The sequence below is a fragment of the Candidatus Desulfofervidus auxilii genome, assembly GCA_030262725.1.
Classification (GTDB): Bacteria; Desulfobacterota; Desulfofervidia; order Desulfofervidales; family Desulfofervidaceae; genus JAJSZS01.
The window spans coordinates 1-57,671 of the sequence record JAJSZS010000011.1 but is presented as its reverse complement, the minus strand read 5'-3'; the positions used below and the strand labels follow the sequence as shown (position 1 = coordinate 57,671).

At 32.1% G+C, this 57,671-nt stretch carries 51 protein-coding genes, 2 pseudogenes and 1 CRISPR repeat array (1 of these 54 running past the window's edge); of the genes and pseudogenes, 40 read left to right on the top strand and 13 right to left on the bottom strand.

The features are described 5' to 3' along the window. From LWW95_07315 to LWW95_07235, 17 genes are all read left to right on the top strand, one after another. On the top strand, nucleotides 1–11 hold the end of the coding sequence (locus LWW95_07315; GenBank protein MDL1956837.1) for a hypothetical protein. 1,159 nt of this gene lie to the left of the window's left edge; the window shows 11 of its 1,170 coding nt (coding positions 1,160–1,170); the start codon falls outside the window, past its left edge; it ends in the stop codon at nucleotides 9–11. Between the two features lie 103 nt (nucleotides 12–114). After that, on the top strand, nucleotides 115–687 hold the full coding sequence (locus LWW95_07310) for a cytochrome c family protein (GenBank protein MDL1956836.1): 573 nt from the start codon (nucleotides 115–117) through the stop codon (nucleotides 685–687). A gap of 9 nt (nucleotides 688–696) precedes the next feature. Next, nucleotides 697–2,991: a molybdopterin-dependent oxidoreductase gene (locus tag LWW95_07305; GenBank protein MDL1956835.1), complete on the top strand. Its 2,295-nt coding sequence runs from the start codon at nucleotides 697–699 to the stop codon at nucleotides 2,989–2,991. 16 nt (nucleotides 2,992–3,007) lie between these two features. After that, entirely contained in the window at nucleotides 3,008–3,772 is a 765-nt protein-coding gene (locus LWW95_07300) for a 4Fe-4S dicluster domain-containing protein (GenBank protein ID MDL1956834.1), read from the top strand. A 12-nt stretch (nucleotides 3,773–3,784) separates the two neighbouring features. Further along, nucleotides 3,785–5,017, top strand: a complete 1,233-nt coding sequence (nrfD, locus tag LWW95_07295) for a polysulfide reductase NrfD (protein MDL1956833.1) — start codon at nucleotides 3,785–3,787, stop codon at nucleotides 5,015–5,017. A 120-nt stretch (nucleotides 5,018–5,137) separates the two neighbouring features. After that, on the top strand, nucleotides 5,138–6,238 hold the full coding sequence (locus tag LWW95_07290) for a pilus assembly protein PilM (GenBank protein MDL1956832.1): 1,101 nt from the start codon (nucleotides 5,138–5,140) through the stop codon (nucleotides 6,236–6,238). Continuing rightward, nucleotides 6,235–6,792 carry a PilN domain-containing protein gene (locus LWW95_07285; protein ID MDL1956831.1) on the top strand — a complete coding sequence of 186 codons (558 nt, stop codon included), beginning with the start codon at nucleotides 6,235–6,237 and terminating at the stop codon, nucleotides 6,790–6,792. Before LWW95_07290 ends, LWW95_07285 begins: the two co-directional genes overlap by 4 nt. Before the next feature lie 2 nt (nucleotides 6,793–6,794). Beyond that, complete coding sequence (locus tag LWW95_07280) at nucleotides 6,795–7,388, top strand: type 4a pilus biogenesis protein PilO (GenBank protein MDL1956830.1); 594 nt, start codon at nucleotides 6,795–6,797, stop codon at nucleotides 7,386–7,388. Then, nucleotides 7,385–7,768, top strand: a complete 384-nt coding sequence (locus LWW95_07275; protein ID MDL1956829.1) for a pilus assembly protein PilP — start codon at nucleotides 7,385–7,387, stop codon at nucleotides 7,766–7,768. Before LWW95_07280 ends, LWW95_07275 begins: the two co-directional genes overlap by 4 nt. Continuing rightward, complete coding sequence (gene pilQ / locus LWW95_07270; GenBank protein MDL1956828.1) at nucleotides 7,765–9,906, top strand: type IV pilus secretin PilQ; 2,142 nt, start codon at nucleotides 7,765–7,767, stop codon at nucleotides 9,904–9,906. The genes LWW95_07275 and pilQ overlap by 4 nt, the downstream gene beginning before the upstream one ends. A 3-nt stretch (nucleotides 9,907–9,909) precedes the next feature. Then, nucleotides 9,910–10,752 carry a hypothetical protein gene (locus LWW95_07265; GenBank protein ID MDL1956827.1) on the top strand — a complete coding sequence of 281 codons (843 nt, stop codon included), beginning with the start codon at nucleotides 9,910–9,912 and terminating at the stop codon, nucleotides 10,750–10,752. 11 nt (nucleotides 10,753–10,763) lie between these two features. After that, the gene (locus LWW95_07260) at nucleotides 10,764–12,725 is read left to right on the top strand and encodes a hydantoinase/oxoprolinase family protein (GenBank protein MDL1956826.1); all 1,962 of its coding nucleotides are present in this window, start codon (nucleotides 10,764–10,766) and stop codon (nucleotides 12,723–12,725) included. Next, on the top strand, nucleotides 12,706–14,274 hold the full coding sequence (locus tag LWW95_07255; protein MDL1956825.1) for a hydantoinase B/oxoprolinase family protein: 1,569 nt from the start codon (nucleotides 12,706–12,708) through the stop codon (nucleotides 14,272–14,274). Before LWW95_07260 ends, LWW95_07255 begins: the two co-directional genes overlap by 20 nt. A gap of 11 nt (nucleotides 14,275–14,285) precedes the next feature. Then, on the top strand, nucleotides 14,286–15,053 hold the full coding sequence (locus LWW95_07250) for a DUF4412 domain-containing protein (GenBank protein MDL1956824.1): 768 nt from the start codon (nucleotides 14,286–14,288) through the stop codon (nucleotides 15,051–15,053). A gap of 9 nt (nucleotides 15,054–15,062) precedes the next feature. Then, nucleotides 15,063–15,476, top strand: coding sequence for a nucleoside-diphosphate kinase (ndk, locus tag LWW95_07245; GenBank protein MDL1956823.1), 414 nt, complete (start codon nucleotides 15,063–15,065; stop codon nucleotides 15,474–15,476). A 20-nt stretch (nucleotides 15,477–15,496) separates the two neighbouring features. Then, entirely contained in the window at nucleotides 15,497–18,067 is a 2,571-nt protein-coding gene (gene mutS / locus LWW95_07240) for a DNA mismatch repair protein MutS (GenBank protein MDL1956822.1), read from the top strand. A 4-nt stretch (nucleotides 18,068–18,071) separates the two neighbouring features. Continuing rightward, the gene (locus LWW95_07235; GenBank protein MDL1956821.1) at nucleotides 18,072–19,568 is read left to right on the top strand and encodes an N-acetylmuramoyl-L-alanine amidase; all 1,497 of its coding nucleotides are present in this window, start codon (nucleotides 18,072–18,074) and stop codon (nucleotides 19,566–19,568) included. Here LWW95_07235 and ppsA read toward each other — a convergent pair. After that, nucleotides 19,565–22,024, bottom strand: coding sequence for a phosphoenolpyruvate synthase (ppsA, locus tag LWW95_07230; protein ID MDL1956820.1), 2,460 nt, complete (start codon nucleotides 22,022–22,024; stop codon nucleotides 19,565–19,567). The genes LWW95_07235 and ppsA overlap by 4 nt on opposite strands. Nucleotides 22,025–22,142: 118 nt before the next feature. On the opposite strand from ppsA, the gene LWW95_07225 reads away from it, so the two are divergent. After that, complete coding sequence (locus LWW95_07225; GenBank protein MDL1956819.1) at nucleotides 22,143–22,682, top strand: YIP1 family protein; 540 nt, start codon at nucleotides 22,143–22,145, stop codon at nucleotides 22,680–22,682. Here the strand turns inward: LWW95_07225 and LWW95_07220 are convergent. From LWW95_07220 to LWW95_07210, 3 genes are read right to left on the bottom strand one after another with little or no spacing between them, the layout of a single operon-like run. After that, nucleotides 22,650–22,853, bottom strand: coding sequence for a Trm112 family protein (locus LWW95_07220; protein MDL1956818.1), 204 nt, complete (start codon nucleotides 22,851–22,853; stop codon nucleotides 22,650–22,652). The genes LWW95_07225 and LWW95_07220 overlap by 33 nt on opposite strands. Then, a complete protein-coding gene (locus tag LWW95_07215) occupies nucleotides 22,843–23,841 on the bottom strand; it encodes a glycosyltransferase family 9 protein (protein MDL1956817.1) in 999 nt (332 codons plus the stop codon). The genes LWW95_07220 and LWW95_07215 overlap by 11 nt, the downstream gene beginning before the upstream one ends. Continuing rightward, entirely contained in the window at nucleotides 23,834–24,424 is a 591-nt protein-coding gene (locus LWW95_07210) for an HAD family hydrolase (protein ID MDL1956816.1), read from the bottom strand. Before LWW95_07210 ends, LWW95_07215 begins: the two co-directional genes overlap by 8 nt. Nucleotides 24,425–24,547: 123 nt before the next feature. Here LWW95_07210 and LWW95_07205 point away from each other — a divergent pair, with 123 nt between their 5' ends. Next, the gene (locus tag LWW95_07205) at nucleotides 24,548–26,731 is read left to right on the top strand and encodes a bifunctional alpha,alpha-trehalose-phosphate synthase (UDP-forming)/trehalose-phosphatase (protein ID MDL1956815.1); all 2,184 of its coding nucleotides are present in this window, start codon (nucleotides 24,548–24,550) and stop codon (nucleotides 26,729–26,731) included. Further along, nucleotides 26,719–27,927 (top strand): glycosyltransferase, encoded by a 1,209-nt coding sequence (locus LWW95_07200; GenBank protein MDL1956814.1) that lies wholly within the window; start codon nucleotides 26,719–26,721, stop codon nucleotides 27,925–27,927. Before LWW95_07205 ends, LWW95_07200 begins: the two co-directional genes overlap by 13 nt. Here the strand turns inward: LWW95_07200 and recJ are convergent, their stop codons facing one another. Beyond that, nucleotides 27,928–29,598: a single-stranded-DNA-specific exonuclease RecJ gene (recJ, locus tag LWW95_07195; protein ID MDL1956813.1), complete on the bottom strand. Its 1,671-nt coding sequence runs from the start codon at nucleotides 29,596–29,598 to the stop codon at nucleotides 27,928–27,930. It abuts the gene before it with no gap. Between the two features lie 81 nt (nucleotides 29,599–29,679). Here recJ and clpB point away from each other — a divergent pair, with 81 nt between their 5' ends. The 9 genes from clpB to LWW95_07150 all read left to right on the top strand — a co-directional run bounded on the left by clpB (nucleotide 29,680) and on the right by LWW95_07150 (nucleotide 38,578). Further along, complete coding sequence (gene clpB / locus LWW95_07190) at nucleotides 29,680–32,322, top strand: ATP-dependent chaperone ClpB (GenBank protein ID MDL1956812.1); 2,643 nt, start codon at nucleotides 29,680–29,682, stop codon at nucleotides 32,320–32,322. A gap of 62 nt (nucleotides 32,323–32,384) precedes the next feature. Further along, nucleotides 32,385–33,800 carry an ATP-binding protein gene (locus tag LWW95_07185; GenBank protein MDL1956811.1) on the top strand — a complete coding sequence of 472 codons (1,416 nt, stop codon included), beginning with the start codon at nucleotides 32,385–32,387 and terminating at the stop codon, nucleotides 33,798–33,800. A gap of 1 nt (nucleotide 33,801) precedes the next feature. Beyond that, the gene (locus LWW95_07180) at nucleotides 33,802–35,154 is read left to right on the top strand and encodes a sigma-54 dependent transcriptional regulator (GenBank protein ID MDL1956810.1); all 1,353 of its coding nucleotides are present in this window, start codon (nucleotides 33,802–33,804) and stop codon (nucleotides 35,152–35,154) included. A gap of 115 nt (nucleotides 35,155–35,269) precedes the next feature. Then, complete coding sequence (locus tag LWW95_07175; GenBank protein MDL1956809.1) at nucleotides 35,270–35,701, top strand: hypothetical protein; 432 nt, start codon at nucleotides 35,270–35,272, stop codon at nucleotides 35,699–35,701. 14 nt (nucleotides 35,702–35,715) lie between these two features. Continuing rightward, nucleotides 35,716–36,381, top strand: coding sequence for a hypothetical protein (locus LWW95_07170; GenBank protein ID MDL1956808.1), 666 nt, complete (start codon nucleotides 35,716–35,718; stop codon nucleotides 36,379–36,381). Between the two features lie 24 nt (nucleotides 36,382–36,405). After that, complete coding sequence (locus LWW95_07165) at nucleotides 36,406–37,518, top strand: sulfite exporter TauE/SafE family protein (protein MDL1956807.1); 1,113 nt, start codon at nucleotides 36,406–36,408, stop codon at nucleotides 37,516–37,518. 8 nt (nucleotides 37,519–37,526) lie between these two features. Next, nucleotides 37,527–37,958, top strand: coding sequence for a universal stress protein (locus LWW95_07160; GenBank protein MDL1956806.1), 432 nt, complete (start codon nucleotides 37,527–37,529; stop codon nucleotides 37,956–37,958). Between the two features lie 15 nt (nucleotides 37,959–37,973). Then, nucleotides 37,974–38,372: a response regulator gene (locus LWW95_07155; GenBank protein MDL1956805.1), complete on the top strand. Its 399-nt coding sequence runs from the start codon at nucleotides 37,974–37,976 to the stop codon at nucleotides 38,370–38,372. An 11-nt stretch (nucleotides 38,373–38,383) separates the two neighbouring features. Further along, entirely contained in the window at nucleotides 38,384–38,578 is a 195-nt protein-coding gene (locus LWW95_07150; protein ID MDL1956804.1) for a hypothetical protein, read from the top strand. A 40-nt stretch (nucleotides 38,579–38,618) separates the two neighbouring features. Here the strand turns inward: LWW95_07150 and LWW95_07145 are convergent, their stop codons facing one another. The 6 genes and pseudogenes from LWW95_07145 to LWW95_07120 form a co-directional block, all read right to left on the bottom strand. Continuing rightward, entirely contained in the window at nucleotides 38,619–39,287 is a 669-nt protein-coding gene (locus LWW95_07145; GenBank protein MDL1956803.1) for an anaerobic ribonucleoside-triphosphate reductase activating protein, read from the bottom strand. Further along, a pseudogene (locus tag LWW95_07140) lies at nucleotides 39,280–40,539 on the bottom strand (ribonucleoside triphosphate reductase). The gene LWW95_07145 and the pseudogene LWW95_07140 overlap by 8 nt, the downstream one beginning before the upstream one ends. A gap of 963 nt (nucleotides 40,540–41,502) precedes the next feature. Then, nucleotides 41,503–42,303 (bottom strand): annotated as a pseudogene (locus LWW95_07135) (ribonucleoside triphosphate reductase). A gap of 232 nt (nucleotides 42,304–42,535) precedes the next feature. After that, the gene (locus LWW95_07130) at nucleotides 42,536–42,964 is read right to left on the bottom strand and encodes a hypothetical protein (GenBank protein ID MDL1956802.1); all 429 of its coding nucleotides are present in this window, start codon (nucleotides 42,962–42,964) and stop codon (nucleotides 42,536–42,538) included. A gap of 250 nt (nucleotides 42,965–43,214) precedes the next feature. Next, nucleotides 43,215–44,291 carry a hypothetical protein gene (locus LWW95_07125; protein ID MDL1956801.1) on the bottom strand — a complete coding sequence of 359 codons (1,077 nt, stop codon included), beginning with the start codon at nucleotides 44,289–44,291 and terminating at the stop codon, nucleotides 43,215–43,217. 14 nt (nucleotides 44,292–44,305) lie between these two features. Beyond that, nucleotides 44,306–44,644 (bottom strand): hypothetical protein, encoded by a 339-nt coding sequence (locus LWW95_07120; GenBank protein ID MDL1956800.1) that lies wholly within the window; start codon nucleotides 44,642–44,644, stop codon nucleotides 44,306–44,308. Nucleotides 44,645–44,791: 147 nt separating this feature from the next. Between LWW95_07120 and LWW95_07115 the strand changes: the two genes are divergently transcribed. From LWW95_07115 to alaS, 11 genes are all read left to right on the top strand, one after another. Then, nucleotides 44,792–46,021: a restriction endonuclease gene (locus tag LWW95_07115; GenBank protein MDL1956799.1), complete on the top strand. Its 1,230-nt coding sequence runs from the start codon at nucleotides 44,792–44,794 to the stop codon at nucleotides 46,019–46,021. Between the two features lie 139 nt (nucleotides 46,022–46,160). After that, the gene (locus LWW95_07110; GenBank protein ID MDL1956798.1) at nucleotides 46,161–46,490 is read left to right on the top strand and encodes an AAA family ATPase; all 330 of its coding nucleotides are present in this window, start codon (nucleotides 46,161–46,163) and stop codon (nucleotides 46,488–46,490) included. A 137-nt stretch (nucleotides 46,491–46,627) separates the two neighbouring features. Then, a complete protein-coding gene (locus LWW95_07105) occupies nucleotides 46,628–47,074 on the top strand; it encodes a hypothetical protein (protein MDL1956797.1) in 447 nt (148 codons plus the stop codon). Nucleotides 47,075–47,229: 155 nt separating this feature from the next. Beyond that, nucleotides 47,230–47,565 (top strand): metalloregulator ArsR/SmtB family transcription factor, encoded by a 336-nt coding sequence (locus LWW95_07100; GenBank protein MDL1956796.1) that lies wholly within the window; start codon nucleotides 47,230–47,232, stop codon nucleotides 47,563–47,565. Between the two features lie 53 nt (nucleotides 47,566–47,618). Then, on the top strand, nucleotides 47,619–48,431 hold the full coding sequence (locus LWW95_07095; GenBank protein MDL1956795.1) for a sulfite exporter TauE/SafE family protein: 813 nt from the start codon (nucleotides 47,619–47,621) through the stop codon (nucleotides 48,429–48,431). 110 nt (nucleotides 48,432–48,541) lie between these two features. Beyond that, complete coding sequence (locus tag LWW95_07090) at nucleotides 48,542–50,083, top strand: AAA family ATPase (protein ID MDL1956794.1); 1,542 nt, start codon at nucleotides 48,542–48,544, stop codon at nucleotides 50,081–50,083. After that, nucleotides 50,080–50,523: a phosphatidylglycerophosphatase A gene (locus tag LWW95_07085; protein MDL1956793.1), complete on the top strand. Its 444-nt coding sequence runs from the start codon at nucleotides 50,080–50,082 to the stop codon at nucleotides 50,521–50,523. The genes LWW95_07090 and LWW95_07085 overlap by 4 nt, the downstream gene beginning before the upstream one ends. Beyond that, nucleotides 50,516–51,733 carry a CinA family nicotinamide mononucleotide deamidase-related protein gene (locus LWW95_07080; protein ID MDL1956792.1) on the top strand — a complete coding sequence of 406 codons (1,218 nt, stop codon included), beginning with the start codon at nucleotides 50,516–50,518 and terminating at the stop codon, nucleotides 51,731–51,733. The genes LWW95_07085 and LWW95_07080 overlap by 8 nt, the downstream gene beginning before the upstream one ends. Beyond that, entirely contained in the window at nucleotides 51,730–52,293 is a 564-nt protein-coding gene (thpR, locus tag LWW95_07075; GenBank protein MDL1956791.1) for an RNA 2',3'-cyclic phosphodiesterase, read from the top strand. The genes LWW95_07080 and thpR overlap by 4 nt, the downstream gene beginning before the upstream one ends. Before the next feature lie 3 nt (nucleotides 52,294–52,296). After that, nucleotides 52,297–53,316: a recombinase RecA gene (gene recA, locus LWW95_07070; GenBank protein MDL1956790.1), complete on the top strand. Its 1,020-nt coding sequence runs from the start codon at nucleotides 52,297–52,299 to the stop codon at nucleotides 53,314–53,316. Further along, a complete protein-coding gene (gene alaS / locus LWW95_07065) occupies nucleotides 53,317–55,956 on the top strand; it encodes an alanine--tRNA ligase (protein MDL1956789.1) in 2,640 nt (879 codons plus the stop codon). Nucleotides 55,957–56,114: 158 nt separating this feature from the next. Here the strand turns inward: alaS and LWW95_07060 are convergent, their stop codons facing one another. Beyond that, nucleotides 56,115–56,507, bottom strand: coding sequence for a PIN domain-containing protein (locus tag LWW95_07060; GenBank protein MDL1956788.1), 393 nt, complete (start codon nucleotides 56,505–56,507; stop codon nucleotides 56,115–56,117). A gap of 13 nt (nucleotides 56,508–56,520) precedes the next feature. Further along, a complete protein-coding gene (locus LWW95_07055; protein ID MDL1956787.1) occupies nucleotides 56,521–56,880 on the bottom strand; it encodes a hypothetical protein in 360 nt (119 codons plus the stop codon). Nucleotides 56,881–57,157: 277 nt separating this feature from the next. Then, a CRISPR array of direct repeats spans nucleotides 57,158–57,575; the repeat unit is 37 nt; unit sequence GTTGCAGTATTAATAAGAGCCTGCGGGTGATTGCGAC. Nucleotides 57,576–57,671: the final 96 nt, after the last annotated feature.

Here is a 57,671-nt window from a genome sequence, read left to right as displayed (position 1 = left end):
TAAAATTTTAATAACAAATATTCCCTTACACTTTTTTCTTGACAAATCTTTACAATAAGGGTAAATAAGCCTAAAATTATATGGTCTTGTTTAATACATTTTTAGGGGTTAAGGATGGGTCAAAATAATGAAAAAAATTTAGGATGGGCTCCTTTTGTTATAGGTTTTATCCTAGCATTTTGTGTGGGTTGGATCTTTTTTGGTAAACATTTTGCTGTTCCACCTCTTTATGGGAAATTACATCAGCCAGTTCTTTTTAGTCATGAAGTTCATACTGAAAGCGCAGGAATGACTTGTGAAGATTGCCATTACCTTGAACCAAATGGCACTTGGTCAGGTATACCAAGATTAGATAAATGTATAGAATGTCATGAAGAACCACAAGGAGAAACCAAAGCAGAAATAGAATTTATAAAAAATTATGTAGAACCAAGAAAAGAAATTCCTTGGCTTGTTTATTCAAGGCAACCTAAAAATGTATTTTTCTCTCACGCAGCCCATTTAAAAATTGCCCGATTTGAATGTAAAGTATGTCATAAAGATTTAGGCTATAATGATAAGCCACCTGTATATGTTTATTCAAGGCTTTCTAAATATCCTCAAAATTATGTCATTGTAATGGAAGATTGTATGAGATGTCATAAAAAATTTGATGCACCAAATTATTGTTTTACTTGTCATAAATAGGGAGGAGTCATGCTCACAAGACGTGATTTTTTAAAGTTTGTAGTTGGTGGTGCTGTAGGAACATTATTTTCTCCCCTCCCATGGAGAATGGCTGATGAGATGGTGCTATTCTCACAAACTTGGACTTATCAGCCTCCAAAAGGAAAGGAAAAGTGGGTTTATACTCTTTGCCAGCTCTGCCCAGGTGGATGTGGATTAAAGGTAAGAAAAATAGATGATCGTGTTGTGAAGATTGAAGGAAATCAATTAAATCCTGTAAATCGTGGTGGATTGTGTCCATTAGGAGCATCTAGTGTACAACTTCTTTATGGAGAACATCGGAGGGTAAAAAAGCCATTAAAACGAGTGGGTGAACGTGGAGAAGGTAAATGGGAAGAAATTGAATGGTCAACAGCATTAAATATTTTAACACAAAAATTGCAAGAATTGCGTATAAATGGTCATGGATACACAGTAGCTTGTCTTGATGGCTATAGAAATGAATTGGTTTCTGGCTTGATAAGAAGATTTTGTCAAGCTTATGGTACTCCAAATTATCTCACTATGCCTTCGGGAGATGAAACAACTTCTTTAGTAATAAATGCATTACAAGGGCATGAAGGTCATGTTGGATTTGATTTAGAAAATTCAGATTATATTTTAAGTTTTGGTAGTGGATTATTAGAAGGTTGGGGTGCACCTGTAAGAATGCAAATAGCTTATAGATATATTTATGAAAATCCGTTTAAACCCAAAGCAAAAATTATACAAATTGAGTCTAGAATGTCTGATACTGCAACTAGAGTAGATGAATGGGTAGGCATAAATCCAGGTACTGAAACAGCTTTGGCTTTAGGAATTGCGCATGTACTTATTAAACAGGGAATTTATAATCAAGAATTTATTAATAATTACACTACAGGATTTGACTCTTTCAAAAAACTTGTTCTAGAGCAGTATAAGCCAGAAAGAGTATCTAAAATTACAGGTGTAAGTAAAGAAGATATTATAAGAATAGCTAAGGAATTTGGTCAAGCAAAACGACCAATAGCAATATGGGGAAGAGGGAAGGGAGATATCCCTTGTGGACTTTATGAAATAATGGCTATTCATAGCTTAAATGCTTTGATTGGTAATATTAATCGTAAAGGTGGAGTAATCTGCTTTAATGACCCATCTGAAACTTGGTGGCCAGAATTTGGTTTAGATGAAATTGCTAAAAAAACATTAAGTGAACCGCGAATAGATACATCTAAGTTCCCATTGATAACTAGTCTATTGTATCGTTTTGCAGAAAATGTAAATAGTCAAGCTCATTATAAAATAAATGCTCTTCTGATATTTGAGGCTAATCCATGTTATGCTGCTCCTGATCCTGCACTTTTTATACAGGCACTTAAGAATATTCCTTTTGTAGTAACTTTTACTTCATTTTTGGATGAAACAGCAAAATATGCTGATTTAGTCCTTCCTGCAGCATTTTTCTTAGAAAAATGGGAAGGTATAACAACACCAAGAGGGCTTCAATATCCAATTTTTGGTATTTCAAAACCAGTACTCAAATCCCCATATGATGTGAAGCACCCTGCGGATGTGATTTTAACTCTAGCTAAAAATATAAAAGGAATAGCACAAGCTATGCCTTGGAGAAATTATAAAGAAGTGCTTAAAGCAGCAGTTAAAAAGCTTTACCAAAAGGGTGAAGGGAAATTGGCTGATAAAGAATATTCAGTTTCTTTGAATTTGAATGGTTCAAGTTTACCAGGTAGTTTTGAAGCGATGTGGGAAACTTTGAATAAATGTATTTGGTTTAATCCTAATGTGAAAAAGGAAGGTTTTAAAACTGCTTCTGGTAAATTTGAATTTTCTCCTAAGGAATTAAATTTATCTCATTATGAAGAATGGGAATTAAAAGGAGAAAAAGAAGAATTTCCTCTTATGTTAATCCCATCTGAAAGGTTAATGCTTACAGATGGATATTTAGGTAATGCTCCTTATATGGTGAAAGCATTACCTAATACTGTTCTTATAAAAAATGATTTAGTGGTAGAAATTAATCCTGCCACTGCTGCTAAATATCATCTTATAGAGGGAGATAAAGTTTTACTAAAAACACCTTTTGGAGAAGCAAAAGTTAGAGTACATATTTCAGAATTAATATTGCAAGATGTGATAGCAATTCCTATAGGGTTAGGACATAATGCTTATGATGAATATTTAGAAGGTAAAGGTATTAATGCCCATCAATTGTTAGGCTATGCAAAAGAGAAGTTAACTGGCATAGCCACTTGGGCATTGAGCAGGGCTAATTTGATAAAAATATAGGAGAGGAAAGTAAGCTATGCATGTAGAAAGTAGTCATGCTGAAAAGTATGTAATGGTAATTGATATTGATAAATGTACAGGTTGTGGAGCATGTGTTATTGCTTGTTCACAGGAGAACAATATACCAGTGCGGACAGATGAAACTGATAAGTATCGTAGTATAAACTGGCTAGTAATCTATAGGATAACTAATGGTGAACCTCCTCCTAAAACAAAAGTAGCCTATATTCCAAGACCTTGTATGCATTGTGATCATGCAATCTGTGTCCATGTTTGTCCAGCTCAAGCAACAGACAAGGATCGTATAGGGGTTGTAAGCCAGATTTATCCACGCTGTTTTGGTTGCAGATATTGCATGGCAGCTTGTCCTTATCATGCCCGTGTGTTTGGATGGTGGGATCCTGTGTTTCCAAAAGGGACAGAAAGGGGATTAAACCCAGATGTTTCAACAAGAATGAGAGGTGTGGTAGAAAAATGCTCTTTTTGTCATCATCGTTATCAAAAAGCACGTGATAAGGCAATTGCAGAAGGAAGGGTAATATTAGAAGATGGAGAATATATTACTGCTTGTGCTGAAGCATGTCCTACAAAGGCAATTTATTTTGGTAATATAAAAGATCCTAATAGCAAAGTAGCAAAATTGGTTAAAAGTCCATTTGCTTTTAGATTACTTGAAAAGTTTGGAACAGAACCAAGTGTTTATTATATAAGCCGCCAAGAATGGGTAAGGCGGCAGGCAGATTATTATTTAGAAGGAATACATAAAAAAGCTCATGAATAAAGGAGAGGAAAAATGGATGCTGCTTTAATCCCTCCAGGAGTAAAAAGGTGTAGTTTTAAGAAATTTTTAATATGGATAGCTTGTGTATCTGTTGTGCTTGCTTGGGGTGTTTATGCAATGATTTTGTGTTTTGCTAAAGGTCTGAATCAGACAAATCTTAATGATTATTTTGGATTCGGTCTTTGGATTACATTAGACTTAGCAGTAATTGCATTAGGTGCTGGCGCCTTCTTTTCAGGGTTTTTGCGCTATATTATAGGTATAGATGAATTAAAAAATATTATTAATTTAGCTGTTATTGTGGGTTGGATTTGTTACGGTAGTGCTTTAATGATATTAGGACTTGATGTAGGACAGCCATTGCGAGGATGGCACATCTTTTGGTACGCAAATGTGCATTCTATGCTTACTGAAGTAGCCTTTTGTATTAGTACATATTTCCTAGTTTTATGTATAGAATATTTGCCTATTATTTTAGAAAATCCAGAATTAGATAAGAATAGATTTATTCATATTTTTAGCCATAATTTACATGAGTATATGTACATTTTTGCGGCAGTTGGTACATTTCTTTCTTTCTTCCACCAAGGTTCTTTAGGTGGCGTGTTTGGCGTACTATATAGCCGTCCTTTTGCTTTCAGGGAAGGATTTTTTGTTTGGCCTTGGACATTTTTCCTCTTTATTCTTTCTGCTGTTGGCTCTGGCCCGGCATTTACTCTATTGATTGCATGGACACTTCAAAAAGCCACAGGAAGAAAACTAGTTAAATATAATGTACTTGAACTTATGGGTAAAATAGCAGGAATAATGCTTTCTATTTATTTGGTATTTAAACTTATTGATACATATTACTGGGCAATTCATATTTTACCTGAAAAAGGAATGACCATAACACAGTGTTATCAGGGATGGTTTGGCCCTTATGGTTTATGGTTATTAGTGGCAGAATTGGGTATATTTGGTATTGTTCCAGCTTTGATCTTGATTTCTCCTTTACGTAAAAAAGAATTTTTCCTTATTATAGGTGCATTGTTTGATTGTATAGGGATTGTTATCAATCGTTTTGTCTTTACAGTTCAAACATCAGCTATTCCTACTTATCCTTTTGATAAATGGGTTGTTTATAGCCCAAGCTGGCAAGAATGGGCAACAACCATTATGGTTGTAGCTTTAGGTATTTTAGTAATTTCATTGTCCTATCGTTATTTGCCTCTTTTCCCTCAAGAAAAGGAGCTTAATCCTTAATAAATAGCCCTGGTAATATTACCAGGGCTATTTATAAAAACCGGACATTGTCTTTGCCTTTTCCGAAAATAAGAAAAAAATGTTGACTTATTTGCCATCTTATGGCATGAGATATTGAAAATGAAAGTCTTTTCAGGTTGGCGAACACTTTTAAAACCTGTTTCTTTAAGCACTTTACTTAAAGGCTTTGCTAAAAAGCCCCTGATTGGAATAGATTTAGGACGACATACTGTTAAAATCCTCCGTTTAGGACAAAAACAAAATGAATTATTGGATTTTGGAACATATATAATGCCTCCAGAAACTTGGATTGATGAAGGTAAAAGAGATGAATATGCCTTAACTGCTTTAAGTACACTTAAAGAGCAATTGAAAATAAAACAAAAAGAGGTAGCTATTTCTTTGCCTGCTAAACACGTAATCACTAAAAAAATAGAATTACCGTTAATGAAAAAAGATGAATTAGACAAAGCTATATTGGTAGAAGCAGAACAATATATACCTTATAACTTAGATGAAGTAAATTTAAGTTATCAAATAATTTCAGAAGATGAAAAAGAAAAGAAAAAAATGGAAGTTCTTATTGCTGCAGCAAAAAAAGAAATTGTAGAAAAATATGTTGCTATTTTGACAGAAGCTGGCTTTACTCCTTATGTGCTTGATGTGGAAAATTTTGCTTTAGCTAATGCCTATGAAGTTTGTTATGGAAAAGATGAAGAGCCAGTAGCCTTAATAGATCTTGGTGCTAGTAAAATGAATATTTTAGTATTAGTAAATAATATGCCTGCCTTTACACGTGAAGTGCCTTCTGGTGGTATTTATTTGACCAGACAGATTCAAGAAAAGTTAAAGATGGAATTTCAAGAAGCAGAAAAGGTTAAAATTGAAAGTACTTCAGATGAGAATATATTAAAAGGATTAAAAGAAGCATTTTTAACAGTTACTAATGAATGGCTACAGGAAATAAAAACAGCTTTAGAATTTTTTGAACAAAATTCTGGTACAAAGATTAAAAAAATTATACTTTGTGGAGGTTCTTCAAAGATTGTTGGTTTTCAGGAAGCAATGTCTAAGTTTTTAAATAAAGAAGTTTATAATTTTAATCTATTTGGAAAGATTCATTATAATGTTGAACGTTTTGATCCGGCTTATTTGGAATATTGGAGTATGCAAGCGCCTGTAGCTTTTGGACTTGCTTTAAGAAATAAAGTTGAAACATGATTAGAATAAATCTTTTACCTGTTAAAGAAGTTAAAAAATACCCTGAAATTAGACAGGAACTTTCTATAGTTGTTTTATCTTATGTCCTTATTAGTCTTATTTTTCTTTATACTTTTATTAGTTTAAATAGTCAAAAGAATGAATTTAAAAAAGAATTGCAAACTGTACGTACAGAACTTCAAAAGTATAAAGATACGGAGAAAAAACTTGCCAGATTAAAAAAGGAAAAAGAAATTGTTGAAAAAAAGATAAAAATTATTTCCAACTTGGAAAAGGAAAGAGGAAAAGTAATAAAAATTTTGAATATTTTGGCTAAAAATTTCTTAGCAGATAAGATGTGGCTTGAAAATCTTAAACTAGATGGTAATAAGCTTCATATTAAAGGCATAGCTTTAGGAAATGAAGCAGTAGCTGAGTTTATGGAAAAGTTAAAAGAATCAAAATATTTTCAAACTATTGAATTAATTAAAACAGTGAAAAAGGAAATTCAAGGATTTAATTTAACGAGCTTTAGTTTAGAATGTAAAATTCGACCTGTTGAGAAAAGGGTTTAAAAATGTTAGAAAAACTTGAGGAAATTCCAAAATCAAAAAGATTTGCTCTCTATGCAATGATTCCAATACTTGTTGTTGTGTTGTTTTGGAATTTGTTTTATTCTCCTACTAAAGCAGAAATTAATCGATTAAAAAATAATTTAAAGCAAGAAAAGCAAAAATTAGAAAAATTAAAATTAGCTCAAAAGCGATTAAATAAATTAAACAAAGAAATAAAAGAAATTCGACAAAAGTTTCTTAGGTTAAGTCAATTACTACCAGAAGAAAAGGAAATTCCTGATGTTTTATCTGATGTAAATGCTTTAGGCAATGATACTCATTTAGATTTCCTTTTATTTGAGCCACAAAAAGAAGTAGCAAAAAATTTTTATGCTGAAGTGCCTATTCGTTTATTAGTAGAAGGAGAATATTTAAGTGTAAAATCGTTTTTAGAAAGGATTTCTCAATTGCCAAGAGTAGTAAATGTTTCCAAACTCGATTTAGGAAAACCTAAAGTTAAAAAAGATAAAATCATATTAAAAGCTGAAATGCAACTTGTTACTTATAGGTTTCTTTCTACTCCAAAATCTACACAAAAGAAAGGGCGAAAGAGATGAAATGGATAAGTATTTTAATGATTTTTGCTTTAACTAATATAGTATGGGCTGAAGTGGATCTTTTTAAACCTTTTATTAAATTAAGGAAAGAAGTAGAAACACAACCTAAGTCTTTATTGCCTCTTCAGAGACTAAAACTCTCTGAAGTAAGCTTAAAAGGTATTATTTGGAATCCGCGTAAGCCTTTAGCTTTAATTGAGGATTCGTTAGGTAAGGGTTATATATTAAAAAAAGGAGACCTAATTGGTCTTACTGGTCGAGTAAAAGAGATAAGAAAAGATAAGGTAATAATTATAGAAAAATATATTGATGTATTTGAAGGAGAAAAAACTAGAACAGTAGAATTGTCTTTACCTAAAAAGGAGGCAGTTTTACCATGAAAAAAATAAGTTTTATATTATGTCTATTTTGGTTAACGAGTATTTTCCAAGCCTATGGAGAAACCATAGGAATAATAGGTATTAGGACGGAAACTAAAGGAAAACAATTAAAAATTCAGCTTATTGCTGATGGTTTAATTCCAGATTATAATTCTTTTAGTCTTTTAAAACCTGCAAGATTGGTAATAGATTTTCCATTTTTAAAATGTAAAATCCCTCGTATAGTTCCATTAAACAATGCAGTTTATCCACGTTTAAGATGGGCCTTTTTTAAAGGAAATTTACGTTTAGTTATAGATTCAAACTTAAAAGAAATTCCACCTTATCAAATTTTAAGTAAGAAAAATATATTGGAAATACTTTTACCACTCGAAAAAGCTGTTTTGCCAATTGCTAAAATAAAAGGAATAGACTTTGAACAAATTTCACCAGGAAAATGTCGATTAGTTATTACTAGCGATAGGAAAGTTCAATATGAAGTATTTCATCCTAAAAGGCGGATAATGATATTACAATTAAATAATGTTAAAGCGCCTCCTTACCTTTTAAGAGAGTTAGAAACTGAACATTTTTTGTGTGGAATTAAACGTATTTTGCCCTATACTATTGATGAAAAAACTATTGCTGTTGAAGTAAGGTTTAAGGAAAGAATCCCCTTTAAAATTGTAACCACCCCAGAACATCTTTATTTGACATTTAAGAAACCTTTAGTAAAAGAAGAAAAAATCAAATTAGTAAAAAAAGAAAAATTGCCAAAAGTTAAACCAAAAAAAGTTATAGAAGAAAAAAAGCCTGCAGTTTCTCCATTTATTGAAAGAAAGACAACTACGTTTGAAATCATTTTTCCAGGCACAGTGGAGGTTTTTAGAGGGGAACCTATATCTATGGATTTTCAAGATGCTGATTTAAAAAATGTTTTCAGAATTTTAGCTGAAGTAAGTGGTTTTAATATTGTTTTAAGTGATAAAGTAAAAGGAAAAGTTACTTTAAAATTAGATAATGTACCTTGGGATCAAGTTTTAGATTTACTTTTACAAACTTTTAATCTTGGTGCAATAAAAAGAGGAAATATTTTACGTATTTTGCCTTTGGATGAATTAAAAAAAGAACAAGAAAAACTTATTCAAGCTCAACGAGCATTGCAAAAAAAAGAAGAATCTGAACCATTAATTACAGAAGAAATTCAGGTAAATTATGTTAAAGCATCTGATTTAGTAAAACAATTAAAAGATATTAAAAGCCCACGAGGAAAGGTGACTTATGATGAAGCAACTAATCGTATTATTATGACAGATGTTAAAAGCTGTTTAGAAAAAGCAAAAAAATTAGTTCGAAGTTTAGACATTGCTCCGAGGCAAGTGATGATTGAAGCAAGAATTGTTGAAGTGAGTATGAATTATTCAAAAGAATTAGGTATTCAATGGGGAGGTGATTATCTTCATCAGAGTAGTACAACTTCTTTAATAGGTTGGCGAGGTGGAGCAGGTGCAGGTGATGAGTTTGAGTTTGAAAATGCAATAACAGGTAGTTCTTGGTCAGGAGATATTCCCTTAGTAGTCAATTTACCTCCAGCTGGTACTTATGGTGGACTTGGTGTTACATTTGCTCGTTTAAGCCGTACAACCACATTGGTATTGGACGCAAAACTCCAAGCAATGGAAAGCGAAGGAGAAGGTAGAATTATTTCTGTTCCTAAAGTAATTACGATGGATAATCAAGAGGCTGTTATTTCTCAGGGATTAGAAATTCCTTATCGTAGTGTTTCTGAAATGGGTACTTATACAGAGTTTAGAGAAGCTGTTTTAAAATTAACTGTAAAACCACATATTACACCAGATAAAAAGATCCGAATGGATATTGAAGTACATAAGGATAGTGCTGGTGAAATCTTGCCTGGTATGGATGCAATTCCTATTGAAAAGAAAGAGATTACTACTACTCTTTTGATAGATAATAATGAAACAGTTGTAATTGGTGGTATTCTCTCTGAAGAAATTCATAGAGGTGAGCAAAGAGTACCATTCTTTTCAAAGATTCCTATCTTTGGTTTACTTTTTAAAAATCGTAGCGAAACAAGTCAAAAAAGGGAACTTTTAATATTCATTACACCGAGAGTTCTGACTCCTATGGGGGTTTAAAAAGTGGAAGTCATTTATCAAGGTAAAATTCCAATGAAAGTTGGTTTTTTCTTCTCTGGTGGTGCTAGTAGCCTTAAAGCAGCTTATAAAAGTGAATTGCATGGAAAAAAATATGAAATTGTATTTGCTTTTACTGATAAGCCGCAAGCAAGTGGGATTAAATTTTGCCAAGAAGTAAATTTACCTGTTATTATTAATAATTTTAAAGAATTTTGCCAAAAAAAAGGTATTAATCCTCGTGACTTAAAACAAAGAAAAGTATATTTTGAATATGTTTTAAAACAAATTGAATCTTTTAAAGTTGATGTTATTGGTCTTTCTGGTTTTATGCTTATTGTTACAGAACCATTATTATCAGTATATAAAAATCGTATTTTTAATATTCATCCATTTCGTTTAGATATTCTTAGCGGACCAAATGTGGAACGATTAGATGTAGGTGAGCTTATGCCAGAAGAGGTTGAAAAACTTGTTCGTCTTAATCAGCTAGAACGTAAATATAAAGGAGAAGATGCTGTCTATGATGGTATGATTTGTGGAGAACCTTATGCTCAATCTACTCTTCATATTGCTACAGCAGTATTTGATGAAGGGCCTATTTTAGTAATGTCAAAAAAGGTTTATTTTGACCAAGAATGGGTAAAAAGATGCTTAAAGATGCGTAACTTTAGACCATTAAGAGCTAAAGCAGATAGTATACAGGAACAGATGAAGTGGGAATGTGATGGACCTGCCTTTATTAAAGGACTTGAATTAGCTGCTGATGGACGTTTAGCAATAGATGGATTTAAGGTTTTTTTAGATGGCCATCCTCTCCCCTATAAAGGTTATCAGTTGGAAAGCTAAACCTTTGCTTCATGCGGGTAGCAGTAGATACAGGTGGAACTTTTACTGATGTTGTTTTTTTAGAAAAAAATTATCTTTATATTCAAAAAGTTTCTTCTACACCATCTGAACCTTCTCAAGCAGTCTTAAATGCCCTTTCAATTTGCCCAAATCACGCTCAAGAACTTATACATGGTACTACCATTGCTACTAATGCTTTTTTAGAAAGAAAAGGGGCAAAGACAGCTTTAATTACTACTGCTGGTTTTGAGGATATTCTTTTTATTGGTCGTCAGGCAAGACCAAAACTTTATGATTTTAATGTAGAAAAACCAAAACCTTTTATTGCTAAAGAACATTGTCTTGGCATTAAAGAAAGAATATGTATAGATGGTAATATCTTATTAAGACCTGAAAAAAAAGAGTTAGAATATTGCGTTTCTTTTTTAAAAAAAGAAGGTATAGAAAGTGTTGCCATCTGTTTTTTACATGCATATCTTTATCCTATTCATGAGAAATTAGTAAAGGAATTTATTTTAAAAAATCTAGACCTTCCAATAAGCATTTCTTCAGAAATTTTGCCTGAATTTAGAGAGTTTGAACGTGCTTCCACTACAGCCATAAATGCCTATCTTACTCCTCTTATGTATTCTTATTTAAAAACACTTAAAGAAAAACTTAAAAACATTAAACTTAGAATTCAGCAATCTAATGGTGGTTGGCTTACAGTAGAAGAAGCTTATGAAATGGCAGTCCATACAGTGCTTTCTGGACCAGCAGGTGGTGTTAATGGTGCTATTTATTGGGCAAAGAATTTTGGTGAAAAAAAGATAATTACTTTTGACATGGGAGGTACATCTACAGATGTATGTCTTGTAGATGGAAGATTACCTTTTACCAAAGAATATATATTAGATGGTTTTCCTTTAAGCTTACCTGTTGTTGATATTCATACAGTAGGCGCTGGAGGTGGTTCTATTGCTTATTTAGATGCAGGTGGGGCATTAAAAGTAGGTCCACAAAGTGCTGGGGCAGATCCAGGACCTGCATGTTATGGAAAAGGAATGCAACCAACTGTTACTGATGCCAATCTTATTCTTGGCCGTTTACTGCCTGACAAATTTTTAGGTGGTAGAATAAAGCTAGATAAAGAACGAGCTATTAAAGCTATTTATCCATTAGCTAAGTCACTTAACTTAAAAATAGAAGAAATAGCATTAGGGATTATTCAAGTAGCCAATATAAATATGATAAAGGCTTTAAGAGCCATTTCTTTAGAAAGAGGATTTGATCCTAAATTTTTTACCCTTATCTGTTTTGGTGGAGCTGGAGGGCTCCATGCTTGTGCTTTAGCACGTGAATTAAATGTAAAACAGACTATGATACCTAGAGTAGCTAGCGTACTTTCTGCTTTAGGTCTTTTAGTAGCTGCTCCTATAAAAGATTTTTCACGTACTGTTTGGATAGATGTAAATAAAGATACAGAAAAAAAACTTAAAGAAATTTTTAATAATATATTAGAAGAAGCTATAAATAAAGCAAAAAATGCTGGATTTAAAAAAGAACTTTTAAACTGGGAATTTTTTTTAGATATGCGTTATTGTGGTCAAGGTTATGAAATTACAGTTCCTTATAATTCTTCTTTTATTGAAACATTTTATAAGGAACATAAACGCTTTTTTGGACATTTTTATGAAGATTTTCCATTAGAGATTGTAACAGTGCGTTTGCGTCTTAAGGTTAAAGAAGAGGAAATAAAATGGAGTTTGCCAGAGCCTACTTTTGCTCCTTATGAGGAAACAAAAGTTTATACAACATCTGGTTGGCTAAAGGTGCCAATAATACCATGGGATAATTTAAAAATAGGTGATAAATTTAGAGGTCCTGCTATTATCTGGGAACCTTTTAGTACTGTGTGGGTAGAACCTGATTTTAATGTAGAAGTAAAAGAGGATAGAACACTTTTTTTAAAATATGTCACAACAGGCTATTGAATTAGAAATTTTTAACAAAATGCTTGCTAGTATTGCTGAAGAGATGGGAATTGTGCTAAGAAGGTCTGCTTTTTCTCCTAATATTCGAGAAAGAAGGGATTTTTCTTGTGCTATTTTTGATAAAGAAGGTGAATTAATTGCTCAAGCTTCTCATATCCCTGTTCATCTTGGAGCAATGCCACTTACTATGAAAAAAATTCTGCCACAATTTAAGTGGGAGGCAGGAGATATAGTTATTACTAATGATCCATTTCAGGGTGGAACTCATCTTCCAGATATTACTCTTATAAAGCCTATATTTGTAAACCAACAATTATATTTTTTTCTTATTGTTAGAGCTCATCATGCTGATATAGGTGGAGAATATCCTGGCTCAATGGCTGTTACAGACCATATTGAAAAAGAAGGTGTTTTAATAAAACCAACAAAAATTATAAAAAAAGGAAAAATTAATAAATTATTTCTTGAAGAATTATTAAAAAAATTGCGCAATCCTTTAGAAAGAAAAGGAGATTTAAGAGCACAATTAGCTTCTCTTGAACGGGGAGAAGAAAGGCTTCTTAATATTGTTGAACGCTATAGTTTGGAAAAAGTTCTTGAGATGTCAAATGCTTTAAAAAAATACACAGAAAAAGCTATGCACAGCTTGATCACACATTTACCTCAAGGTCAATATAGCTTTGTTGATTATTTAGATGATGATGGATTTGGTAAAAAAGATATTGCTATTAAAGTTAATGTTGAAATAAAGGATAAAATAATAATTGTTGATTTTTCTAAAAGTGATAATCAAGTAAGAGGAAGTGTTAATGCACCTAGGGCTGTAACAGAAGCAGCTGTTTATTATGTCTTTCTTTCTTTATTAAATACTTTAGGAGATTATCCAATAAATCAGGGTTGTTTTTCACCAATCAAAATTTTGACAAAACCTGGCACAATAGTAGATGCAAAATATCCAGCAGCTGTAGCAGCAGGTAATGTAGAAACTTCTCAAAGGATAGTAGATGCATTGCTTGGAGCGTTAGCTCAAGCTATGCCTGATTTAATCCCAGCAGCTAGTTGTGGCACTATGAATAATATTGCTATTGGAGGTATTCATCCAAAAACAAATAAGGTATTTGCTTATTATGAAACTATAGGTGGTGGTATGGGAGGAAGACCTAAAAAAGATGGATTAAGTGGAGTACATACTCATATGACAAATACGCTTAATACTCCTGTAGAGGCAATTGAACACGATTATCCATTTCTTATTGAAGCTTATTATTTGCGTAAAGGTTCAGGAGGTAAAGGATATTTTCAGGGAGGGGATGGGCTTGTAAGAATATATTATTTTCTTTCTCCTTGCACTGTAACTATTCTTTCAGAACGTCGCTGTTATGCTCCTTATGGACTTAAAGGTGGTAGTGCAGGAAAACAAGGGGAAAATATTGTTATTTCTGGGGAAAAAGAAATAAAATTACCTGGAAAAATAAATTTTGAAGTAAGAAAAGGTGATAGATTAATTATTAAAACCCCAGGAGGCGGAGGTTGGGGAAAAAGAAATTAGGAGGGAGAATTATGAAGAAATTTTTAATTTTAGTGATATTTATGTTTTTATTAAGTTCACAAGCCTTTGCAGATTTAACACTTAAGTATGTAGGAAAGGGTATATTTTCTGATGAAAGTATGATTATGTTTTTTAGTAAAAGCGCAATGCGTACTGATGCAGGTAAAACTAGTATGATTTATAGAGAAGTGCCAAAAAGAGAAATGATTATAATTAACCACCAAACAAAGGAATATTTTGTAATGGATGAAGCTTATCTTCAGCAAATGAAAATGATGATGGAACAAATGATGGCTCAAATGCCACCAGAAGCCCAAGCAATGGCAGAAACTATGATGCAGAATCAAAAAAAGCTTCATCCATGTGAACATGGAATAGTAAAAGGGAAAGAAAAAATAAATGGGATTTTGACTACAGTAATTGAAGGGTGTGAAATAGATATAAATGGCCATAAAGAACAGGCTAAATTTTGGGTTGCGGAAATTAACAGTGCAGGGATAAAAGAAAAAGACTTTGAAATTTGTTTCCATTTTGTTGATTTTTATACTCAGTTTTATCCAAATTTTTTAAAACAAATAGATATAAAATATATTTCTAATGAAGATGAATTTCTTCGTTTCGGAATAAAAAAGCCATTATTAGTAAAACAAGCAGTTTTCAAAAATGGAAAAATAGCTGGAGAAATTTTACTTATCAATATATCTAAAAAACCTATCCCTTCATCAATTTTCAATATTCCTGCAGGATATAAAAAGATGAATATGGCTATAACACAATAGGAGGGAAAAATGGAAAGAACACTTGTACTTATAAAACCAGATGGAGTTGAGCGCAATTTAATCGGAGAGATAATTAAAAGGTTTGAAACTGCTGGTTTTAAAATAATAGGTTTAAAAATGCTCCATTTAAATAAAAAAAAGGCAGAGGCTTTTTATGCTGTTCATCAAGGAAAACCTTTTTTTGAAGAATTAACTGAATATATGAGTTCAGGACCTATTGTAGCTATGGTACTTGAAGGAAAAAATGCAGTTTCTAAAGTAAGAGAAATTATGGGAGCAACTGATCCAAAGGAGGCTGCACCAGGTACTATTCGTGCAGACTTGGCTTTAAGCAAAGGGAAAAATACTGTACATGGTTCAGATTCTCCTGAAAATGCTACTATTGAAATTGCCTTTTTCTTTGGACAGCACGAATTAATATAATTAGATACTTGGTAAAGCTCATGAAGCTAGAAAATAAATCACTTACACCTGCTATGCGTCAATATCTTGAAATCAAGCGTCAGTACCCAGATGCTATTTTATTCTTTCGTATGGGAGACTTTTATGAAATGTTTTTTGAAGACGCAAAAATTGCTTCAGAAATTTTAGAAATATCCCTTACTTCTCGTCAAAAGGATAGCCCTGATCCTATCCCTATGTGTGGTATCCCTTATCATGCTCTTTCAAGTTATCTGCCTAAACTTATAAATCGAGGTTATAAAGTAGCTATTTGCGAACAAGTAGAAGATCCTAAACTAGCAAAAGGGATTGTCCGCCGAGAAGTAGTTCAGGTCATTACTCCTGGCATGATCCTTGAGCCAGAATTTCTTCAAGCCAACAAAAGCAATTATTTAGCTGCTATTTGTGAATGGAGCAACAAATACGGTCTTGCTTATTTAGACATTTCTACTGGAGAGTTTAAAGCTACAGAATCAAATAATTTAGAAGAAATCTTTGAAGAAATTGGGCGACTTGAGCCAAAAGAATTGCTTATACCTGAAAATCTTACTTTAAAATTTGATTTAAAACAAACATTTATTGTTTCTTTTGAAAAAGACAGGCTTGATTTAAAAGCCTCTACTCAATTGTTAAAGAATCATTTTAATATTCGGTCTTTAAAACCATTAGGGCTTTCAGAATGGCCAGCAGCTATAATGGCTTCAGCCTGGCTTTTGCAGTATGCAAAAGAAGCTCAAAAAACAATCCTTCCTCATATTTCTAATTTAAAAACTTATAATTTAAGCGAATTTATGGTATTAGATAATATCACTCTTAACCATCTTGAGGTATTTCGCCGCTTATATGGTGAAAAAGAAAAAACGCTTTTCAGTGTATTGGACAGAACACTCACCCCTATGGGTGGACGTTTACTTCGAGAGATGATGCTTCACCCTTTAAAAGATATAAATGCTATTAAAGAACGTTTGAATTGGGTAGAAGCTTTCTTTAGAGCAGGCTTATTGCGTCAAGATATAAGAGAAAAATTAAAAAAAATAAGTGACTTAGAAAGAGTTAACAGCCGTATTGTCCTTGGCAGAGCTCATGCAAGAGACCTTATTGTTTTAAAAAATTCATTAAAGCCTTTACCTGAAATTAAAACATTGCTTCTTTCAAGCACATCATCACTTTTACAAAAAACAGGGGAAAAACTTGATACACTTGAAGACATAACTAATTTAATAGAGAAAGCAATTGTAGATGATCCGCCTTTGACTTTAAAAGAAGGTGGATTAATAAAGCCAGGTTATAATGTGACACTTGATGAATTAAATAGACAAACAATGGAAGCAAAAAATTGGATTGCTCAACTTGAAACTAAAGAAAAAGAGCGTACAGGTATTCCCAATCTTAAAGTTGGTTATAACAAAGTATTTGGTTATTACATAGAAGTTTCAAAAGCACAGCTAAAACGTGTTCCAAAAGATTATATCCGAAAGCAAACATTAGTAAATGCTGAAAGATTTATAACTCCTGCTTTAAAAGAATATGAAAATTTCCTTTTAGGGGCAGAAGAAAAAAGAAATGCATTGGAATATGAATTGTTTTTAGAAATAAGAGAAAAAGTAGCAAAAAATAGTGAAAGACTATTAAAATCAGCTAAAATTATTGCTTATTTAGATGTAATGGCTGCTTTAGCTGAAGTAGCTGTAGAAAATAATTATGTCCGTCCAAAAATTCATGAGAAAGATGAAATTTTAATAAAAGATGGAAGGCATCCTGTAATTGAACAGACAATAAAAGATAAACCTTTTGTACCAAATGATATTTATCTTAATGAAGAAGAACGTATATTGATTATTACTGGGCCAAATATGGCTGGTAAATCTACTATTATTAGACAGATAGCCTTAATTGTACTTATGGCTCAGATTGGTAGCTTTGTACCGGCTAAAGAGGCAAAGATTGGTATAGTAGATAGAATTTTTACACGAGTAGGGGCTTCTGATGCCTTACCAGAGGGACGAAGTACATTTATGGTAGAAATGGAGGAAACAGCCCGCATTTTACACCAAGTAACCCCTCGTAGTTTGGTAATTTTAGATGAAATTGGCCGAGGAACAAGTACCTTTGATGGTATGAGTATTGCTTGGGCAGTAATAGAATATTTACATGATGTTGAAGGAAAGGGAGTTAAAACTCTTTTTGCTACTCATTATCATGAATTAACAGAATTGGCTCAGATGAAGTCAAAGGTAAGGAATTATAATGTAGCTGTTAGAGAATGGCAAGGAGAAATTATTTTTTTACATAAATTGTTGCCTGGAGGAGCGAATCGAAGCTATGGTATTGAGGTTGCTAAATTGGCAGGTCTTCCTAAAGAAGTGATTGAACGTGCATTAGAAATCCTTGTTATGCTTGAAGAGAAACAAAAAGAAAAAGCTTATCAGGAAAAAAGGATTTATCAACAATTACCATTATTTGAATCAGATTCTGAAAAATTAATTAGACAACTTCGTAAAATAGATATAAATAGATTGACACCTTTAGAAGCATTACATATTTTACATAAATTAAAAAGAATGCTAAATTAAACCAATGTATCGCAAAATATTTGTTTTTATTATTTGTTTTGGTTGGATTTTTTTAGCTCAAGCAAAAGCTGCCCTCCCTCCAATAGCCTTTAAAAAAATAGAAATTCTCCCTTATGAATCAGGAATAAAAATAAAAATTAGGATGAGTGGTTCTTTTACTTATAGGTATTTCAAATTGCCTGCTAAAAAGAAAAATTTTTTAAGATTCGTGATTGACACTCAGCCAGTTTATTTACCTAAAGGTATGAAAAAAAACTTTGTTTTTTCTGATCCTCGAATAAAAAAGGTTAGAGTTGCTCAGTTTAATAAAAAAACTGTACGTATTGTTATTTATTTAAAAAAAGCTTTTACTTATAAAATTAATAAGAAAAAACATAATTTAATTTTATTTATCAATTCTCCTTTACTTAAAAAATTAATTTGTATTCGTTCTATAAAGGTTACTTATCCTCCACCTCAAGGCTTTAAAGTGATAATTAAAACTACTGGTAAACCTCATTATAAAGATTTTATTTTACCTGCTATTTCTTATAAAAATCTGCCTCCTCGTCTTGTTATAGATTTATGGCCAGCTTATTTACCAAGAGGTATAAAGAAAAAACTTAAAATATCTCATCCCTTAGTATCAGGAATTCGCTTAGCACAATTTAATAAAAAAACAGTAAGGATAGTATTTTATCTTAAAACTACTAAGATTCCATATAATTTGAGTTTTGTTAAATCTAAATTAATTCTAACTGCCTTTGATATTCAAAAACCATCTATCTCTTTACCGCAGGTCTTAGGTCTTAAAGTCAAAAAGATTGTTATTGATCCAGGTCATGGAGGAAAAGATCCAGGAGCTATAGGCTATTATGGATTAAAGGAAAAAGATATAACATTACGAGTTGCTCGTCTTTTAAAGAAAAAATTAGAAACACAATTAGGATGTGAAGTATTTCTTACTCGTAATCAGGATAAATATGTTTCTTTGGAAAAAAGAGCTGAATTTGCTAATAAAATAAATGCTGATCTTTTTATATCCATTCATTGCAATGCTTGTGCTAGTCGTCGTTTACAAGGTATTGAAACTTATTTTGTAGGTTTAACTGATGATACTCATGCTTTAGCTGTAGCTAGTCGTGAGAATGCTTCTTTAAGTAAGCGTATGGGGGAATTAGAAAAAATTTTACAGGATCTGTTAGTAAGGGCAAAAATTAAAGAATCTGCATATATGGCAGCAGAAATTCAACAGGGAATTATTAAATTTCTTACTTATCGTGGATTTAATCCAGTAGTAAATCTGGGAGTAAAACAAGCACCTTTTTATGTGTTAATAGGAACAAAAATGCCTGCTGTTTTGGTTGAAATAGGCTTTATTGATCATCCTAAAGAGGCAAAACGATTACGTAATCCAAAGTATCTAGTTACCCTTGTTGATGGAATTGCAAAAGGTATTAAAGATTATGTCTCTACTATAGAAGCTACTTACAGATATAAATCTTTTGATAAAGGTGGTTAACTTTCAGCCATTCCTAACTCCTTTTCTATCTTTGCTATTAATAATTTTGTTTTGACCACCACATCAGGATTTAAACTAATAGAATTAATACCACATTTTACTAAAAATTCTGTAAATTCAGGAAAATCACTTGGTGCTTGGCCACAAATGCCTATTTTTCTATTTTTTTCTCTAGCTACTTTAATAACTTGTGAAATAAGACGTTTTACTGCTTCATTCCTTTCATCATAAAGATAAGATACCAATTCTGAATCTCTATCTAAGCCAAGTGTAAGTTGAGTTAAATCATTAGATCCAATAGAAAAACCATCAAATATTTTGGCAAATTCATCAGCAAGTACAACATTGCTAGGAATTTCACACATAACATAAATTTCCAAACCATTTTCACCTTGTACTAATCCAAATTCTTTCATTGCCTCTATAACTTTTTTACCTTCTTCTGGAGTGCGACAGAATGGTATCATTACTTTAATATTAGTTAAACCCATTTCATTTCTAGCCTTTAAAATCGCCTTACATTCAAGTCCAAAAGCAGGTTTAAATTTTTCATCATAATATCGTGAAGCCCCTCTCCAACCAATCATAGGATTATGTTCATGTGGCTCATAAAGTTGCCCTCCAATCAAATTTGCATATTCATTAGTTTTAAAGTCAGAAAGACGCACAATCACATCATTTGGATAAAAAGCAGCTGCAATTCGGGCAATGCCACTGGCAAGTTTTTCTACAAAATAAGCTTCTTTGTTAGGATAACCTTTTGTTTTTTCTTCTATTTCAGCTACTATTTTAGCAATTTGAGGATCAGTAGTTGCTTGTTTCTTTAATTCTTCAAAATGGATGAGGGCAAGAGGATGAATACCTATGTGAGAATTGATAATAAATTCTTCTCTAGCCAATCCAACACCATCACAAGGAATTTGACCTTGTAAAAAGGCTTTTTCAGGAATACCAACATTCATCATAACTTTTGTTTTTGTCTTTGGTAATGTTTTTAAATCTATATGCTCAATTTCAAATGGAATAATCCCATCATATACATATCCTACCTCTCCTTCACTACAATCTACTGTAATTTCCTGTCCATCTTTTATTATCTCTGTAGCATCTCCAGTACCAATAACGCAAGGAATACCTAACTCACGAGAAACAATAGCCGCATGGCAAGTACGCCCACCACGATTAGTGACAATAGCTGATGCTACTTTCATAATAGGTTCCCAATCTGGATCAGTCATTTCAGTTACTAATACTTCACCTGGTTTAAACTCAGCAATATGCTCAGCAGAAGCAATAATATGGGCTTTGCCTTGACCGATTTTGCTTCCTACTGCTAAACCTTTACAAAGTACTTTACCTATTTTTTCTAATTCATAATATTTTTCTTTAAGCACATAATTTTCAATAAAAGAATAATCCTTTAAAGCATGAACAGTTTCAGGCCTAGCCTGTACAATAAAAAATTCTCCAGTACCTACACTCTTTCCATCACCATCCTTTGCCCATTCAATATCCATAGGTTTTCCATAGTGTTCCTCAATTTTACATGCCCATTTAGCTAAAAGTAAAATTTCATCATCAGTTAAAACAAACCTATGCCTTTCCTCATCAGTAGTTGGAATATTTTTAACAGATTTTCCATCTTCTGTATAAACCATTTTTATCTCTTTTGAACCCATAGTCTTACTTAAAACAGGACGCTTACCCAAATGTAGGGTAGGTTTAAAAACATAATATTCATCAGGATTTACTTTTCCTTGCACAATATTCTCACCAAGACCATAAGCAGCTGTAATGAAAACCACGTCTTTAAAGCCACTTTCTGTATCTAAAGTGAACATCACTCCTGAACTAGCAGCATCACTACGCACCATTTTTTGTATAGCAATGGAAAGGTAAACATCAAAATGACCAAATCCTTTATCTGTTCTATAAGAAATAGCCCTGTCAGTAAAAAGACTGGCAAAACATTCTCGACAAGCTTGTAATAATCTTTCTTCTCCTCGAATATTTAAAAAAGTTTCCTGCTGACCAGCAAAGGAAGCATCAGGGAGGTCTTCTGCTGTTGCTGAAGAGCGAACAGCTACATCTATCATAGCTTCTCCATAATTTGCAGAAAGCTTTTTATAATTTTCAACAATTTGTTGCATTAAATCTTCTGGTAAAGGAGCATTACGAATTAATTCCCTAACAGCCTTTCCTTTTTGACGTAAATCTTCAATATTATGTATATCAAGACTATCTAAAATTTCTTTAATTTCTTTAAAAATTCCTGCTTTTTCAATAAAATATTTGTAAGCAGCTGCTGTAATAGCAAAACCTCCAGGTACATTAACACCAGCTGGTTTTAATTTTTGAAACATTTCTCCTAAAGAAGCATTTTTACCACCTACTAATGGGACATCCTTAATAGAAATCTCATCAAACCAAAGAATAAAGGGCTTATCCTTTTGCATGTGAGATCCTCCTAGAAAAATTTTTTCTTCTTTTACTCCAAAAAAACACAAAAAGCAAGAAAAATGTTATGTCAAAATTATAAACAAAATTTTGTTGCTTAAGAAGACTGCCTATGTTATGTTAGAAAATATGGAAAATTTTACACAGCGTATTTTTCGGGCTATACAACTTGAAGTAGCACTTTATGAAGAAGTAGAGGCAGATGAAGGGGCTTTACCTCAGGCAATGTTTGTAGTTGTACTTTCAAGTTTAGCTAGTGGTGTAGGAACGACTGAACAAAGCATAATAGGAATATTTTGGGGAACAATAATTGCTCTAATAAGTTGGTTTATTTGGGCTTATCTAATTTATTTTATTGGTACAAAATGGTTACCTGAACTGCAAACCCAATCAAGTCCAAGAGAGATGCTTCGGGTACTTGGTTTTGCTAGTGCTCCTGGTATTTTTAGAATTTTAGGAGTAATATCTTCTTTAAAAGAAATTGTCTTTTTTATTACGGCTATTTGGATGATAATGGCAATGATAATAGCAGTAAGGCAAGCATTAGATTATAAAAGCACTTTAAGAGCAGCAATTGTTTGTCTTATTGCATGGTTAATACAAGCAATAATCTTTATCTTACTTTTAATCTTTGTTGTAAAAGGACAAATTATCTAATGGAATAGCTTCTTCAATAAGCATAATGGGGATATCTTCCTTTATAGGATAAAATAAACGACATTTTTCACAAATAAGTCCTTCCCCATGATCACTTTTTTCTACATATTTAATATCTCCCTTGCATTTTGGACAAGCAAGAATCTTAAGCAATTCTTCATTAATAGGCATTATTAACCTCCCTTTCTTTTACTGCAGAAATAATTTCTTCTACTTCAATTTTTTTCATACATTCTCGGGTCTTACATTTTCTTTTAAAACAGGGTTGGCAAGATAACTTTTTAAAAAATACTATATGACCTTTACCAAAAGGCCCAGTGCGCCAAGGAGCTGTAGGGCCAAAAAGAGAAATAGTTGGTGTGCCTGTAGCAACAGCTAGATGTAAGGTACCTGTGTCTAAAGAAATGACAAGATGAGCTTTTTCATAAAGAGGAATTAAACTTTTTAAATCTGTTCTTCCTGCTAAATTTATACTAGAGCCTATATTTTGACAAATAAATTTAATATATTCTTTATCTTTTTTTTGACCAGTAAAAACAACCTCATAACCTAAATTTAAAAGTGCTTTTCCAAGAGCTGTCCATTTTTCTAAAAACCACATTTTACTTTCCCAGCGTGTTACTGGATTAATAACAATATAGGGTTGTTTTATATCAAATGAAACATTTGATACTGGTGGAAGAGGAAATGAAATATCTTTAAAAGAGACAGGAATGCCAGCACAATTTAAAAGTTTTAAATATCGCAATATAGCATGTTCTTGATAATTAGTTTTAATTTTTTTTGTAAAAAAGAAAAAAAATCCCCTTTCACGACTATTAGCAAACCCTATTTTTTCTTTTCCTTCTGCTAAAAAGGCAATAAAGCCGCTTTTTAAAAGTCCTTGAAAGTCTATAATTAAATCATAATTATTTTTTAATTTTTTTCGCAAAATAATAATTTCTTTTATTATTTCTAATAATTGAGACTTTTTTAACTTCTTAGTCAAGGTATGTCTTGGAAAAAGTAAAATTTTTCTCAAATAAGGATGCCCATAAAGAAATGAATATCCTGTTTCTTCTGTTATCCAATCAATTTCAGCCTCAGGATAAGCTTTTTTTAACGCATTTAAAGCTGGTAATGTATGAATAATATCCCCAAAGGAGCTTAATTTAATCATTAAGACCCGCATCTTTTATAATCCATTTAGCAGCTTCATAAAGGTCTTTTGCTATAAAATGGGGAGTAAGAGGATGTTTTGGAGCAATAAATTTCAATTCTCCTTTACCATAGCCTGTCATAACTAAAATGCTCTTTGTGCCTGCTTTATAAGCAAGCTCAATATCTATAAAACGATCTCCTACTGTATAGGATTTTTTTAAATCAAGATCAAATTCCTTTTGTGCTTGATAAATTAAACCAGGATTTGGTTTACGACAAAAACAATTTTTCCTTAATTCAGGTATTACTGCTTCAGGATGATGAGGGCAATAATAAATGGCATCTAAATTAGCACCATATTTATTTAATTTTTCTTGCAAAAGAGCATGAATCTCTTCAATAAAACTTAAAGGAAAATAACCTTTAGCTGCTCCACTTTGATTAGTAATAAGGATCACTTTAAAATGATGTTCTTTAAGTAAACGAATAGCTTCTGGAACTTTTGGTAAAATAATAAGTCTATCTGGATGATTGATATATCCCATTTCCTCATTGATTGTTCCATCTCTGTCTAAAAAAACTGCTTGATTTTTTTCTCGCATAAACTATTAAAAATTTTTTAAAACATTGTATCAATACTTGTTTATTTTAACATTGTCAAGACAATAATTTAACTCTCTTGTAGTTTAGAGGAAAATTAGGTATATTATTTAAAAGGGTGGGTTGTGGCAAGATTATTAATAGTTTCCAATAGATTACCTCTCACTGTAATAAAAAGAGAGGGGAAATTAAGCTTTCAGTCAAGTGCAGGTGGTTTAGCTACAGGTCTAGGGTCATTCTATAAGTCTTATAATGCTCTCTGGATAGGATGGCCTGGTATTGCCTTAGAAAGATTAAAGGGAGAAGAAGAAAAAAATATTAAAGATAAATTAATTAATGAAGCTTGTCTTCCTATTTTTCTCTCACAAAGAAATATTGAGAATTATTATTATGGATTTTGCAATAAAACTATTTGGCCTTTATTTCATTATTTTCCTTTATATGCAGTATTTATCAAAAATTTATGGGAATCTTATAAACGAGTAAATCAAACTTTTTGTAATACAATCATTAATTTTGCTAAACCAGATGATATTATTTGGATTCACGATTATCATTTAATGTTACTTCCAAAACTTATAAGAGAAAGGATACCTGAAGCAACTATAAGTTTTTTTCTTCATATTCCATTTCCTGCCTTTGAAATTTTTCGGCTTTTGCCTTGGCGTAAAGAAATATTAGATGGATTATTAGGTGCTGATCTTATTGGATTTCATACTTATGATTATGTCAGACATTTTCTTGATAGTGTTAGACGAATTGTTGGACATGAGCATAGTTTTGGACATATTAGTGTAAATGGCCGAATAGTAAAGATAGATGTGTTCCCTATGGGTATAGATTACGAACGTTTTCATAGAGCTGTTAAAAAAGGCGAAGTACAAAAAGAGATAAATAAACTTCGTAAAAAGTTAGGTGAACGTAGAATAATTTTATCTGTTGATCGTATGGACTATACAAAAGGAATACCTCAAAGATTAGAGGCATTTGATTTACTTTTAGAAAAATACCCAGAATATAGGGGAAAAGTAACTTTTATTTTAGTAGCTGTACCCTCACGCACAAAAGTAGAACATTACACTTTATTAAAAAAACAAGTAGATGAGCTTGTAGGAAGAATCAATGGAAAATATGGCACTATTGAATGGATGCCTGTTTGGTATTTATATCGCTCTTTGCCATTTTCTAATCTAGTTGCCCTTTATAACATTGCAGATGTAGCTTTTGTTACCCCTTTGAGAGATGGAATGAATTTAATTGCAAAGGAATTTGTAGCTACAAAATCTGATCAAACTGGTGTTTTGATTTTGAGTGAAATGGCTGGAGCTGCAAAGGAGTTGGGAGAAGCAATTATTATTAATCCAAATAATAAAGAAGAGATGCTTAATGCATTAAAAGAAGCCTTAACTATGACAGAAGAAGAACAAAAGGAAAGAAATAAAATAATGCAAAAACGATTAAAACGCTATAATGTAGTAAAATGGGCAAATGATTTTATAGATAGACTTTGTTACATTAAAAAGATGCAGCAAGAACTATGTATAAGAAAATTAACTTCTAAAATAAGGAAAAGACTAATTAATGATTATTTAAAAAGCAACAAACGTCTTATATTGCTTGATTACGATGGAACGCTTGTTCCCTTAGTAGAAAAACCAGAAAATGCAAAGCCAGATTCAGAGCTTATAGTAATTTTAAAAAATCTTGTTCAGGAGTCAAAAAATGAAGTTGTTATAATTAGTGGTCGAGATAAAAATACATTAGAAAAATGGTTTGGAAGTTTAAATCTTGGATTGATTGCTGAACATGGTGTATGGATAAAAGATAAAAAATGGGAAATGATAGAGCCTTTAAAAAATGATTGGAAAGAACAAATAAAACCAATTCTTGAACTTTATGTAGACAGAACCCCTGGCTCTTTTATAGAAGAAAAAGAGTTCTCTCTTGTTTGGCATTATAGAAAATCAGATCCTGAATTAGCAGAAATAAGAGCAAGAGAATTAAAAGATGCTCTTTTACACCTTACAGCTAATCTTAAGCTTGAGGTTTTAGAAGGAAGTAAAGTAATTGAAATCAAAGACGCAGGCATAAATAAAGGAAGGGCAGCATTAAGATGGATTCAAAAAGAAAAATGGGATTTTATATTAGCTATAGGTGATGACCGAACCGATGAAGATGTTTTTGCTGTTCTTCCTAAATCTGCATACTCTATTAAAGTTGGATTAAGTGCTTCTCAAGCTAAATTTAATGTAGATTCTCAAGAGGATATACGAAAGTTATTAAGAGAATTAGAAGAATGCGCACACTAGAAGACTATAGAGAAATTATAGGTGACGAAGTTATATCTAGCATATATAAAAAAGCAAGAAAACTTTATGGAAAACGTATTGTGCATATCAATTCTACTTACATTGGTGGTGGTGTAGCAAGAATACTTAATTCTTTAGTACCATTAATGAATGATATAGGATTAGTAGCAGATTGGAGAATACTTCATGGAACACCTGATTTTTTTGATACAACAAAAAAGTTTCATAATGCGCTTCAAGGTGATCCTATTAATCTAACTGATATGAAAAAACATATATATATTCAAGCTAATGAAAATTTTTCTTCTTTTTGTCATATAGAGCATGATTGTGTTATTATTCATGATCCTCAACCTTTGCCTCTTATTAAATGCTATAAAAAGAGACAGCCATGGATTTGGAGATGTCATGTAGATTTATCAAAACCAAATAAAGCATTATGGGATTTTCTTAAAAAATTTATATTAAGATATGATATGGTTATTGTTTCAAATGAAGAATATAGACAAGCAGATTTGCCAGTAGAACAAAGAGTTGTTTATCCTGCTATTGATCCACTTTGTCCTACAAATAAAGAAATTCCTAATGGAACTATTTTAAAATATTTAAAAAAATTCAAAGTTCCAAATGATAGACCACTCATAACCCAAGTTTCAAGATTTGATAAGTGGAAGGATCCTGAAGGAGTAATAGAGGTATTTAAACTTGTTAGAGAAAAAATAAATTGTCGATTGGTATTATGTGGAAGTACAGCTACAGATGATCCTGAAGGACATCAAGTCTATGAGCGTATAAAAAGAAAAGCAAGTAAATTAATAAAAAAAGGAGATATAGCTCTTATAACTAGTGATAGTTGTATTCTTGTAAATGCATTACAACGAGTTTCAGCTGTTATAATTCAAAAATCTTTAAGAGAAGGCTTTGCTCTCACTGTTACAGAAGCTCTATGGAAAGGCAAGCCAGTGGTAGCTTCAAATATAGGAGGAATTCCTCTTCAAATAAAAGATGGAGAGAATGGTTTTTTAGTCAATCCTAATGATATAGAAGGATTTGCAGATAGAATAATAGAAATTTTAAGATCTCCCAATTTAGCAAAAGAAATGGGTAAAAAAGGTAAAGAAATGGTTAGAAAAAAATTTCTTATTACAAGATTGCTATCAGATTACTTAGATATATTAAATTATATGATGAGATAATTATTTCCCTCTTATGGCCTGAATTTTAAATTTAAGAGTACTTTCTCCATGCCAATATTCAAAATAAGGTGTAAAAGCAACTTGTACTGGATTAGGTGGGGGATAAAAAGAAGATAAGTTTATTCCAATAGCCTCAAAAATAAAATTTTGATAACAAAGAAGCAATTTTAAATGTTTTTCTTGAGTAAGAATAGCCTGTTTTACTGTTAAAGGAGGTGAAAGAAATAAAGGTTCTGGATTGCCATATCCATATGGAGGAAAAAGGGAAAGATATTTCATAAAAGAAGGTGTTATTTCTTCTAAACGTGCCTCAGCATCTAAATATAATTTAGGTTTTATTTCTTTTAATGCTTTTTTAATCATTTCTTCAAAAATATTAATAAAACTAGATATATTTTTCATTTCAATTTTAAAACCACCAGCTAATTTATGACCACCATAACTTTTAAGGTAATTAGCACACTGAGAAAGAGCAGCAAATAAATCAAAACCTTCAATACTTCTTCCAGATCCCCTACCAATTTCTCCCTCAAAAGTAATAAGAAGTATTGGTCTTTTACTTATCTCTGCTAAACGTCCTGCAACAATTCCAATAACCCCAGGATGCCAATGATTACTAACAAGTACACTTTGCCCATTTTTAACCATTTTCTGCGCTTCACGCCAAATACTTTCTTCTAAACGTTGACGCTTAGAATTGATTTCATTCAAAATTTTTGCTAAATGATAAGCTTCCTCTTCTTCATTAGTTAAAAGAAGTTTTAAAGCTATTTCAGGTGTATCTAAACGACCAGCTGCATTTAAACGTGGTACAAGTCTAAAAGCAACTTCTTTTACTGTTATTCTATCATTCAAACCACTTATGGCTTTTAATGCCTTTAATCCAGGTCTTTGAGTTGTACTTAATACTTCAAGGCCACATTTAACAAAAATACGATTTTCATCTATAAGTGGCACCATATCTGCAATTGTCCCTAAGGCAACTAAATCAAGATATACTTTTAAATTAGGTATCTCTGATTCATTCCATATACCTTGTCTATATAAGAATTGACGTAAAGCAATAAGAAGATTAAAGGTAACACCTACCCCTGCCAGCTCTTTAAATGGAAAGGAACAATCAGGTTGTTTTGGATTAATAATAGCATAAGCAGGTGGCAATATTTTTGGAACTTCATGATGGTCTATAATAATGACATCAAGACCAAGCTGATTGGCAAAAACTATTTCTTCTTTATTGCTTATCCCACAATCAGTTGTAATTAAAAGACTAATGCCCATTTCAGCAAATCTTTTTATAGCTTGGATATTAAGTCCATAGCCTTCTTTTAATCTATGCGGTAAATAATAAAATAGTTTTGAAATAAGAGGAAATAAAAAAAGATAAAGAATACTAGTACTTGTAATACCATCAGTATCATAGTCACCATAAATTAACACCTTTTCTTGATTAATTATAGCTTTATAAATTCGATATACAGCTTTTTTCATATCTTTAAATTTCCAAGGATCATGCAAATAACTTAAGCGAGGATAAAGGAAACGATAAACTATTTCAGGTTCAGTTAATCCACGATTAATTAGAACTTTTGCCAAAAGATGAGGAATTTTTAATTTTTTAACCAAATACTCAACATCTGCCTCATCAAATGAAGGAATATACCATTCCATTTAACCACGCAGTATAGCGCCTATTGATTTTAAGTCAATAGATGCTTATTTAAAAAATAAAGCTAAATTGGAGGTGAAATGATGGATATTTCTCGGTTTACACAAAAAACTCAAGAAGCATTGGCTAGTGCTCAAGAAATTGCCATCCGCTATGGCCATCAAGAAGTAGACGGAGAACATTTGCTCTTAGCTTTTTTAGAACAAGAGGGCGGATTATTGCCAAGAATTTTACAAAAGATGGATGTGCCTTTAGAAAGTTTTAAAAGTCAAGTAGAATCAGTTTTAGAACAGCGACCTAAAATTAGAGGAATAGGTGGAGAATTAGGTAAAATTTATCTTTCACAGAGACTTTATAGACTGCTTACTAGAGCACAGGAGGAAGCAAAACACTTAAAGGATGAATATACTAGTGTAGAACATGTAATTTTAGCATTTATTGAAGAAGGAACACAAACTCCAGCAGGTCGTATCTTTCAAACTTTTAATATTACAAGAGAGAGATTTTTAGAAGTTTTAACAAAAATAAGAGGGACTCAACGCATTACAAGCCCTACACCAGAAGAAACATATGAAGCATTGGAAAAATATGGTCGAGATCTTGTTAAAGAGGCACAAAAAGGCAAGCTTGATCCTGTTATTGGTCGTGACGCTGAAATTAGACGGGTAATTCGTATTCTCTGCCGGCGTACAAAAAATAATCCTGTTCTTATTGGAGAACCTGGTGTAGGAAAGACAGCTATTGTAGAAGGTTTAGCTCAACGCATTGTAAGAGGAGATGTTCCAGAAGGATTAAAAGATAAAACTATTTATCAATTAGATATAGCTTCTCTTTTAGCTGGTGCTAAATATCGTGGTGAATTTGAAGAAAGATTGAAAGCAGTTTTAAAGGAAATTCAGGCTAGTGAAGGAAGAATTATCCTTTTTATTGATGAGTTACACACTATTGTTGGAGCAGGCAAGGCTGAAGGAGCAATTGATGCAGGTAATATGTTAAAACCCATGCTTGCTAGAGGTGAATTACACTGCATTGGAGCAACAACTATAGATGAATATCGAAAATATATTGAGAAAGATCCTGCTTTAGAAAGAAGATTTCAACCTGTATTAGTAGATGAACCTAGCGTTGAAGATACTATTTCAATTTTACGTGGTCTTAAAGAAAAGTTTGAAGTACATCATGGTGTACGTATTAAGGATAGTGCTCTTGTAGCTGCAGCAGTACTTTCACATCGTTATATCTCTGATAGATTCTTACCAGATAAAGCCATTGATTTGGTAGATGAAGCTGCTGCTATGATTAGGACAGAAATTGACTCTATGCCTTCAGAATTGGATGAAGTTATGCGCCGTATTATGCAACTTGAGATTGAACAACAAGCACTTAAAAAAGAAAAGGATAAGGCATCTCAAGAGAGATTAGCAGCAATTGAAAAGGAACTGGCTAATTTACAAAATAAGGCTGATGCCTTAAAAGCACAGTGGGAAGCTGAAAAAGAAGTTATTGCAAGGTTAAGGAAGCTTAGAGAAGAGATTGATAAGATAAAACAGGAAATTGAAAAGGCAGAACGTGAGTATGATTTGAATAAAGCAGCAGAGTTAAAATATGGGAAATTAGCAAATTTAGAAAGGGAATTAAAGGAAACAGAGAAAAAATTAGCAGAGGTACAAAGAACTGGAAGACTTTTACGTGAGGAAGTAACAGAAGAAGAGATTGCTGAAGTAGTTTCTCGTTGGACAGGTATACCTGTAACTAAACTTATGGAAGGAGAGAGAGAAAAGTTATTGAGATTAGGTGAGATACTTCATAGAAGAGTAGTAGGGCAAGATGAAGCAGTGCAGGCTGTTGTAGATGCAGTTTTAAGGGCAAGGGCAGGATTAAAAGAGCCTAATCGCCCAATTGGCTCTTTTATCTTCCTTGGTCCCACTGGTGTGGGAAAAACAGAATTGGCAAAATCTTTAGCTGAAGCATTATTTGATACTGAAGAAAATATGGTTCGTCTGGACATGTCAGAATATATGGAAAAACATACAGTTTCTCGATTAATTGGTGCCCCTCCTGGTTATGTAGGTTATGAAGAAGGTGGTCAATTAACTGAAGCAGTAAGAAGAAAACCATATTGTGTAATTTTACTTGATGAAATTGAAAAGGCACATTCAGATGTATTTAATATTCTTTTGCAAATACTAGATGATGGAAGACTAACAGATTCTCATGGGCGTACAGTGGATTTCAAAAATACTGTGATTATTATGACCTCAAACCTTGGCAGTCAATATTTGCTTGAAGGTATAACTGCTACTGGAGAGATAAAACCTGAAGCAAAAACTGCTGTAATGCGTGAATTAAGGGCACATTTTAGACCTGAATTTCTAAATAGGATTGATGAAATTGTACTTTTTAAACCGCTTACCTTAGAAGAAATTAAAAAGATTGTTGATTTACAAGTAGGCTATATCCAAGAACGCTTAAAAGATAGGGGTATTACTTTTATATTAAGTGAAGAAGCAAAAGAATTTATTGCCAAAGAAGGTTATGATCCAGTATATGGTGCACGTCCATTAAAACGTTATATCCAACGTAAACTTGAAACTGTTTTAGCTAAAAAGATTATTGCTGGTGAAGTTCCTGATGGTAGCCATATAAACATAGTAGTAAGAGAAGGAGATTTACATTTTGAAATAGTACCACCTGTAAGAGAAGAATCAGAAGCAACTGTGGTTTAAAAGAAAGCCCAAAGGGCTATCTTGACTAAAAATAAAATGAGGGTTTAAAATGCTGCGCTAAAATGAAAAAGTTTGTAGTAAATAATTTCAAATGGTGGAAATCATCTCGAGGTAGGATTCTCTTTGTAGTTTTTGTATTTTTTACATTAATAATCTGTGGCATAATAATAGATCGTTGGAACATAAATAAAATAGCACACAATGTGGCATTTTTAGAAAAAAATGATGAATTTTTAAATGATATATTAGAAATAAGGCGTTATGAAAAAAATTTCCTTCTTTATAAGGAACAAACCAGTTATAAAAATACTCTCGAATATGTTGAAAAAGCAGAGAATCTTTTAAATCAGAATAAAACCCAAATTCAAACATTTATTGGCCTTTCTACATACCAAAAATTACAAAATCTTATAGAGAATTATAAAGAATTATTTATCAATCTTAACCCTTGCAATAATGGTAAGAAAGAAGAAAAACTTAGAGAAATAGGAAAAAAATTAGTAGATATTGCCATCTTTTTGGATAACAAAGTAAAACACAACATTAGTAGAGCCTTTACATTATCTCGACATATTGCATTATATTTTGGATTTGTAAGTGTGTCTATGGGTTGTTTACTTATTTACATAACAATTTACCAAATTGTCCGTCCTTTAAACTTTGTCCAACAATCTGCCGATAGAATTAGTAAAGGTGATTTTTCTTCTTTCCCACGACCAAAAGAAGTACCGCTAGAAATAAGAACTTTAATAGATGCTTTAAATAAAATGATTCAAGAATTAGACTTAAAACATCAACAGATAATTCAAGCTAAAAAGATGGCATCTATTGGTACTCTAACTGCTGGAATAGCTCATGAATTGAACAATCCTATAAATAATATTGTCATCACAGCTCAATTATTTTTGGAGGAGTTTGAAAAAGATCTAAGTCCAGAACAAAAAGAGTATTTAATTGATATTTTACAACAAGCCCAACGCTGTACAGACATTGTTGAAAATCTTTTAGATTTTTCTAGGGCTAAACCTTTAGCAAAGAAGCAAGTAAGTATTCAAAAAATTATTAGTGATGTATTAAAATTATTTCAAAATCAAATGAAGCTTAATAATATTGAATTAGAAGTAGATATAAATGAAGATTTACCCCTTATTAAAGGAGATCCAACAAGTCTAAGACAAATATTTGTTAATCTTATTGAAAATGCCATTCAAGCGATGCCTAAAGGTGGCTCTCTTTTTATTGGGGCAGAAAAAGATAATAATTTTATTAAAATTGAGATAGCAGATACTGGAAAAGGTATTCCTAAAGAATATTTATCTCGCATTTTTGAGCCATTTTTTACAACCAAAAAAGAAGGAACAGGTTTGGGGTTGGCTGTGACTTATGGTATTATAAGAAAACATAAAGGGAAAATATTTGTTGAAAGTAAAGTTAATGAAGGAACTACCTTTACTATTCTTTTACCTATAAAGGCATAAAATGGAAAGTCAAATCAAATTCAAAATAGCTATTGTAGATGATGAGGAAATTGTCTGTAAAAGGTTAAAAAAGGTTTTAGAAAAAGAAGGATATGAAGAAGTAGAGACCTTTTTAGATGGAGAAACATTTTTAGGGAAAATGTCCTCCCATCCATTTCATTTAGTTATTTTGGATCTTAAGTTACCTAAATTAGATGGTCTTCAAGTTTTAGAACGAATTAAAGCTATATCTCCTGAAACAGAAGTAATTATGATTACTGCTTATGGCTCAATAGAATCGGCAGTTGAAGCTACAAAAATGGGGGCATTTTATTATATAACAAAACCTATTAAATTGGATGAATTTCGTGCTCTTGTTCATAAAGCTAAAGAAAAAGTATTATTAGTTTTTGAAAATAAACAATTAAAAGAAACATTGGCAAGATATACATTTACAGAGTTGGTTGGAAAAAGTTTAAAAATGCAAAAAATATATGAATTAATTATTAAAGTTGCACCTATTGATTGTAATGTTCTTATTCAGGGAGAAACAGGTACAGGGAAAGAATTAGTAGCTAAAGCTATCCACTATCATAGTCCTCGTAAACATGCTCCTTTTGTTTCTTTTAATTGTGGAAGCTTTACAGAAGAACTTATTGCTAGTGAATTATTTGGATATGAAAAAGGAGCCTTTACAGGTGCTACCCACACAAAGATAGGCTTATTGGAATCAGCTAATGGTGGCACTGTTTTTTTAGATGAAATTGGAGAAATGCCTTTATCTATGCAGGTAAAACTTTTACGAGTAATTCAGGAAAAAAAGATCATTCGAGTAGGTGGTATCAAACCTATTTTGTTAAATATTCGAATTATTGCTGCTACTAATCGAGATCTAAAAAAGATGGTTGAAGAAGGTAAGTTTAGGGAAGATTTATATTATAGATTAAATGTAGTTAATATTGTTTTACCACCTTTAAGAGAAAGAAAGGAAGATATTCCTTTATTAATAAATCATTTTCTGAATAAATATAATGCTCTTTTTGGGAAAAATGTTCATTCTGTTACAGAAAAAGCTCTTGAGAAAATGTTAAATTATCCATTTCCTGGAAATGTGCGAGAGCTAGAAAACATAATTGAGAGGGCTGTTGCTTTATCTGAAAAAGAAGAAATTGATATTCACGATCTCCCTCCTGATTTAATTGCCTTTGAAGTGAAAACAGAAGAACCACCCAAAACTTCTCCATTAGAAGAACAAGAAAAAAATTATATTAAAAAAGTTTTAGAACAAACAGGTTATAATAAATATAAAACAGCCAAAATTCTAGGACTCTCTCGCACAACCCTTTGGCGAAAAATGAAAAAATACGGCTTATAGTTTCAAATTGGAACATTTTTGTTCAAATTTGAAACATTAAATTTTCTTTGCTCTCCATAACCCTCCTATAATTTATCTATTTTTTCTGGCATGCTTTTTGTTTTTTTCTAAAAGCATGACACCACGTATTTTAGTCACATTAAGCAATGAGCATCTTTCGGTAACTCCATTGTTTTATGCTGGAGAACTAGCAATGCGGTTACAAGCCCAAATGGATGTTCTGTTTGTTATTAGTAACTCAAAACAAGATGCTGAGGAAGAGAAATTCTTAAAGGAAATAGCACCAGCTATCGATAATTATAGGGAAAAAGGTGTCTTAATTAAATCTTATTTAGCTAAAGGTAAATTTCTAGAAGAAACAGCTAAATTCATCAAGGAGATTCATCCAGATATTGTAGTTTTAAGTAAACTTCAACAAAACTTTTATTCTTCAGTCTGGTTAAAGATCGTCCGAGAAAAATTGTCAGGACCTTTAATAGTGGTTGTTGACCATTATTTGAAAAAGTGCAGGAAAAAAGCCTTTAAGGCTGATTCAAATGAATCTTAAAAAGGAGGAGGGTTATGGAGAGAGTACTTTTTTTAGAACAAGATGCAGATGAAAGATCTCCTACATTAAATTGTGTAATGGAAATTGTTCGAAAAAGGAAATGTGAGTTGAAGTGTATATTTTTAGTGCCTGTCTCACTGGAAATGACAGATTGGATTCAAGTTCAAGAAAAGCAAATTAAAGAGGCTACTGCTAGAGCAGAAGGGGTGGCAAGGAAATTTCAAGAAAAACTAACAAGTGAAGGGCTTAAATTTTCATGGAAAGTGATACCATTTACTCCTTCAGCATTTATAGAAAGTGTGCAAGAGATGCTACCAGTAAATGTGATTATAACAGGAAAACTAAATCTTGATCCTTTAGCAGAAAAAGGAATTAAACATTTGGAAGATTTAAGTGTGTACTTTTCTTGCCCTGTGTTACCTGCGCGTTCTTTAATAAAAGAAAAAGGTTCTAATGGTCGGATATTAAGTCGTATGTTGCTTTTTGGAACTGGTGCGGCAGGGATATATTTTGGTTTTTTCCCTCTTTTGGAAAAATTTAATAAAGTATTATACATGAAAGGAGGTGTTTTAGGGGCATTAGCAGTAATGTTAACAGTTCCAATAGTAGCCTATACCTATGGTAGTTTTACTGAATGTATTCCTAAGCTTTTAGGATTAGAAAAAACAGCAGGTCATTAAAAAATAAATAAAAAGGAGGTAGCTATGGCAGCTTTAAGTGCTCCAGTTGCTGAAATAGCAAATAAAACAGAAATAGTTACACAAATTTTTCAAAGTCATCCCTGGTCAATAGCAGTAGTTGTTCTGTTAGGATTTATGGGAGGACTACTTTCTGGCTTTATAGGTTCTGGAGGGGCATTTATTATGACACCAGGGATGATGAATTTAGGTATTCCAGGTGTAATGGCGGTAGGAGCAAACATTACTCATAAATTTGGTAAAGCTATGATGGGTTCTAAAAAACACGGAGAAATGGGACATGTAGATAAAAAGTTAGCCATTTTTATGCTTATAACTGCTCTTATAGGGATTAAGCTTGCTGTTTGGGTAAATGGTTATTTCTTTGAAAAATTGGGAAAAGCCGGCTCTAGTCTTTATGTAAGTGTATTTTTTGTGCTTACTCTTAGTTTAATCGGTGGTTCTATGCTTAAAGATGCTCTTAAAACCTTACGTGGTGGAGCTACAGGCCCATCTAAATTTCTCTTAGAGTTAGCTAGCAAACTTCAGATTCCTCCTCTTATTCATTTTAAGGTAGCAGGCGTTAAAATCTCTCTTTTAGTAATTATCGTTGTAGGTTTAGCAGTTGGTTATATGGCTGGGACCATTGGTGTGGGTGGCTTCATTGGTGTACCAGCTATGATTTATGTCTTTGGCGTACCTACTGTAGTGGCAGCTGGTACAGAACTTTTTTTGGCTATGTTTATGGGAGCATGGGGAGCTTTTAATTATGCCTTAAGTGGATATGTAGATTTACGTCTTACTTTACTTCTTTATGCTGGTTCTCTTGTTGGCATTTATTTTGGTGCGATTGGCACAAGTTTAGTAAAAGAACTTTATATCCGTTTAATCACAGCTATTCTTATTCTTTTATGTTGTATTTCACGTGCCTTTGCTATTCCTGAATATATGAATAGTTTGCATATTATTAATCTTACACCACAGAATGTACATCTATGTGAGACTTTAAGTAGAATTTTCCTTTTCGGGAGTGGTTTTGTCGCAACACTGTTTATCCTTATTACTGTGTTTAAAGCTCACTTTGCGAAACAAAGATTAGTTAAGAGATATGCTGTTCCAGCTACTACAACAATTAAATAGGAGGTAAAATGAACTATAAAACTATTTTAGTCCCGATAGATGGTTCTAAAGCAAGTAAAATAGCACTAGAAGAAGCTATTAAAATTGCTAAAGAAAATAGTGCATCTGTCATTATTCTTCATGTAGTCCCTCAAAATGCTGATTTGATAGAGGTTTATAAAATAAGTTCTTTAAAATCAGCATTTCAGCAAGAGGGAAAGAAGCTTTTAGAGGAAGCCTATAAATACGCTTCTCAAAAGGGAATTTCAGCAATAAGTCGTTTGGTAGAAGGTAAGCCTTGGGAGGAGATTGTTAAAATTGCTACGACGCAAAATTGTGATTTGATAGTGATGGGGAGTCATGGGCATAGTGTTTTTAGTAAGTTTTTTTTAGGTAGCGTAACACAAAGGGTATTAGGGGAAGCACCTTGTCCTGTAATGGTAGTGAGAGAAAAAAAGTAAGAGGGAGGTTTAAGAGTGGAACCTAAAAAACCATGCATTTTGGTAGTAGATGATGAAGCTGTTTTGTGTAAGAGGTTAAAAACGGCTTTAGAGAGGATTGGTTGTAATGTTGAAGTATGTATTGATGGTTCTGAGGCGTTAAGAAAAGTGGAGGAAAAATGTTTTGATATCGCAATAGTGGATTTAAAAATGAATAAAATTGATGGTATGCAGATTTTAGAGATAATTAAACGCAAAAAGCCCAAAACAGAGGTGATCATCATTACAGGTTTTGCTACAGCAGAAGTGGCAAGAGAAGCTTTTAGGAAAGGTGCTTCAGAATTTATTAGTAAACCATTTTGGTTACAAGATTTATACAATGTTATTTTTCGTTTGATTGAAAAGATGCAGAAAAAACAATTATTAGCTACTTAAAGGAGGGAGCTATGGGTAAGATAAAAGAATTTAAAGAAAAAATAGATAATCTTTTTATGGCTATTACGCTTGCTGAAGCAGGATGCGTTGATATGGCACGTGAGTTGTTGCAGAAGGAGGAGCAAAAAGCAATTTATAAAAAACTTATTCCTAATCCGGTTTCTCAAAAAAAATTGCTTTTTGAAGAAGTAAAAATAAAAAAATAAAAAATTAAAGAGATAGGTAAGGGGAAACAAATCCCTTTACCTATCTCACCATCAAATTATATTCAGGAAATTCCTTTATAAGTGTCTCTAATTTTTCTTTAGTATATATATTTGGCTTATTATAAATAGAAGTAGGTTGAGCAATTTGGAAACAAAGGAGATGTTTTTTTCCAACTAATTTAATAATTTCTTTTATATCTTCAAAATTAAGCAATTCACTGTGGACAGTAGTACGAAATTCACATTTTATTCCACTTTGTTTTATAAGATTAAAACTATCTTTTATAATACTTATGGGAAAGTCTACTTGAATAATTTTTTTATATTTATGCCAAGGAGCCTTAATATCCATAGCAATATAATCAATAAGTCCCTTTTCAATAAGTAATTTAAGCATTAAAGGTTTTGTCCCATTTGTATCAAGTTTTACTAAAAAACCTATTTTTTTAAGCCATGCACAAAAAGAAGGCAATTCTCTTTGTAAAGTAGGCTCACCACCAGTAATAACAATACCATCCATCAAACGCTTTCTACTTTTAATGAATGTCTTTATTTTATCCCATGAAATAGGCATTTCTTCACAATTTATCAATCTGTGATTATGACAATAAATACAGCGAAAATTACATCCTTGTGTATAAATGATTGCTGCTAAACATCCAGGATAATCAATTGTAGATAAAGGTGTAAATCCACCTATATTAAGCATAAATTTTAAAAGCTCTTCTTTCTCTATATTCTTGCTGTTTTCCTTTATTCCAATTACTTATTGGCCGATAATATCCCACTACTCGTGAATAAACCTCACATTCTTCACCACACTTTGGACAATGCCAATGTTCACCTGTAAGATATCCATGTTTTGGACATACACTAAAAGTAGGGGTGATGGAAAGATAGGGAATGCGATATCGAGAAAGGATACGTTTTACTAAAAGTTTACAAGATTCAGCATCTGGTAATGCTTCTCCGAGAAAGAGATGAAAAACTGTACCACCTGTATATTTTGTCTGAAGTTCTTCCTGAAGCTCTAAAGCCAAAATGGGATCATCAGTATAACCTACTGGCAATTGAGTGGAATTAGTATAATAAGGTGCATCATCAGTACCAGCAGTAATAATACCAGGCAATTCATTTTTATCAATTTTTGCTAAACGATAACTAGTGCCTTCTGCTGGTGTAGCTTCAAGATTATAAAGATTACCTGTTTCTTCTTGAAACTCAATGATTTTTTTACGCATAAAATCAAGGACAGCTAAAGCAAGTTTTCTTCCTTTTTCAGAAGCAATGTCTTCTCCAAGCAAATTGAGACAAGCTTCATTCATACCAACAAGTCCAATAGTAGAAAAATGATTTTTAAAAGTACACAAATAACGAGCAGTATAAGGATAAAGTCCCTTTTTCAAATTATTCTCAAGCATTTTACGTTTTATTTCAAGAGACACTTTAGCAAGGAACATGTATCTTTCTATTAATTTAAAAAATTTTTCTACATCTCCTTTACTTAAATAAGCAAGGCGTGGCATATTAAGAGTAACTACTCCAATAGAACCTGTTGCATCCCCTGCTCCAAATAATCCACCTGTTTTTTTCTTTAATTCTCTCAAATTCATTGTTAATCGACAGCACATACTACGTACATCAGCTGGATTTAAATCAGAATTAATGAAGTTTTGAAAATAAGGTGTACCATATTTGGCTGTCATTTGAAAAAGCAGTTTTGCATTTTCACTCTCCCAATCAAACTCCTTTGTAACATTATAAGTAGGAATAGGAAATGAAAAGATTCTTCCCTGATAATCACCTTCAATCATAATCTCAATAAAAGCTTTATTAATCATATCTACTTCTTTTTGATAATCTGCATATGTCTCATCTAATATTTTGCCACCCCAAACTACTGCTTCTTTTTTAAGATGATCTGGAATGGTAAAATCAAGAGTAATATTAGTAAAAGGTGAATTACCGGTAACAAAGACTATATTATTTCTTCTGGCAAAAAAGGTATTATTTTTTACTGTAGGACACCAAACAACACCTTTATAAGGAAATTTACCAGCAAAATTAACTGTAAAATTTTTGTTTTTATAAATCCTTATAGTAGATACACCATTATTATTTTCTTTAAATGTAGCGCTAAACCCTGCTTCTACAATAAGTTTTAAAATTTCATCTCTCAATGTGGAGGATTTTACATATATGTTTTTTCTTTCATAATTATCTGTCTCTATATAGCCATCAGCTAGGATATATTCTTCTAAAAAGAGTCTTTTTTGTCGACTTGTAGTATTTTTTACAAACATAGGAAGCCTATTTTTACTATTTTTAAGCATTTCTTTTAATATACGTGAATTAGGTCTGTTTATGACAAATTCTATAGTAGTTCCATCTGGATTAAACCCGTGTTTTGTCCTCTTTTTCTCATACCAAGCAATATTTAATTTTTGCAAAAGTTGCCTTATCCTCTCACAGTTCATTGGATTCTTAGTTTCTGATTGATAGATTACTATCCTTTCTTCACTTGATGGTATGACTCCTTCAGCAATAATCCAAGCACAAAGCTGGATAAATTCATCTTCACAGACCTCATTACCTTCTTTATACTCACCTGCTGCTGGAATAGAAAAAGATGTTTTTATATTGGTCAGCTCTATGGCAGGGGTAATTGTATATTCATTTTTATTAAATTTTTTTCTAACTATCCGATGATTAGGCGTTACAAGAATTTCTCCCTTTCTACCTACAAACCTAAGTAGTTCACCTTCATAGTTATAAACATTTAGTTTTTCTATTGGTTGATACTCAAGTTCATGTGTTTGTAAATTAAAAGTAGCAATTAACTCCCCTTCTTTAAGCTCTTTATATGTCTTCCATCCTTCTTTTGTTAAAATTTCTGTATCAGAAGAAACACATTGCCCACCCCATCGAGAAGTAGTATTTACAGAGAATATAAACTGTTGAATACCTTGTTTAACTTCTTTATAAGATAATTTATCTCTTCTTACATAAGGTGCAAGCAATGTATCAAAATTATTAAAGGCCATTGCTCCTGCCCATTCATTTTGTAAAGTACCTAAAAAATTTACCATCTGACCAAGGGCTGTATCAAAGTGTTTTGCTGGCCCAGCTGCAACCTTATTTTTTGGACCATTAAAACCTTCTAAAAGCAATTGTTTTAATGACCAACCAGCACAGTATCCACAAGTACCCATACCTAAATCATGAATATGGAAAAAGCCATGAACATGGGCATCTCTTATTTCAGGAGTATAAACATTATTTAATACATAATTTGCAATTACTGAACCAGCAGTATGAAGCATAAGACCAGAATGAGAGTAATCGACATTCGCATTTTCTTTAATACGCCAATCAATCTGATTTACATATTCACTTATTGTTTTTTCAATATTAAGCAGTAATGCTTTGGCATTTCTAATCTGAGTACGCTTATCTCTGTAAAGAATATATGCCTTGGCTGTTTTAGCATGGCCATTTTCAATAAGTATTTTTTCTACAACATCCTGTACTTCTTCTACTGTAGGCTTAAAATTTCCTGCTTTTATCAAATATTCATATACCTGGATAGCCAATCGCCATGCTGTTACTTGATCACTACCACCAACAGCCTGGGCTGCCTTAAAAATGGCACGCTGAATTCGACCAATATCAAAAGGCACTTCACGCCCATCTCTCTTAATAATTGTTTTTATTTCACTTTGCATAAATTAACCTCCTATATATTGTATAACTATTTTTATTTTATACAATATATTGTATTTATTAATTTTTGTCAAGGCATTGAAATAAACTTGATTTTAGCTGAAAGAATTTTTAAATTGTATTTTTTGTAATTTTTTGGTGTTTTTGTACGTTTTGAAGGCAAGTTATGAATTTTAAAAAACTAACTCTCCACTTTACTCTCGTTTATGTAAGCCAAATATGTATAAAAGTTACCTAGAATTGAACCCGATATCGGTTGCCTTTATTATCACGACCAACGCCCCAGCCATGAGAAGACCAAGGATCAACTACATATATAATCTCTACAACAGTGCCTTTGTCTCCAGTTAAAGTTGCCGTTCCAAACTGCATACCAGGTTGACTAAAATAAAAACTATATGTTTGTGCCCATGGAAAGGCAGCAACTACTGACTTCATATTCATACCACTTACCGTACTATATTTCCCCTCCAATTTCTCACCATCTGGCATTGTAGCTGTTATTTTCCCATGCCCTGTCCAATAATTCTGAAACTTCGCATAAATAACTTCACCAGTATCAAGATTATAAACTGTAGCTGTGTAGACACAACCACTAATACCAAACAATATTGAAAATAAACTAAAAATTAAGTTAATCCGATAAGCGGTTAAAGTAATCATTTTTCTTACTCTTGAGTTCTTGTAATCTTAATAACTTCTGTTTAATTTGCTCTACTTTTCCTATAATATTTTTTTCTCTTGTCAAAAATACCAGTATTTTGTATTTCTTTCAAGAAATTTTTATCATGCCACAACTTAAGTCCAGCAATTACTGTTGGCTTAAGAATTGCCTAATACTTTCTTTTAAAAATAAGATAACTAAAAAGTTATATTGCAAACCCACCTTCCCTTAATTTTTTTATTTTATTTTTTATTCCTTCCATTCAGAAACATTTGGGAAGTCTTCTGGTATCTTATCTATCATCCATCGCATACGGATTCTGCTATTTTTGTCCAAATCTATTAATTTAAGCAAATCTTCACGTTCAGGAATATCTTCGTCTGATTTATCTTTAGGAAGGCCAGTTTGAATAGCATTAAGATAATGCAAAAACCAAAGAAGAAGTCGTCTCGCAAAACTCCGGGCATAATATAAGTGTGTTGTGTCAGTTTCTTTAATACTTCTACCATGCACTAAGGCACTCCGAAAATCATATAATTTTTTAAAATCTTTTCTAAGTTTTTTCTTTTCCCTCTCAGTACTGCCTAAAATAGTGGCAATACGCTTGGCCAAATATTCTGTGATACCCTGTTTCTCTTCTCCTAATAGAGCTTCTATTACTGTAATATGCCACAATAGTTGTTCTAATCCTTCAGAAAAGAAAGCTTTTATAAGATAGTTTTGAGCAATTTCTAAGAATCTCCATTTATTCTCAATTTTAAGATTGTCTAAAATATTTTTGATGTCATTTATAAATTTTTTGAATTGGACAGTCTCAGAAGCATCTAAGTAAAATTTAATTATTGGAACTTCAAATTCCTTATGAGTATTTGGATCTTCAACAATTTCTGTCTCTAAAAATAAAAGCTCAGGAGCGTTATTTGGAGAAGAAAGAAGGCTTTCTTTTATTTGTAAGATTAAAGGAATATTAAAATTAAATTCACCTGCCCGTGCAATTTGCTCCCATCTGAACAAAGTTAGGTATTTTAGAATAGATTCCAAAGGTTTAGGATATTTAGTATAATTTATTTCAATAGGTTCTATTATTTCAACTTCTGCCCCTGGCTTAATTTTGATGCTGTGACTTAATATTAATTCATATTGCGGAACCGTTACACAGATAAACCAATAGTTAGCTAATTTATATAATTCATCTATATAGGCCCAAGGATAAAAAACTTTATTTATCTCATTTCTCAGAATTGTGTTTAATTCTTCTATAGAAAACTTTCGGATTTGAAACAGACCAAAATCTATTGATTCTTCAGCAAAATAAACAAATTCCATTAGGGCAAGTAATTTTATTTGATCACTTTGTTTTTGGAATTCTTTGCAATAAGGTCAAAGAGTCTCTTTATGTTTATTTTTTTGCCATTAAACAAATCCAAATAGCAACTAGAATTACGAAAGAAATTTTTGATAGCTTGTCTACATTTCCTCTCTTCAATAGAAAATTCAAACTTGGTAGCTATCAATAAACTTTGAAACTCTTGTTGACGCTCTGCTTCATCAACAAAAACTCGTAGTTGTGTAGGTTTATTAACTAGAGATAACAGGTTTCTTTTCCCTTCACTTTGTTGAATTATCTTTTGAAACTTTGCAAGGTAATTGCAAAAAGCATCAAATAAAGCAGTTGTCATATTTAATAATTTTCTAAAAATAATAAAAATCGCAAATTCTTAACATTTATAGTAACTTTTATAAATATTTTTTCTTAATAATTTTTCTTAATAAGAAACATAAATATAATTATATGTCAATTAATTTTATCATTGACAATAATATTAGTGTTTATTTATAAATTTTTAATAGTTGTGATTTCCAAAAATAATGGAAAAATGTATTCTCAAAAAGAAGAAGCTTATCTTTTAAATGCAACAAAGAAATTTTTACAATTTATAAAAACTCACCCAATAAAAAATCTTTCCTTAGATAAGGCTAAGCAGATTGTTAGTATTTTGCAGGAAATCATTACTTACCATGATTGGCGTTATTATATTCTAAATGACCCTGTAATTTCTGACTATGAATATGACAAGCTTTCTCATTATTTACGTAACTTAGAAGAAAAATTTCCAAAGTTAACTACCTCTTATGTACTTTACAAATATAAATTAAAAGCTAATTTTAGTCTAGATGATTTTCTTAAAAGACTTGAAATATACGACCTATTTACACTTGTATTTTCTCTTCCTGGTTGCATGTTGGTTGCGCTTTTACTTCTTGGTGTTGCTGCATTGTTGCTCAGTATATTCGGTTTTGATCTTAAAATGTCAGATAAAGACCTTTTTACTGTCCTTATTGTTATTGGTCTCTGTCTTTCAATTTATATTATATGGGATGAAAAGAAGAAAACTTGGAAGCAAGAAATAGAAGGAAAGGAGTGGGAAATTAATGAAAAAGCTTCTTATCCTTTTTTGAAAAAGAAACTTCAAGTACTAAGAAAAAAGTTTGATGAAATACAAAAGCGCATATATCATAAGACTGCGGTTTTGCAAAATATTGAGCAAGCTTTAATAAAGAAGCGAATCCATCCTGATTATCTTGAAAGTTTAAGGGGAGTTGAATTTGAAAATTGTCTTTATGATTGTTTTAAAACATTAGGATATTTTGTAGAAAAGACACCAAGTTCAGGAGATTATGGAGTAGATCTAGTTTTAAAACACGGGGATAAAAAAATAGCTGTGCAGGTCAAAGGCACTGCGGATCCAGTAGGTATAAAGGCTGTTCAGGAAGTATATAGCGGTAAGGATTTTTATGATTGTGAAGAAGCTTGGGTTATAACAAATTCTTATTTTACTGATAGTGCAATAAAATTAGCAAAAAAATTAAATGTAGGACTAATAAACAAACAAAGATTGCTAAAATTCCTGCCTGATGCAGATTTAATAGAAGAAAAGAAAGAACTAATAAAAGAATTAGAAGAATTGAATGCACGTAAAAAAGAAATTGAATGGGAAATAAGCGAAATTTCTGAAAAATTAGAGTATATAAAAACGAAATACGATTTTGAATAAATCCTTACTTAAGGATTTCAGAAAAAGATAATTTAAAACCACAAAATTTGATGGTTATTGAAGAAAAATTTGAATATGGTATAATAGGATACTACAATATCCTAAAAATTTAAATATTAGGATACTATAATAACCTAATATGGAAATTGCAGAATTTAATCCTTGGTGGGAAACTGGAAGTATAGAAAAGGAGATAAAATCTCTAAGAAGAAGATTTTTGTTTGAAACTTTAAAGGAGTATTTATCTAGAAAGCAGGTAGATGTAATAATTGGCTTGCGTAGGGTTGGAAAAACCGTATTAATGCAACATCTTATAGACCATTTGCTCACTTCTGGAACTAATCCAAAGGAAATATTTTATTTTTCGTTTGATATAGAAAAAGAAGATTTAGACAAGATTATAAAAGAATATGAGGAAAAAATCTTAAAGGACAGGATAAAAAACAAAAAGATTTATTTCATTACTTAAGCCCTTTAACCTTTAAAGAGTTCTTAGCATTTAAAAATGAAAAAATACCGGAAAAAGAAGATTTTGAGATACATAAAAGAAAACTTAGCATTTTGCTAAATGAATTTGTTTTAAAAGGGTTTCCTGAAACGCTGCCAATGGATGAAAGAGAAATAAAGGAATATATAAGGGAATTGGTAATTGAAAGAATAATCTATAGGGACATTCCTGAAAGTTTTGGAGTTGAAGATACAGAAATAATAAGAATACTTGCAGAATATATTTTTGAAAATCCTGGAATCATTTTAAACATTGACGCTCTTTCAAGAAACTTAGGAAGGCATAAAAAAACAATAAGGAATGCCCTTAATTATTTGGAGTTATCTTTTTTGATAAAAAGGACAAGCAATTTAAGAGGAAGTTTTTTGGCCACAAGCAGAAAAAATAAAAAAGTAGATAAAAAAGACACAAAAGGTTTGCTCAAATTTTGTTCATTATTTAATATTGATAAAGCCTATTTGATAAACAGGGAAGAAGATGGGATTATTAGAATTGATGACAAAGAAATTGTGGTTATTCCAATAACGAAGTTTTTGCTTTTGTAGCCTCTGTACTTTTTTCTGGTTTAAGAAGTACTTAATATTCAATTTGATTTGGGAGATAACCCTATAAAATAATTGACACTACCCGAAAAAGATATTTTTGACAGCCAATATATAAAGATATATAAATATGTAAAAATTAATATTTTGGGAAACTCATGGGTGAAGGTTTAAAAAAATGGATAAAGGCTTTTAAAGCTTTAGGGGATGAAAGCAGGCTTAAAATGCTAGTCTGTATTGCTAAAAAAAAGGAATTATGTGTTTGTGAATTGCAGGCATTGCTTAAGCTCAGTCAGCCTACTGTTTCACGCCACTTAAGGATTTTAGAAGAAGCAGATTTTTTGGAAAATAGGAGACAAGGACAATGGGTGATATATACCTTAAAGAAAAATAAAATTTCTTCAATTTTTTTAAAACTTATTGATGAAATTTCAAAGGAAGATGAGCTTAAGGATTTAATTGAAAAGGCAAGGAAGATTAATTTGCGAGATTAAAAATATCACTAGGAAGTTTAAAAAAAGCTAAGGGTGGATATAAGGGATAAAAGATGCTTAGCTGGGGACAAATAGGGGTTTTATTTGCAGTTTTTTTTGGTGTTTCAGTTATCTTTATGATGTTTGGTCAGGGTGGGGGAGCAATTTATGTGCCTATGCTTTTAGCCTTTGGCTTGCCTCTTTATAAAGCAGCAGCTATCAGTCAGGTCTTGATTATAGCTGCTACTATTTCGGCTATGTTGGTGTTTCAAAAGGCTAAGATGATAGATTGGTGGTTAGCTTTAATTGTTGAACCACCTACCAATTTAGGAGCCTTTTTAGGTGGGTATTTTTCTCCATATTTTCCACCTATGTTTTCCAAACTGGTCTTTGCTGGCATTTTGCTCATTGGTGCCTATTTTATGATTAAGCCTATTCAAGAAGCTGAGAAGACCTATCCGGTCGTTAAAAGGCACTGGTTTTGCTTACACCGTAAAATAGGTGAATTTGAGTATCACTTAAATCTGCTGGTTATTATTCCCATTATGATTCTAGCAGGTTTTATTGCTGGTATGCTTGGAGTAGGTGGTGGGCTTTTCAAAGTACCTGCACTGGTGCTTTTGGGTGGTGTGCCCATGAAGATTGCGGTTGGCTCTTCTAGTTTGATGATTGGTATTACTGCCTTAACTGGTCTTATTGGTCATGCATTAGTAGGGCATTTTGATCCTAGATTGGCATTAGTTTTAGGTGGAGCTGTCTTTTCTGGCGCTCAGGTAGGGGCAAGATTAGGGGTAAAGATTGACAAAAAGAAACATAAAAAATATTTTGGCTATCTCCTCATCTTTATTGCCTGTTGGATGGTTTATATGGCGTTTAAGAGAGGTTAAATATGAAATACCTGCCTATTGGTATTTTTTGCAGATGATGATTTGGTTTGGGAATTTTAAGAAATAGTTTTACACTTGCCTTTTTTAGGTCAACATGGCATAAAAAGCACATGGAATTTATTGAATCACTTTTAAAACCCACAGCATATCCGCATCCTGTAAAAACCATTAAGCTTATTCAAACTCATATTTCTTGGATATTTTTAACCGGTGAATTTGTTTATAAGATTAAGAAACCAGTAGATTTTGGTTTTTTAGATTTTACTACTTTAGAAAAAAGGCGTTATTTTTGTGAGGAAGAATTAAGGTTAAATAAGAGGCTTTCGCCAGATATTTATCTAGAGGTAACACCAGTAGTAAAAAGAAATGGAAATTTCTTTTTTGGAGGGGAAGGCGAAATTGTTGATTATGCTGTAAAAATGAAGCAGTTGCCAAAAGAAGCTTGTTTGACTTCATTATTAGAAAAAGGTGAATTAAATCCAGCAATTATGAAAGAGATTGCTCAATTTATGGCTGATTTTTATTTTAAAGCAGAGAGAAATGAAGAAATTGAAAGCTATGGTTTGCCAGAAAAAATAGAGATAAATATTAAAGAAAATTTTGATCAAACATTTCCATATATAGGATATACTATCTCTCAAGAAGTTTATAATGCTTTAAAGGAATATTCCTTTTCATTTTTAAAAGATGAAAAAGAGCGCTTTTTAAAACGCATTTCTTTAGGTTGGATTAGAGATGGTCATGGTGATTTTCATTGTGGAAATATTTATTACTACAATAATAAAATTTATGTTCTTGATTGCATTGAGTTTAATAAACGATTCCGTTATGCTGATGTAGCAACTGATGTTGCTTTTTTGTTAATGGATTTGGACTTTCGCCAGGCATCTTCTTTTGGAAATTATTTTTTAAATACTTATCTTACTCAGACTAACGATTTTAACCTTTTAGGGGTATTGAATTTTTATAAAATTTATCGTGCCTATGTTCGTGGTAAAATTAGCAGTTTTGAAATAGATTCAAAAGAAATTCCTTCAAAACAGCGTGCTGAAGCAAAAGAAAGGGCAGAAAAATATTTTAATTTAGCTTATAGCTATCTTTCATCTCAAAAACCTTTTTTATTAGCCACAACAGGACTTTTAGGTAGTGGGAAATCTACTATTGCTAATGCTTTGGCTGCCAAAATAGGAGCAATAGTTATAAGGTCTGATGCTGTACGTAAGCATCTTTTAGGAGTAAAGCCTGAAAAACATCTTTATGCGCCTTTTGGAAAGGGAGTATATGCTTTAGAGATGATTGAAAAAGTTTATGATGCTATTTTTGAAATAGCTTCTGAAGTTTTAAGATATGGTTTTTCTGTAATTATTGATGCTTCTTTTAGTAAAGAAAAATATAGAGAAAAAGTAAGAAATTTGGCTGAAAAAATGAATTGCCCTTATTGGTTTCTCTATTGCCAATGTGATGAAGAGATTATGAAAAAACGCTTAGCAGAAAGGGAAAAAATGGGAAAGGATATTTCTAATGGTTATTTGGCTTTATTTTTAGAATTTAAGAGAAATTTTGAACCATTAACTGACCCTAGACACATTGTAGTAAATACAGCTCATCCGATAGATGCAAGTGTGCAAGCAATTGTAGATATTTTAAAGTGAAAAAAATTTTTTTATGTATAGCTACAGGATTTGGTATAGGTTATTTACCTGGAGCACCTGGAACTTATGGTGCTTTATTAGCTATTATTATTTATTTTTTCTTGCCCAATCCAATTATTTACTACATAATGTTTTTAATTTTAGCTATTATTTTAGGCATTTTGGCAGCAAAGGTGGCAGAAAAATATTTTGGGAAAAAAGATCCATCTCAAGTAGTAATAGATGAGATGCTTGGCATGTGGTTAGCTCTTTTAAATTCATCTAATAAATGGTTTTATATTTTAGGGGCTTTTCTTTTTTTTCGATTTTTTGATATACTAAAACCGTTTCCGATAAAAAAAATAGAAAAAATAGGTGGGGGATTAGGTATTGTATTAGACGATTTAATGGCTGGAATTTATACCTTAATTATTTTACAAATTTTAAAAAATTATGGTTAAAGGCGAAATTATCATCGTTGGGGATGAAATATTAAGTGGTGAAGTACAAGATACAAATAGTTTTGAATTAGCTAAACAATTATCTTCTGCTGGTTTCTTTATTGAACGCATTACTGTTGTTGGTGATGAACAAAAAGAGATTGTTAATGTCCTTCTTACTGCTATTAAAAAAGCTGATTTTATTATACTTACTGGAGGACTTGGCCCAACTTGGGATGATAAAACAGTAAAAGCAGTGGCTCAGGCATTAAATCGACCTTTAGAGATTAATAAAGAAGCTTATCAGCATTTAAAAGCATGTTTAGCTAAGCATGGTAAACCATTTTTACCTAGCCATGAAAAAATGGTACTATTACCAGCAGGAAGTAAACCCTTAGGTTTAGCCTTTCATGCTTGTGGTTTTAAACTTATTTTTGATGAAAAACCTCTTTACTTTTTACCTGGCGTACCAAAACAGATGAATCAGATTTTAAAGGCTCAAGTGTTGCCAGATTTAAATATTATTTTCCCTAATATTTCTATTTTATACAAAAAAACTCTTCGTATTTTTGGTATTTCTGAAACTGAAGTCTCCAATAAAATTAGTTCATTATTGGCAAGTTTTCCTGAAATAAAAGTAAGCTCTCTCCCCTGTTTTCCAGAAGTACACCTAGTTTTAAGGGCAAATAAAAAAGAAGATTTAGATAAACTTATTAAGGAAATTAAAACTATTTTAGGTAATGATATTTTTGGTGAGGATACTGAAACTATGCCAGAAGTAGTAGGAAAACTTTTGCTTAAAAAAGGTTATCATTTAAGTGTGGCAGAATCGTTAACTGGTGGTCTTATTGGACATTTAATTACAAGTGTTTCAGGAAGTTCAAATTATTTTGATCGTGGAGTAGTGACATATAGCAATCAGGCAAAAATAGAGTTACTTGGTGTACCAAAGGAAATTGTTAACAAATATGGGCCAGTAAGTGAAAAAACAGCAAGATATATGGCAGAAGGAGTGAAAAAATTAGCTAAAAGTGATATAGGAATTGCTGTCACAGGCTATGCTGGCCCTACAGCTGGCCCAGAAGCTGAAGTAGGAACTGTCTTTATTGGTTTAGCTACACCAACAAAAATAGAAGTAACAGAATGGCATTTTAATGGTGATCGTTCAGAGATAAAGATGTTGGCAGCTATGACTGCTTTAGATAAGTTAAGGAGATATTTAATTTTATGATACGCACTTTTATTGCTATTCCTCTTCCAGAAAATGTAATTGAAAGTCTAACAGATTTGATTGAAAAATTAAAACCTATTTTACCAAAAGTTTCTTGGGTAAAACCACATAATATTCATTTAACTCTTAAATTTTTAGGAAATATTCAAGAAAATGAAACCTTAAAAATAAAACAAGCAATAGAAGAAAGTTCTTTTAAAATTAAATATTTTTCCCTTGCTGGATATAGCCTCTCAGTATTTCCCAATATAAAACGAGCTAGGGTAATTTGGACAGGTCTTAAAGGGGATTTAGATATTTTAAAAAAACTTCATAATGCTTTAGAAGAAAAATTAAACATTTTAGGATTTCCTAAAGAAGATCGTGCATTTACACCTCATCTTACTTTGGGCAGAATAAAAAAAGCTATTAACAGTCAAATTTTAGCAAATACATTAAAAAAGCATACAGATTTCTCTACACCTTCCTTTATTGTAAAAGAAATTGTATTATTTAGAAGTGATTTGAATCCCAAAGGGGCTATTTATACCCCTTTAGAAAAAGTTTTTTTGAAGGAGTAAAAGATGGAAAAACAAAAACAGCAAGTTATTCAAACAGCCTTAAGTCAAATTGAAAGACAATTTGGTAAAGGGGCTATTATGCGTTTGGGCACACAGCCCCATTTATTTGATATTCCAGTAATCTCTAGTGGCTCTCTCTCTTTGGATATTGCTACAGGTATTGGTGGTATGCCAAGGGGGCGAGTAATAGAGATATTTGGACAGGAATCTTCTGGTAAAACTACTCTTGCTTTACATGTTATTGCTGAAGCGCAAAAACAAGGTGGAACAGCAGCTTTTATTGATGCAGAACATGCTTTAGATGTTTCTTATGCAAAGAAATTAGGTGTTAATACAGATGAATTGTTAGTCTCTCAACCAGATTATGGCGAACAGGCATTAGAAATTGCTGAAATTTTAGTAAGAAGTGGTGCATTGGATGTAATAGTAATAGATTCTGTAGCAGCATTAGTGCCAAAAGCAGAACTTGAAGGAGATATGGGAGATGCTCATATGGGACTTCAGGCTCGGCTTATGTCTCAAGCATTACGAAAACTAACAGGTATTGTCAGCAAATCGCAAACAGTCTTAATTTTTATTAATCAGATTCGTCAAAAAATTGGAATGTTTATTGGAAATCCAGAAACAACTACAGGCGGTAATGCCCTAAAATTTTATGCTTCTATGCGTCTTGATATTCGCCGTGTTGGACCTGTAAGAGAAGGTGATCAAGTTATTGGTAATCGTACTAGGGTGAAAGTAGTTAAAAACAAGATTGCACCACCTTTTAAAGAAGCAGAATTTGATATTATTTATGGAGAAGGAATATCAAAAGAAGGAGATATCCTTGACTTAGGAGTTAGTTACAATATTGTTGAAAAAAGCGGTGCTTGGTTTAGTTATAAAGGACAACGATTAGGGCAGGGAAGAGAAAATGCTAAACGTTTCTTAAGAGAGCATCCAGAGATTACTTCTGAAATAGAAAAAGCCATTTTAGAAAAAACTGGCTTTAAAAGAAAAGAAAAGGAAGAAGAGAAGAAATAGATGCTTTCATCTGAAATTCGCAAATGTTTTTTAGAATATTTTAAAAAACAAGGGCATAAAATTATACCTTCTTCATCCCTTATTCCTCCTGGTGATCCAACTTTACTTTTTACTAATGCCGGCATGGTGCAGTTTAAACGAGTATTTCTTGGTGAAGAAAAGCGCAATTATAGTCGAGCTGCTAGCTGTCAAAAGTGTCTTAGAGCTGGAGGAAAACATAATGATTTAGAAAATGTAGGGCTTACTATCCGTCATCATACTTTTTTTGAAATGTTAGGAAATTTTTCTTTTGGTGATTATTTTAAAGAAGAAGCTATTGTCTATGCTTGGGAACTTCTAACAAAAGAATTCTGTTTACCAAAAGAACGACTTTGGATCACAATTTTTAAAGATGATGATGAAGCATATAAAATATGGCATAAAAAAATAGGAATTCCTTCAGAACGTATTGTTCGTTTAGGTGAAAAAGATAACTTTTGGGCTATGGGTGATACTGGACCATGTGGGCCTTGTTCAGAAATTGTAATAGATTTAGGAGAAAGATTTAGTTGTGGAAAACCTGATTGTAAAGTAGGATGTGATTGTGATCGATATTTAGAACTTTGGAATCTTGTTTTTATGCAATATAATCGAGATAGTGAAGGAAGATTAACACCACTGCCAAATCCTTGCATTGATACTGGCATGGGTCTAGAAAGAATGGCTATGGTCTTACAAGGGGTAAATTCTAATTATGAAACTGATTTATTTATGCCTCTTATAAATGCTATAGCTGAAATGGCTGGTATAGATTATGGCAAAAATAAAAGAGAAACTGTTTCATTTCATGTTATTGCTGATCATTCTCGCGCAATTGCCTTTGTTATTGCTGATGGAATCTTACCTTCTAATGAAGGCAGAGGTTATGTTTTAAGGCGTATTTTAAGAAGGGCAGTGAGACATGGGCGTCTTTTAGGGCTTAAGGAACCTTTTTTATATCGTTTGGCAGAAATTGTTGTGAAATTAATGGGAGAAGTATATCCAGAATTAATTGAAAGTTTGCCTCTTATTAAGGAAATTACACAAAGGGAAGAAGAAAGATTTTTTGAGACACTGGATTTTGGCCTTAAACTTCTTACAGAAGAAATAGAAAAAATCAAAAAGAAAGGAGAAAGTGTGTTAAATGGCGAAATTGCTTTTAAGCTCTATGATACTTATGGATTTCCTATAGATATTATTAATGACATCACTAGAGAAGAAAATCTTTCAGTAGATATGACAGGATTTGAAAAGGCAATGTCTTTGCAAAAAGCAAGGGCACGTGAAGCTCAAAAAATTGGCGAAGGAATCTTAAGTGGATTGGATATTTACACAGAGCTTACTTATAAAGGTGAGAAAACTGAATTTTTAGGTTATTTTACTTGTGAATTAAATTCTAAGGTATTACATTTGATAAAAGATGGAAAGGAAGTAAATATTCTTAAATCAGGCGAAAAAGGAGAGTTAGTTACAGAAAAAACTCCTTTTTATGCTGAAAGAGGAGGGCAAGTAGGTGATACTGGCATAATTATTTGGAAAAAAGGTGTGGCGGATGTATTAGATACTCAACATGCAGGTAATTTAATTGTTCATATAATAAAAATAAGAGAAGGAGAACTTTCTACTCAAGATGAAGTAAATTTAAAAGTAGATATTAAAAGGCGTCAAGCCATTGCCTGCAACCATACTGCTACCCATCTCTTACAGGCAGTTTTGAGAAAGGTTCTTGGTTCTCATGTAAGACAGGCTGGTTCATTGGTAGCGCCAGATAGATTACGCTTTGATTTTACTCATTATGCTGCGCTTGATTTAGAAACATTGGAAAAAATAGAGTTACTTGTTAATAAAGCCATTCAGGAAAATCAGCCAGTAGAGATAAAAGAGATGCCTATGCTTGAAGCTATTAAAAGTGGCGCTATTGCTATTTTTGAGGAAAAATATGCTGATATAGTGCGTGTAGTTTCTATTCCCAATTGGAGCAAGGAACTTTGTGGGGGTACACATGTTAAGTATACAGGAGAGATTGGTTACTTTAAAATTCTTTCTGAAAGCAGTGTAGCTGCTGGTATGCGGCGAATTGAAGCTATTACAGCAGAAAGAGCTGTAAAATATATTCAAGAAAAAGAAAGAATATGGCAAAAACTTGCTTTTATTATGAAAGCAAAACCAACTGATATTTTACCTAAAATAGAAAAAACTTTACAGGAAATTAAAAACTATGAAAAAGAAATAGAAAGATTAAAATCTTTACTTGCCACTAGACAGGCAGAAGAATTAATCAAAACAATAAAACATATAAATGGAATACCAGTATTGGCAACAGAAGTGCCTTGGATAGATGTTAAAACCTTAAGAGAAATGGGAGATAAAATAAAAAATAAATTAAAGACAGGAATAATTGTTTTAGGTACTCGGAGTGATGATAAAGTTGTGCTTTTAGCTATGGTAACAAAAAATTTAACAAATCGTATTCAAGCTAATGAAATCATTAAACAAATTGCTCCATTGATTGGTGGTGGAGGTGGGGGAAGGCCAGATATGGCTCAGGCAGGCGGAAAATATCCAGAAAAATTATACAAGGCATTAACAGCTGTTTATGATATTGTAGAAAAGTTAAAGTAGTGTTGTCCTGTAGAAAAGAAAGAGAGCGAAACAAAATGGACATCTTTCTTTACCAGAAGATATAGCTAAAGAAAAGGGAAAAACCTTTAGAAGGACCCGATATATATTTTCCTATACAGAGAATTGCTTTGCTAGTTGAATGATTTACATAAACCACATTAATCTTTATCTTTTTTCATTTCTCTTAATTTTTTATCCAAAGTAATAATTTCCATTTGCTTTTCTTTAGCAAAAAAGAAAAGTAACCAATCGTTATAATTTAAGTCGCTCCTTTTCATCCGCTCAACAATTTCTTTGTGGTATTTTGAAAAACTCACCTTATAAACCTTAACCAACCGTTCAAACTCTTCCACTTTCTCTATAGCCACTTTACAATCAACCTTTTTTTCTCTAGCTCTTCTTTGGATTACAGTATAAGTCTCAGCCAAAATCGGCTCAATTATTCCAAATTCTTCATACTGAAATCGTTCTTTTAATTTCATGGCTTCAGCATGCAATACATCTTTTCTGTCAAGAAGAGCCACAACAAAACTTGTATCAAGCAATTTCATTTAGCTTTTTTAACTAAGACTCATAAATTTTTCTTTCATCTTCAAAAGCATTTCCTCCAATACTTAATGAACCAGCCAGATCCCAGATGCTTTTCTTTTTGCACTTTAATGGGACTCCTAGTTTTCTTATAACCCTCAAAGCATCCTGAGTAGTAAAATCAAGAAGAGTATAATTATAGCCACATTTCTTTAAAAGTACATAAAAAAAACGCTTTAATGGAACTAGCTGCCCTTTAAACTCTACAAAATAAGCCTCTTCTCTGCCTTTATTTCCAGCCTGTATTCCTTTTTCAAGATCTTTTTTGGTAATACTACTTAGTATAGCTGGATTTATCTTGACCTGATTACCTCTCATTTTAAAATTAAAAATCACAACATATACTCCTTTTTTATTTAATTGATGTATTTTAATTTTATCATACATCTATGTCAATTCTTTTGAATTAATAAGAATGTACTTAACGATACTGCCCATAGGCTTGACATTTAAGTTATTTTAGGATTAAAAATTTACAGTTAAAAAGTAATGCTCTTTCGAAAATTGAATATTGTTCGCAAAGAGGCAGGTCATTTTTGCGAAAGATAAGTTTGCGAAAAATATTATTTAGTAGTTGCTTTCTTTTGTAAGAAAATTGGTAAATTGTTTTGCTGTTGCAGTATTAATAAGAGCCTGCGGGTGATTGCGACTTTTACAAACTCTAACAGTAAAGGTCTGTTTACGTCATGTTGCAGTATTAATAAGAGCCTGCGGGTGATTGCGACCTTTAGCTGCCCACTTGCTGCATTTGTCTATTTTGGCTTCGTTGCAGTATTAGTAAGAGCTTGCGGGTGATTGCGACTTCAACACACTCGGTTCGTCCACCCAAGGCCAGGGAGGTTGCAGTATTAATAAGAGCCTGCGGGTGATTGCGACATAAACATTAACAACAGGTTCTACATAAATCTTTCCTTCAACAGTTGCAGTATTAGTAAGAGCTTGCGGGTGATTGCGACAACCTCTTCGCAACCCTTTCCTCAGCCATACCTAACCTGTTGCAGTATTAGTAAGAGCCTGCGGGTGATTGCGTGAGTAAAAGATAAGGAGAGAGCCAGGTGTACAAAAAATTATTAAAAAGTACATCTAGTTTTACTTTTCCAAGCATGCGGCGTTATTACCAATGAGAT

Coding starts and splice junctions, on each gene's coding strand:
- LWW95_07260 (MDL1956826.1), top strand. CDS start 10,764: ATGCGGGTAGCAGTAGATACAGGTGGAACTTTTACTGATGTTGTTTTT.
- pilQ (MDL1956828.1), top strand. CDS start 7,765: ATGAAAAAAATAAGTTTTATATTATGTCTATTTTGGTTAACGAGTATT.
- LWW95_07255 (MDL1956825.1), top strand. CDS start 12,706: ATGTCACAACAGGCTATTGAATTAGAAATTTTTAACAAAATGCTTGCT.
- LWW95_07275 (MDL1956829.1), top strand. CDS start 7,385: ATGAAATGGATAAGTATTTTAATGATTTTTGCTTTAACTAATATAGTA.
- ppsA (MDL1956820.1), bottom strand. CDS start 22,024: ATGCAAAAGGATAAGCCCTTTATTCTTTGGTTTGATGAGATTTCTATT.
- LWW95_07105 (MDL1956797.1), top strand. CDS start 46,628: ATGGATGAAAGAGAAATAAAGGAATATATAAGGGAATTGGTAATTGAA.
- LWW95_07235 (MDL1956821.1), top strand. CDS start 18,072: ATGTATCGCAAAATATTTGTTTTTATTATTTGTTTTGGTTGGATTTTT.
- LWW95_07090 (MDL1956794.1), top strand. CDS start 48,542: ATGGAATTTATTGAATCACTTTTAAAACCCACAGCATATCCGCATCCT.
- LWW95_07300 (MDL1956834.1), top strand. CDS start 3,008: ATGCATGTAGAAAGTAGTCATGCTGAAAAGTATGTAATGGTAATTGAT.
- LWW95_07305 (MDL1956835.1), top strand. CDS start 697: ATGCTCACAAGACGTGATTTTTTAAAGTTTGTAGTTGGTGGTGCTGTA.
- recJ (MDL1956813.1), bottom strand. CDS start 29,598: ATGGAATGGTATATTCCTTCATTTGATGAGGCAGATGTTGAGTATTTG.
- LWW95_07175 (MDL1956809.1), top strand. CDS start 35,270: ATGACACCACGTATTTTAGTCACATTAAGCAATGAGCATCTTTCGGTA.
- LWW95_07130 (MDL1956802.1), bottom strand. CDS start 42,964: ATGATTACTTTAACCGCTTATCGGATTAACTTAATTTTTAGTTTATTT.
- LWW95_07100 (MDL1956796.1), top strand. CDS start 47,230: ATGGGTGAAGGTTTAAAAAAATGGATAAAGGCTTTTAAAGCTTTAGGG.
- LWW95_07215 (MDL1956817.1), bottom strand. CDS start 23,841: ATGATTAAATTAAGCTCCTTTGGGGATATTATTCATACATTACCAGCT.
- LWW95_07150 (MDL1956804.1), top strand. CDS start 38,384: ATGGGTAAGATAAAAGAATTTAAAGAAAAAATAGATAATCTTTTTATG.
- mutS (MDL1956822.1), top strand. CDS start 15,497: ATGAAGCTAGAAAATAAATCACTTACACCTGCTATGCGTCAATATCTT.
- nrfD (MDL1956833.1), top strand. CDS start 3,785: ATGGATGCTGCTTTAATCCCTCCAGGAGTAAAAAGGTGTAGTTTTAAG.
- LWW95_07165 (MDL1956807.1), top strand. CDS start 36,406: ATGGCAGCTTTAAGTGCTCCAGTTGCTGAAATAGCAAATAAAACAGAA.
- LWW95_07210 (MDL1956816.1), bottom strand. CDS start 24,424: ATGCGAGAAAAAAATCAAGCAGTTTTTTTAGACAGAGATGGAACAATC.
- LWW95_07060 (MDL1956788.1), bottom strand. CDS start 56,507: ATGAAATTGCTTGATACAAGTTTTGTTGTGGCTCTTCTTGACAGAAAA.
- LWW95_07220 (MDL1956818.1), bottom strand. CDS start 22,853: ATGCCTATTAATGAAGAATTGCTTAAGATTCTTGCTTGTCCAAAATGC.
- alaS (MDL1956789.1), top strand. CDS start 53,317: ATGCTTTCATCTGAAATTCGCAAATGTTTTTTAGAATATTTTAAAAAA.
- ndk (MDL1956823.1), top strand. CDS start 15,063: ATGGAAAGAACACTTGTACTTATAAAACCAGATGGAGTTGAGCGCAAT.
- thpR (MDL1956791.1), top strand. CDS start 51,730: ATGATACGCACTTTTATTGCTATTCCTCTTCCAGAAAATGTAATTGAA.
- LWW95_07250 (MDL1956824.1), top strand. CDS start 14,286: ATGAAGAAATTTTTAATTTTAGTGATATTTATGTTTTTATTAAGTTCA.
- LWW95_07125 (MDL1956801.1), bottom strand. CDS start 44,291: ATGGAATTTGTTTATTTTGCTGAAGAATCAATAGATTTTGGTCTGTTT.
- LWW95_07185 (MDL1956811.1), top strand. CDS start 32,385: ATGAAAAAGTTTGTAGTAAATAATTTCAAATGGTGGAAATCATCTCGA.
- clpB (MDL1956812.1), top strand. CDS start 29,680: ATGGATATTTCTCGGTTTACACAAAAAACTCAAGAAGCATTGGCTAGT.
- LWW95_07080 (MDL1956792.1), top strand. CDS start 50,516: ATGGTTAAAGGCGAAATTATCATCGTTGGGGATGAAATATTAAGTGGT.
- LWW95_07280 (MDL1956830.1), top strand. CDS start 6,795: ATGTTAGAAAAACTTGAGGAAATTCCAAAATCAAAAAGATTTGCTCTC.
- recA (MDL1956790.1), top strand. CDS start 52,297: ATGGAAAAACAAAAACAGCAAGTTATTCAAACAGCCTTAAGTCAAATT.
- LWW95_07095 (MDL1956795.1), top strand. CDS start 47,619: ATGCTTAGCTGGGGACAAATAGGGGTTTTATTTGCAGTTTTTTTTGGT.
- LWW95_07310 (MDL1956836.1), top strand. CDS start 115: ATGGGTCAAAATAATGAAAAAAATTTAGGATGGGCTCCTTTTGTTATA.
- LWW95_07145 (MDL1956803.1), bottom strand. CDS start 39,287: ATGCTTAATATAGGTGGATTTACACCTTTATCTACAATTGATTATCCT.
- LWW95_07290 (MDL1956832.1), top strand. CDS start 5,138: ATGAAAGTCTTTTCAGGTTGGCGAACACTTTTAAAACCTGTTTCTTTA.
- LWW95_07200 (MDL1956814.1), top strand. CDS start 26,719: ATGCGCACACTAGAAGACTATAGAGAAATTATAGGTGACGAAGTTATA.
- LWW95_07225 (MDL1956819.1), top strand. CDS start 22,143: ATGTTAGAAAATATGGAAAATTTTACACAGCGTATTTTTCGGGCTATA.
- LWW95_07285 (MDL1956831.1), top strand. CDS start 6,235: ATGATTAGAATAAATCTTTTACCTGTTAAAGAAGTTAAAAAATACCCT.
- LWW95_07120 (MDL1956800.1), bottom strand. CDS start 44,644: ATGACAACTGCTTTATTTGATGCTTTTTGCAATTACCTTGCAAAGTTT.
- LWW95_07110 (MDL1956798.1), top strand. CDS start 46,161: ATGGAAATTGCAGAATTTAATCCTTGGTGGGAAACTGGAAGTATAGAA.
- LWW95_07160 (MDL1956806.1), top strand. CDS start 37,527: ATGAACTATAAAACTATTTTAGTCCCGATAGATGGTTCTAAAGCAAGT.
- LWW95_07170 (MDL1956808.1), top strand. CDS start 35,716: ATGGAGAGAGTACTTTTTTTAGAACAAGATGCAGATGAAAGATCTCCT.
- LWW95_07180 (MDL1956810.1), top strand. CDS start 33,802: ATGGAAAGTCAAATCAAATTCAAAATAGCTATTGTAGATGATGAGGAA.